Annotated in this window: 53 protein-coding genes and 1 pseudogene (2 of these 54 only partly in view); 20 read left to right on the top strand and 34 right to left on the bottom strand. The window is 73.4% G+C overall.

The features are described 5' to 3' along the window. The 17 genes from eboE to ACF09C_RS06595 all read right to left on the bottom strand — a co-directional run. Positions 1–529: the 5' end (the start) of a metabolite traffic protein EboE gene (eboE, locus tag ACF09C_RS06675; protein WP_392089476.1), read on the bottom strand. Its footprint begins 641 nt before the window's first position; only the first 529 of its 1,170 coding nucleotides appear in the window; the start codon lies at positions 527–529; its stop codon lies beyond the left edge, outside the window. 13 nt (positions 530–542) lie between these two features. Beyond that, positions 543–1,394: a TatD family hydrolase gene (locus ACF09C_RS06670; protein WP_392089473.1), complete on the bottom strand. Its 852-nt coding sequence runs from the start codon at positions 1,392–1,394 to the stop codon at positions 543–545. Beyond that, on the bottom strand, positions 1,394–1,957 hold the full coding sequence (locus ACF09C_RS06665; protein ID WP_392089471.1) for an EboA domain-containing protein: 564 nt from the start codon (positions 1,955–1,957) through the stop codon (positions 1,394–1,396). The genes ACF09C_RS06670 and ACF09C_RS06665 overlap by 1 nt, the downstream gene beginning before the upstream one ends. After that, positions 1,951–2,916 carry a sugar phosphate isomerase/epimerase family protein gene (locus ACF09C_RS06660; RefSeq protein ID WP_392089469.1) on the bottom strand — a complete coding sequence of 322 codons (966 nt, stop codon included), beginning with the start codon at positions 2,914–2,916 and terminating at the stop codon, positions 1,951–1,953. Before ACF09C_RS06660 ends, ACF09C_RS06665 begins: the two co-directional genes overlap by 7 nt. Continuing rightward, positions 2,913–3,887 carry an SCO3242 family prenyltransferase gene (locus ACF09C_RS06655; protein WP_392089467.1) on the bottom strand — a complete coding sequence of 325 codons (975 nt, stop codon included), beginning with the start codon at positions 3,885–3,887 and terminating at the stop codon, positions 2,913–2,915. Before ACF09C_RS06655 ends, ACF09C_RS06660 begins: the two co-directional genes overlap by 4 nt. Then, positions 3,884–4,999, bottom strand: a complete 1,116-nt coding sequence (locus ACF09C_RS06650) for an inositol-3-phosphate synthase (protein WP_392089464.1) — start codon at positions 4,997–4,999, stop codon at positions 3,884–3,886. The genes ACF09C_RS06655 and ACF09C_RS06650 overlap by 4 nt, the downstream gene beginning before the upstream one ends. 83 nt (positions 5,000–5,082) lie before the next feature. Then, positions 5,083–8,772 carry a ThuA domain-containing protein gene (locus tag ACF09C_RS06645; RefSeq protein WP_392089462.1) on the bottom strand — a complete coding sequence of 1,230 codons (3,690 nt, stop codon included), beginning with the start codon at positions 8,770–8,772 and terminating at the stop codon, positions 5,083–5,085. A gap of 280 nt (positions 8,773–9,052) precedes the next feature. Further along, the gene (locus ACF09C_RS06640; protein ID WP_392089459.1) at positions 9,053–10,057 is read right to left on the bottom strand and encodes a sugar phosphate isomerase/epimerase family protein; all 1,005 of its coding nucleotides are present in this window, start codon (positions 10,055–10,057) and stop codon (positions 9,053–9,055) included. A gap of 13 nt (positions 10,058–10,070) precedes the next feature. Further along, positions 10,071–11,222: a Gfo/Idh/MocA family protein gene (locus ACF09C_RS06635; protein ID WP_392090253.1), complete on the bottom strand. Its 1,152-nt coding sequence runs from the start codon at positions 11,220–11,222 to the stop codon at positions 10,071–10,073. A gap of 208 nt (positions 11,223–11,430) precedes the next feature. Continuing rightward, the gene (locus ACF09C_RS06630) at positions 11,431–12,468 is read right to left on the bottom strand and encodes a substrate-binding domain-containing protein (protein ID WP_392089457.1); all 1,038 of its coding nucleotides are present in this window, start codon (positions 12,466–12,468) and stop codon (positions 11,431–11,433) included. A gap of 58 nt (positions 12,469–12,526) precedes the next feature. Further along, positions 12,527–13,537 (bottom strand): ABC transporter permease, encoded by a 1,011-nt coding sequence (locus tag ACF09C_RS06625; RefSeq protein ID WP_392089454.1) that lies wholly within the window; start codon positions 13,535–13,537, stop codon positions 12,527–12,529. Then, entirely contained in the window at positions 13,534–15,024 is a 1,491-nt protein-coding gene (locus tag ACF09C_RS06620; RefSeq protein ID WP_392089452.1) for a sugar ABC transporter ATP-binding protein, read from the bottom strand. The genes ACF09C_RS06625 and ACF09C_RS06620 overlap by 4 nt, the downstream gene beginning before the upstream one ends. Before the next feature lie 230 nt (positions 15,025–15,254). After that, complete coding sequence (locus tag ACF09C_RS06615) at positions 15,255–16,436, bottom strand: ROK family protein (RefSeq protein WP_392089449.1); 1,182 nt, start codon at positions 16,434–16,436, stop codon at positions 15,255–15,257. Between the two features lie 189 nt (positions 16,437–16,625). Beyond that, positions 16,626–17,270: a class F sortase gene (locus tag ACF09C_RS06610; protein WP_392090250.1), complete on the bottom strand. Its 645-nt coding sequence runs from the start codon at positions 17,268–17,270 to the stop codon at positions 16,626–16,628. A 77-nt stretch (positions 17,271–17,347) separates the two neighbouring features. Next, positions 17,348–18,103 (bottom strand): hypothetical protein, encoded by a 756-nt coding sequence (locus ACF09C_RS06605; RefSeq protein WP_392089447.1) that lies wholly within the window; start codon positions 18,101–18,103, stop codon positions 17,348–17,350. 247 nt (positions 18,104–18,350) lie between these two features. After that, complete coding sequence (locus ACF09C_RS06600) at positions 18,351–19,028, bottom strand: GntR family transcriptional regulator (RefSeq protein WP_392089444.1); 678 nt, start codon at positions 19,026–19,028, stop codon at positions 18,351–18,353. A 130-nt stretch (positions 19,029–19,158) separates the two neighbouring features. Beyond that, positions 19,159–20,121: a beta-ketoacyl-ACP synthase III gene (locus ACF09C_RS06595; RefSeq protein ID WP_392089442.1), complete on the bottom strand. Its 963-nt coding sequence runs from the start codon at positions 20,119–20,121 to the stop codon at positions 19,159–19,161. A gap of 141 nt (positions 20,122–20,262) precedes the next feature. Here ACF09C_RS06595 and ACF09C_RS06590 point away from each other — a divergent pair. After that, a pseudogene (locus ACF09C_RS06590) lies at positions 20,263–20,367 on the top strand (Fe-S-binding domain-containing protein); the annotation flags it as partial. A 4-nt stretch (positions 20,368–20,371) separates the two neighbouring features. Then, positions 20,372–21,220 carry a formate dehydrogenase accessory sulfurtransferase FdhD gene (fdhD, locus tag ACF09C_RS06585; RefSeq protein WP_392089440.1) on the top strand — a complete coding sequence of 283 codons (849 nt, stop codon included), beginning with the start codon at positions 20,372–20,374 and terminating at the stop codon, positions 21,218–21,220. A 96-nt stretch (positions 21,221–21,316) separates the two neighbouring features. On the opposite strand, the gene ACF09C_RS06580 is transcribed toward fdhD, so the two are convergent. Then, complete coding sequence (locus ACF09C_RS06580) at positions 21,317–22,297, bottom strand: zinc-binding alcohol dehydrogenase family protein (RefSeq protein WP_392089438.1); 981 nt, start codon at positions 22,295–22,297, stop codon at positions 21,317–21,319. 92 nt (positions 22,298–22,389) lie between these two features. On the opposite strand from ACF09C_RS06580, the gene ACF09C_RS06575 reads away from it, so the two are divergent. After that, positions 22,390–22,725 carry an ArsR/SmtB family transcription factor gene (locus tag ACF09C_RS06575; RefSeq protein WP_392089437.1) on the top strand — a complete coding sequence of 112 codons (336 nt, stop codon included), beginning with the start codon at positions 22,390–22,392 and terminating at the stop codon, positions 22,723–22,725. 9 nt (positions 22,726–22,734) lie between these two features. Here the strand turns inward: ACF09C_RS06575 and ACF09C_RS06570 are convergent, their stop codons facing one another. Beyond that, on the bottom strand, positions 22,735–23,145 hold the full coding sequence (locus tag ACF09C_RS06570) for a (2Fe-2S) ferredoxin domain-containing protein (RefSeq protein ID WP_392089436.1): 411 nt from the start codon (positions 23,143–23,145) through the stop codon (positions 22,735–22,737). 141 nt (positions 23,146–23,286) lie between these two features. Next, complete coding sequence (locus ACF09C_RS06565) at positions 23,287–24,312, bottom strand: bile acid:sodium symporter family protein (protein WP_392089434.1); 1,026 nt, start codon at positions 24,310–24,312, stop codon at positions 23,287–23,289. 122 nt (positions 24,313–24,434) lie between these two features. Here ACF09C_RS06565 and ACF09C_RS06560 point away from each other — a divergent pair, with 122 nt between their 5' ends. The 6 genes from ACF09C_RS06560 (at position 24,435) to ACF09C_RS06535 (ending at position 33,368) form a co-directional block, all read left to right on the top strand. After that, complete coding sequence (locus ACF09C_RS06560; protein ID WP_392089431.1) at positions 24,435–25,301, top strand: LysR substrate-binding domain-containing protein; 867 nt, start codon at positions 24,435–24,437, stop codon at positions 25,299–25,301. A 437-nt stretch (positions 25,302–25,738) separates the two neighbouring features. Next, positions 25,739–27,568 (top strand): AMP-dependent synthetase/ligase, encoded by a 1,830-nt coding sequence (locus ACF09C_RS06555; RefSeq protein ID WP_392089429.1) that lies wholly within the window; start codon positions 25,739–25,741, stop codon positions 27,566–27,568. 133 nt (positions 27,569–27,701) lie between these two features. Further along, positions 27,702–28,979 (top strand): ABC transporter substrate-binding protein, encoded by a 1,278-nt coding sequence (locus ACF09C_RS06550; RefSeq protein ID WP_392089427.1) that lies wholly within the window; start codon positions 27,702–27,704, stop codon positions 28,977–28,979. Positions 28,980–28,992: 13 nt separating this feature from the next. Beyond that, entirely contained in the window at positions 28,993–31,695 is a 2,703-nt protein-coding gene (locus ACF09C_RS06545) for an ATP-binding cassette domain-containing protein (RefSeq protein WP_392089424.1), read from the top strand. Further along, positions 31,692–32,459 (top strand): ABC transporter ATP-binding protein, encoded by a 768-nt coding sequence (locus ACF09C_RS06540; RefSeq protein WP_392089422.1) that lies wholly within the window; start codon positions 31,692–31,694, stop codon positions 32,457–32,459. Before ACF09C_RS06545 ends, ACF09C_RS06540 begins: the two co-directional genes overlap by 4 nt. Before the next feature lie 114 nt (positions 32,460–32,573). Next, positions 32,574–33,368: an aldo/keto reductase gene (locus ACF09C_RS06535; RefSeq protein WP_392090246.1), complete on the top strand. Its 795-nt coding sequence runs from the start codon at positions 32,574–32,576 to the stop codon at positions 33,366–33,368. 85 nt (positions 33,369–33,453) lie between these two features. Here the strand turns inward: ACF09C_RS06535 and ACF09C_RS06530 are convergent, their stop codons facing one another. Then, entirely contained in the window at positions 33,454–34,407 is a 954-nt protein-coding gene (locus ACF09C_RS06530) for an NADP-dependent oxidoreductase (protein WP_392089420.1), read from the bottom strand. A gap of 122 nt (positions 34,408–34,529) precedes the next feature. Between ACF09C_RS06530 and ACF09C_RS06525 the strand changes: the two genes are divergently transcribed. Continuing rightward, positions 34,530–35,567: a GlxA family transcriptional regulator gene (locus ACF09C_RS06525; RefSeq protein WP_392089417.1), complete on the top strand. Its 1,038-nt coding sequence runs from the start codon at positions 34,530–34,532 to the stop codon at positions 35,565–35,567. Beyond that, positions 35,564–36,037 (top strand): RICIN domain-containing protein, encoded by a 474-nt coding sequence (locus ACF09C_RS06520; RefSeq protein ID WP_392089416.1) that lies wholly within the window; start codon positions 35,564–35,566, stop codon positions 36,035–36,037. The genes ACF09C_RS06525 and ACF09C_RS06520 overlap by 4 nt, the downstream gene beginning before the upstream one ends. Positions 36,038–36,059: 22 nt before the next feature. Here ACF09C_RS06520 and ACF09C_RS06515 read toward each other — a convergent pair whose 3' ends face one another. Beyond that, a complete protein-coding gene (locus tag ACF09C_RS06515; protein ID WP_392089413.1) occupies positions 36,060–36,974 on the bottom strand; it encodes a class I SAM-dependent methyltransferase in 915 nt (304 codons plus the stop codon). A gap of 62 nt (positions 36,975–37,036) precedes the next feature. Beyond that, positions 37,037–37,969: a cupin domain-containing protein gene (locus tag ACF09C_RS06510; RefSeq protein WP_392089410.1), complete on the bottom strand. Its 933-nt coding sequence runs from the start codon at positions 37,967–37,969 to the stop codon at positions 37,037–37,039. A gap of 82 nt (positions 37,970–38,051) precedes the next feature. On the opposite strand from ACF09C_RS06510, the gene ACF09C_RS06505 reads away from it, so the two are divergent. Then, on the top strand, positions 38,052–38,927 hold the full coding sequence (locus ACF09C_RS06505; protein WP_392089408.1) for an NmrA family transcriptional regulator: 876 nt from the start codon (positions 38,052–38,054) through the stop codon (positions 38,925–38,927). Here ACF09C_RS06505 and ACF09C_RS06500 read toward each other — a convergent pair. After that, positions 38,881–39,879, bottom strand: a complete 999-nt coding sequence (locus tag ACF09C_RS06500; protein WP_392089406.1) for a helix-turn-helix transcriptional regulator — start codon at positions 39,877–39,879, stop codon at positions 38,881–38,883. The genes ACF09C_RS06505 and ACF09C_RS06500 overlap by 47 nt on opposite strands. A 39-nt stretch (positions 39,880–39,918) precedes the next feature. Between ACF09C_RS06500 and ACF09C_RS06495 the strand changes: the two genes are divergently transcribed. Both ACF09C_RS06495 and ACF09C_RS06490 read left to right on the top strand, forming a co-directional pair. Next, positions 39,919–40,398 carry a hypothetical protein gene (locus ACF09C_RS06495; protein ID WP_392089403.1) on the top strand — a complete coding sequence of 160 codons (480 nt, stop codon included), beginning with the start codon at positions 39,919–39,921 and terminating at the stop codon, positions 40,396–40,398. Then, complete coding sequence (locus ACF09C_RS06490; RefSeq protein ID WP_392089401.1) at positions 40,395–40,853, top strand: hypothetical protein; 459 nt, start codon at positions 40,395–40,397, stop codon at positions 40,851–40,853. The genes ACF09C_RS06495 and ACF09C_RS06490 overlap by 4 nt, the downstream gene beginning before the upstream one ends. On the opposite strand, the gene ACF09C_RS06485 is transcribed toward ACF09C_RS06490, so the two are convergent. Together ACF09C_RS06485 and ACF09C_RS06480 are read right to left on the bottom strand one after the other, a co-directional pair. Next, on the bottom strand, positions 40,840–41,586 hold the full coding sequence (locus ACF09C_RS06485; RefSeq protein WP_392090243.1) for a methyltransferase domain-containing protein: 747 nt from the start codon (positions 41,584–41,586) through the stop codon (positions 40,840–40,842). The genes ACF09C_RS06490 and ACF09C_RS06485 overlap by 14 nt on opposite strands. 33 nt (positions 41,587–41,619) lie before the next feature. Then, positions 41,620–41,925: a 4a-hydroxytetrahydrobiopterin dehydratase gene (locus tag ACF09C_RS06480; protein WP_392089399.1), complete on the bottom strand. Its 306-nt coding sequence runs from the start codon at positions 41,923–41,925 to the stop codon at positions 41,620–41,622. A gap of 90 nt (positions 41,926–42,015) precedes the next feature. On the opposite strand from ACF09C_RS06480, the gene ACF09C_RS06475 reads away from it, so the two are divergent. Beyond that, positions 42,016–42,828 carry a helix-turn-helix domain-containing protein gene (locus ACF09C_RS06475; protein ID WP_392089397.1) on the top strand — a complete coding sequence of 271 codons (813 nt, stop codon included), beginning with the start codon at positions 42,016–42,018 and terminating at the stop codon, positions 42,826–42,828. Here ACF09C_RS06475 and ACF09C_RS06470 read toward each other — a convergent pair. Continuing rightward, positions 42,818–43,237, bottom strand: a complete 420-nt coding sequence (locus ACF09C_RS06470) for a hypothetical protein (protein ID WP_392089394.1) — start codon at positions 43,235–43,237, stop codon at positions 42,818–42,820. The genes ACF09C_RS06475 and ACF09C_RS06470 overlap by 11 nt on opposite strands. A 245-nt stretch (positions 43,238–43,482) precedes the next feature. Between ACF09C_RS06470 and ACF09C_RS06465 the strand changes: the two genes are divergently transcribed. From ACF09C_RS06465 to ACF09C_RS06455, 3 genes are all read left to right on the top strand, one after another. Beyond that, positions 43,483–44,589, top strand: a complete 1,107-nt coding sequence (locus tag ACF09C_RS06465; protein ID WP_392089392.1) for a mechanosensitive ion channel family protein — start codon at positions 43,483–43,485, stop codon at positions 44,587–44,589. Positions 44,590–44,683: 94 nt separating this feature from the next. Continuing rightward, complete coding sequence (locus ACF09C_RS06460; RefSeq protein ID WP_392089390.1) at positions 44,684–45,385, top strand: beta-glucanase; 702 nt, start codon at positions 44,684–44,686, stop codon at positions 45,383–45,385. Positions 45,386–45,479: 94 nt separating this feature from the next. Beyond that, positions 45,480–46,685 (top strand): low temperature requirement protein A, encoded by a 1,206-nt coding sequence (locus ACF09C_RS06455; RefSeq protein WP_392089387.1) that lies wholly within the window; start codon positions 45,480–45,482, stop codon positions 46,683–46,685. Between the two features lie 80 nt (positions 46,686–46,765). Here the strand turns inward: ACF09C_RS06455 and ACF09C_RS06450 are convergent, their stop codons facing one another. The 6 genes from ACF09C_RS06450 to ACF09C_RS06425 all read right to left on the bottom strand — a co-directional run bounded on the left by ACF09C_RS06450 (position 46,766) and on the right by ACF09C_RS06425 (position 53,628). Next, positions 46,766–48,580: an alpha/beta hydrolase gene (locus ACF09C_RS06450; protein ID WP_392089385.1), complete on the bottom strand. Its 1,815-nt coding sequence runs from the start codon at positions 48,578–48,580 to the stop codon at positions 46,766–46,768. A gap of 71 nt (positions 48,581–48,651) precedes the next feature. Continuing rightward, complete coding sequence (locus ACF09C_RS06445; protein WP_392089382.1) at positions 48,652–48,843, bottom strand: hypothetical protein; 192 nt, start codon at positions 48,841–48,843, stop codon at positions 48,652–48,654. A gap of 50 nt (positions 48,844–48,893) precedes the next feature. Further along, positions 48,894–49,262 carry a hypothetical protein gene (locus tag ACF09C_RS06440; protein ID WP_392089381.1) on the bottom strand — a complete coding sequence of 123 codons (369 nt, stop codon included), beginning with the start codon at positions 49,260–49,262 and terminating at the stop codon, positions 48,894–48,896. 66 nt (positions 49,263–49,328) lie between these two features. Then, complete coding sequence (locus ACF09C_RS06435) at positions 49,329–50,837, bottom strand: amino acid permease (protein ID WP_392089378.1); 1,509 nt, start codon at positions 50,835–50,837, stop codon at positions 49,329–49,331. A 65-nt stretch (positions 50,838–50,902) separates the two neighbouring features. Beyond that, a complete protein-coding gene (locus tag ACF09C_RS06430; RefSeq protein WP_392089376.1) occupies positions 50,903–53,053 on the bottom strand; it encodes a phage holin family protein in 2,151 nt (716 codons plus the stop codon). A gap of 170 nt (positions 53,054–53,223) precedes the next feature. Beyond that, entirely contained in the window at positions 53,224–53,628 is a 405-nt protein-coding gene (locus ACF09C_RS06425) for a hypothetical protein (protein ID WP_392089373.1), read from the bottom strand. 354 nt (positions 53,629–53,982) lie between these two features. Between ACF09C_RS06425 and ACF09C_RS06420 the strand changes: the two genes are divergently transcribed. Continuing rightward, positions 53,983–54,756, top strand: a complete 774-nt coding sequence (locus tag ACF09C_RS06420; RefSeq protein WP_392089371.1) for an MBL fold metallo-hydrolase — start codon at positions 53,983–53,985, stop codon at positions 54,754–54,756. Next, positions 54,753–55,412 (top strand): DedA family protein, encoded by a 660-nt coding sequence (locus ACF09C_RS06415; RefSeq protein ID WP_392089369.1) that lies wholly within the window; start codon positions 54,753–54,755, stop codon positions 55,410–55,412. Before ACF09C_RS06420 ends, ACF09C_RS06415 begins: the two co-directional genes overlap by 4 nt. Here the strand turns inward: ACF09C_RS06415 and ACF09C_RS06410 are convergent. Beyond that, positions 55,392–55,756 carry the 3' end of an MBL fold metallo-hydrolase gene (locus ACF09C_RS06410; protein ID WP_392089367.1) on the bottom strand. The gene runs 733 nt beyond the window's last position, so only the last 365 of its 1,098 coding nucleotides appear in the window; the start codon falls outside the window, past its right edge; the stop codon is at positions 55,392–55,394. The genes ACF09C_RS06415 and ACF09C_RS06410 overlap by 21 nt on opposite strands.

The following is a 55,756-nucleotide window of genomic DNA, read 5'->3' as shown; positions in this document are numbered from 1 at the left end:
TCTTCCCGGTGAGTTCCTCCAGGGCGTCGAGGCGTTCGGCGAGGGTGGTCAGTGCGGCGAGGGCGGTCTCCTCGGCGCCGGAGTCGAAGGAGGTGCGCCAGGCGAGCGGCAGGGTGGAGACGGAGCCCTCGGTGACGTCGTCGGGGAGGAGGGCGGCGAGCAGCCGGGCCAGGTCGCCGGTGTGGGCGAGGCGTTCGGGGCGGGTCCAGTCCGGTTGGTAGACGCGGTACTTGACCTCCGCGGCGCCGAAGCCCTCGTAGGGGAAGCCGTTGAGGGTGACGACCTCCAGTCCTCTGCGGTCGATCTCGGCGCGGAGCGTGCGCAGCGAGCCGGGGTCGTTGATCAGGGCCTGGGCGGCGTCCCGGGCGAGCCAGAGGCCGATGCCGAGGCGGTCACGGCCGAGGCGGCGGCGGACGGGTTCGCAGTGGTCGCGCAGTTGGTCGAGGACGCCGTCGAGGGTCTCCGCGGGGTGGACGTTAGTGCAGTAGGCGAGGTGGACGGTGGAGCCGTCCGGGTGGCGGAAGCGCATCGGTCGGCCCGCCTCATTCCCCGCCGCGGAGGACGGAGTTGCCCAGATGGGTCGGGGCGTCGGAGGAAGGAGGGGCGAGATCGAGGCGGCCGCTGAGGCCGTAGAAGGCGACGGGGTTGCGCCACAGCACGCGGTCGACGTCGTCGTCGGAGAATCCGGCGGCGAGCATGGCGTCGCCGACCTTGCGGGTCTTCAGCGGGTCGCTGTTGCCCCAGTCGGCGGCCGAGTTGACCAGAATCCGGTCCAGGCCGTGGTCCTTGAGCACGGCGACCATGCGGTCCTCGTCCATCTTGGTGTCGGGGTAGACGGAGAATCCGAGCCAGGCGCCGCTGTCGGCGGCCTCCTTGACGGTCGTCTCGTTGAGGTGGTCGAGCAGCACCCGGTCGGGGGCGAGGTCGGACTCGCGGATCACGTCGAGGGTCCGGCGCAGCCCGGCGAGCTTGTCCCGGTGCGGGGTGTGGACGAGGGCCGGCAGGCCGTGGTCGGCGGCGAGCTGGAGCTGTGCGGCGAGGGCGGTGTCCTCCGCGGGGGTCATGGAGTCGTAGCCGATCTCGCCGACGGCGACGACGTTGTCCTTGACGAGGTACCGCGGCAGGAGGTCGAGAACGGGGGTGCAGCGGGGGTCGTTGGCCTCCTTGGGGTTGAGGGCGAGGGTGCAGTGGTGGGCGATGCCGTACTGGGCGGCCCGGAAGGGTTCCCAGCCGAGGAGGGAGTCGAAGTAGTCGACGAAGGAGGCGGGTGAGGTGCGGGGCTGACCGAGCCAGAAGGCGGGCTCGACCAGGGCGCGGACTCCGGCGTCGTACATCGCGCGGTAGTCGTCCGTGGTGCGCGAGGTCATGTGGATGTGGGGGTCGAAGATGCGCATCAGGACTCCTCGGGGCGGGCCGTGGGGGTGGTGAGGGCGAGGACGCGGTGGAGGTCGGTGGGGACGGGGCGGCCGGCGGCGGTGCGTTCGGTGGCGTAGGCGCTGAGCATCCGGGCGAGTTCGGAGTCACCGCGGGCGCGGTCGTGGAGTCCGGCGACGGTGTCGAGGGGGACGCCGGTGAAGAGGCACTTGAGGACGGCGTGGCGCCAGGCGTGGGGGGCGAGGTGGGCGGCGGCGTAGGGGCCGAGGGCGGCGGCGATCAGGTGGGTGTCGTGGGTGCGCAGGGCGTCCTCGACGAGAGGCAGTGCCTCGGGGCCCGTGACGAGGGAGGGGAGGGCGAGGAGGACGGCGCGGCGCTCGGGTGCCGATCCCTGCTGGTAGAGCCGGGTGAGGTCGGCCGGGTCGGCGCGGGCCGCGCGGAGCAGGGCGACGCGGACGGAGTCGGCGTGGTCCGGGCCGCAGTGCCGGCCGGCGGAGGCGAAGCGCAGCTCCCACAGGGCGGTGCGGTCGGTGGCGGCGGTGAGGGCCTCGTCGAACCAGGCCCGGGCGGTCGGGGTCAGCAAGTTGGCTCTCTCGGTGGGGTGGGGCGGGTGGAGGGGCCGGGGTGTCCGGAGTGGCCGCGCAGGAACGCGAGGGAGGAGCGGGCGAGTTCCGGGCCCGCGTGGGAGTGGCGGGGCAGTTCGACGACGGTCAGGCCCGGGTAGCCGGCGGCGGTGAGTTCGGCGAGGGCGGCGAGGACGGGTGGGAAGTCGATCTCGCCGTCGCCGAACGGGAGGTGTTCGTGGACGCCGCGGCGCATGTCCTCGATCTGGACGTGGTGCAGCCAGGGTGCGGCGGCCCGGACACAGTCGGCCGGCGACTCGGCTTCCAGGCACTGGCAGTGGCCGATGTCGAGGGTCAGGCCGAGATGGCGGGGGTCCGGGTCGCCGAGGAGGGAACGGAGGGTGTGGAAGTCGTCGAGGGTGGAGAGGAGGTGACCCGGTTCGGGTTCGACGGCGAGGGGGACGCGGGCGGCGGCCGCCGCTTCGAGGACGGGGTCGAGGGATTCCGCCAGGCGCTTCCAGGCGGTCTCGTCGGTGGTGCCGACCGGGGTGACGCCGCTGAAGCAGTGCACGGCGTGGGCGCCGAGGTCGGCGGCCACCCGGACCGCGCGGAGCAGGAGACCGACGCGGGTGGCACGGGCCTCGGGGTCCGGGTCGAGGAGTGACGGGCCGTGCTTGCGGCGGGGGTCGAGGACGTAGCGGGCGCCGGTCTCGACGGTCACCCCGAGACCGAGGGCGTCCAGACGCCGGGCCACCCGCGCGGTGCGGGCGGGGAGTTCGGGGGCGAGCGGGTCGAGGTGCATGTGGTCGAGGGTGAGGCCGACGCCGTCGTACCCGAGGTCGGCGAGGACGGCGAGCGCGTCGTCGAGCCGGAGGTCGGTGAGGCCGTTGGTGCCGTACCCGAGGCGCAGGCCCGGCGGGGTGGCGGTGGGGAGGGGGACGGGGGCGGGGGCGGGGGCGGGCGTGGGCCGTGCGCTCATGTCGGGCTCACCTTCCGGGCGAGGGCTCGGGCGAGGGGGGCGAGGCCGAGCACCAGGAGCGCGGTGCCGGGCGCGCCCGACCGGGCGGCGAGGGTGGCCTGGAGCGGGATCAGGGCACGGATGCCGGCGCCGACGGAGCGCTGGGTGAGGGGTGGTGAGGGGTTGAGGGCCGCGTGGAGGAGGGGGGTGGTGGGGGTGCGGGCGTAGGCGGCTCCGACGGCCGCCGTGACCAGCGGGCCCGCCGCGGCGGCGATCCGGGCGACGGAGGTGGTGGGCCGTGTCGCCGCGCCTGCGGGGCCTTGGCCGGTGGCAGCCCCTGGCGTGGGCCGCTCTCGGGGGCGGGCCGTGAGGGCCGTGAGGGTCAGGGTGGTCGCGAGGGCCAGCAGGGGGGTTCGGGTCGAGCCGCCCTGGGTCTCGTGGCGGGAGACCGCGGTGACCGCGTAGGTGTGGGCGCCGACCGCGCCGGCCGCGCCCAGGGCGGCCGTTCGGGGGGCGCGGAGAGCGGAGGAGTTCGACGTGGCGACCGCGCCGAGGAGGACGTCGAGGGCGCGGGCCGCGGCCATCGTGGCCGGGGCCGCCGGGGTGTGCTTGAGGTGGAGGTCGTACGCCCAGACCGTCGCCGTGAGCGCGGTGGCCGTCGCCAGGGCGGGGCGGCCCGCGCGGGCGGCGAGCGCGAGGCCGGCGGCCGTCAGGGCGGCGGAGGCGGCGAGGGCGGCGCGCGGGGTGACGCGGCCGGAGGGGAGGGGACGGTGGGGGCGGTCCACGGCGTCCTCGGCGCGGTCCGCCCAGTCGTTGAGCGCCATGCCCGCCTCGTAGAGGCACAGGGAGGAGGCGATGGCGAGGAGCGTGGAACGGTTGGGGCGGAGGCCGGCCGCCGCCGCGCCCGCGAGGGCGTCGCCGGGCACGGTGGCGAGCGCGGAGACCCGCAGCAGCTCCGCCCAGGCCGTGACGCGTCCGCGCACCCGGCTCACCGGGCCTCCCCCAGGCGGACAGCGAAGGAGACGAGGCGGGCGTACTGGTCCGCGAGGCCCGCGGGGGCCTCGCCCTCCGGGTCCTTGAAGTAGAAGGCGAGGTCGGAGAGCGGGCCGGAGAGGGCCTGCTCGTGGGCGCGGGCGGTCAGCCGGGCGAGGTCCAGGACGAGGGGCGCGGCGAGGGCCGAGTCGCAGCCCTGCCAGGTGGTCTGGAGGACCATCCGGGAGCCGAGGAAGCCCTCGAAGGCGATGTGGTCCCAGGCCGTCTTCCACTCGCCGAGCGCCGGGACGTCGTCGATGTGGACCTCGCCCTCGGGGGCGTGGCCGAACACGTCCGCGAGGACCCGTTCCTTGCCCGCGTTCTTGGCGGCCGCGGCGGCCGGGTCGGCGAGGGCCGCGCCGTCTCCCCCGCCAAGCAGGTTGGTGCCCGACCAGGCCCGTACGGTCAGGGCGCGCTGGAGGAACATCGGGGCGAGGACGGAACGCAGGAGGGTCTGGCCGGTCTTGCCGTCGCGGCCCGCGTGGGGAAGGCCGCTCGCCGCGACGGTGTCGGTGAGGGCGGGGTGGCGCAGCCCGGTCGAGGGGGTGAAGTTGACGTAGGGGCAGCCTGCGCGGAGCGCGGCGGCGGCGTAGAGGGAGCTGGGCGGGAGCCCGGCGCCCCCCGACGCCGGCTCCGTGGAGGCAACATTGATCACGACGACCCGGTCCAGTTCCAGCCGGATCCTGAAGTCCGTCAGGTCGGCGGCGAAGGAGGAGATCAGTTCCTCCTCCGTGCGGGTGTCGCCGGGCAGCGGGCCGCCGGGGCGGATCTCCGCGTCGGCGGCGCCCAGTTCGGCCGCGACGGCGGGGGCGAGGCCGTGCGGGAGGACGCCCGCGACGGTGAGGTGCTCGGCCCGCTTGGGCAGTGGACACGACGCCGTGTCGTGTCCGCCGAAGACGAGGGAGGCGAGGGGCGGGAGTCCGGCGGAGGCGAAGGGGGCGGTCTCCGTCACCATGCCGGTCGGTGGGTGCAGGCCCGCCGTGGCGGCGGCGCAGCCGGCCACCGCCGTGGTGGCAACGGAGCCTCTCGCTCCGACCAGCCAGATTCCCGTGCGTGTTCCTGTGGTGGTCACGACCCTGCCTCCCTGGACTGTGGTGGAGACGGCGGGCGGGGGGTACGGCGCCTCCCCGCCCGCCGCCGGCTGGGCAGGGGGCTCTACGAGGGGAGCTCCCTGAGCTTGATGGCGCGGAACGACACCTGGTCGTCGGCTCCGTGGTTCTGGATGCCGATGTGGCCGTCCTTGAGGCTCCGTGCCGGGTCGGTGTTGGTGAAGTCGTTGATCTTCACCCCGTTGAGGAACACCTGGAGGCGTTCGCCCTGGACGCGGATCTCGTAGCTGTTCCATTGGCCCGGCGGCCTGAGCACGGCGTCGCGGGCCGCGAGGTTGGCGGACTTGAAGCCGTAGACCGCTCCGGTGGTGCGGTCGGCGGCGTCGGTCGCGTCGATCTGGATCTCGTAGCCCTTGTTCACCGCCGACCAGGGGTCGTCGGAGGCGGGGAAGCCGACGAAGATGCCGGAGTTGTCGTCGCCGGCCGCCTTCCAGTCGAGCGTGAGGGAGTACGAGGAGAACTCCTTGGCCTGGTACCAGAGCATCCCCATGCCGCCGACCGAGCGCAGTTCACCGTCGACGACGTCGAAGCTGCCGGGTCCGGCCTGCTTCCAGCCCTCGCGGGTCTCTCCGTTGAAGAGCTCGCGGTAGCCGGTCTGCGGCCGGCAGTCGGCCGCGGTCTGCCCGGTGGCGTACCGCAGTCCGCCGAGGAGGTGCTGCCGGAAGGCCGGCTCGGCGTAGGACTCCTTGGTGTGGCCGCCGCCGGTGTAGAAGGACCGCCCGCCACCGTACGACTTGCACCAGGCGATCGGGTGGTCGCCCTTCATCGTGCCGCCCTGGTAGGTGGTCTCGTCGAGAGTGGCGAGGATCCTGGCCTGACCGCGCGGGTTGGTGCGGTAGTTGTACCACTCGTCGGTGCGCTGCCAGGTGGTGTCGAGGTGCTCGGTGGCCGGGTGGTCGTGGTCCTCGACGCGTACGGTGGCCGGCTGGATCTGCGGGTGGGAGTGGAAGTGGGCGCCGACGAGGCCGCCGTAGAACTCCCAGTCGTACTCGGTGTCGGCGGCCGCGTGGACGCCCATGTAGCCGCCGCCGGTGGAGACGTAGTGCTCGAAGGCGGTCTGCTGTTCGGCGTTGAGGACGTCTCCGGTGGTGGAGAGGAAGACGACGGCGTCGTAGCGGGCGAGGTTGTTGGTGGTGAACTGGCGGGGTTCCTCGGTCGCGTCGACGGTGATGCCGCTCTGGGCGCCGAGTTCCTTCAGCGCGGTGACGCCGGTGCCGATGGAGTCGTGCCGGAAGCCGGCGGTACGGGAGAAGACGAGGACGCGCTTGGCGTTCCGGTCGATCGGGGCGCTGGAGATCGTGAAGTCGTCCACGTCGTAGAGCGCGCCCGCTCCGCCCTTGAAGACGAGGAAGAGTTCGGTCGTCTTGCGGGGCACGTTCCGCAGGGGTACGTCGATGTCCTGGAAGGTCTCCCAGCCGCCGGTGACGGGGACGGGCGCGGAGCCGTGCAGGGTGCCGGTGGGCGAGCCGGTGCGGACTTCGAGGAAGCCGCCCGCGCCGCCGGAGGAGACCCGTGCGGTCAGCTTGGTGGCCCCGGTCAGGTTGTAGGGCTTGAGCGAGATCCAGTCGCCGTTGTCGATGTCGCCGACGGTCCGCCCGCCGTTCGCCTCGGCCTTGTCGTACGTACGGATGCCCTGCTGGCCGTCGAAGTGCTCGGCCTGGCGGTGGCGCGGCTGGAGCTTGGCCTGGTCGTGGGTGGTGAGTGCGGCCTGGCCGCCGCCTCCGCCGTCGGTGTACTCGGCGTCGAAGACGGCGAAGATGTTGGCGTCGTCGTCGTGGCCGCCGTCGGCGGAGGTCTTGATGGTGCCGGAGCAGCCGTTGGCCGAGGTGACCGGGTGCCCGTGGCTGTCGTGGCCGAGGACGTAGGTGACCTTGACCTTGGCGCAGTCGATCGCGCCGTCCTCCGGGTCGGTGACCGTGACCTTGAAGGGGATCTCGTCGCCGAAGGAGAACAGGGCGCCCTCCGCCGGGAGTTCGAGGGCGACCTTGGGCGCGGTGTTGCCGACGACGACGTGGACGGAGGCCGAACCGGTGCGTCCGCTCGGGTCCTTGGCCGTCACGGTCGCGGTGTAGGTGCCGTTCTTCCGGTACGTGTAGGTGGGGTTGGCGGCCGTGGACGTGCCGCCGTCGCCGAACTCCCAGCTGTAGGTAAGGGCGTCGCCGTCGTCGTCGGTGGTGCCGGCGGAAGAGAACGCGACCTTCAGGGGTGACGTGCCGGACGTCTTGTTCGCGCTCGCCTCGGCGACCGGGGAGCGTCCGCCGGTGGCGTTCTCGATGCGGTAGAGCCCGGAGTTGTGGTCGCCGCCGAACCAGGCGGTGCCGTAGTCGAGGACGTACAGCGCGCCGTCGGGGCCGAAGGCCATGTCCATCACCTGGGTGCCGGTCCACGGCACGGGGTTGATGGACTGGACGGTGCCGTCGGTGCCCTGCTCGACGCGCTTGATCCAGCGCCGGCCGAACTCCCCGGCGAAGAAGTCGCCGTCGTAGGCCTCGGGGAACTTGACGGGGGAGGTGGAGGCGGGGTCGTAGCGGTAGACGGGTCCGCCCATCGGGGACTCGGATCCGGTGCCGAACTCCGGTACGGAGCCGCCGTCGTACGGGAGCCAGGCGGGTTCGGCCGGCGGGAGGTCGACGAGTCCGGTGTTGTGCGGCGAGTCGTTCTTCGGGGCGGCGCAGTCGAAGGCGGCGCCGGAGACCTTGGTCGCGAAGTCGTAGTCGACGTAGGCGTCGTTCCTGCCGGTGCAGAACGGCCAGCCGAAGTTTCCGGGCTTGGTGATCCGGGCGAACTCGACCTGGCCGGCGGGTCCGCGCTTGGGGTCGGCGGCGCCCGCGTCGGGGCCGTAGTCGCCGACGTAGAGGATGCCGGTCGCCTTGTCGACGCTGAAGCGGAAGGGGTTGCGGAAGCCCATCGCGTAGATCTCGGGGCGGGTCTTGTCGGTGCCGGGGGCGAAGAGGTTGCCGTCGGGGACGGTGTACGAGCCGTCCTCGGCGACCTTGATCCGCAGGATCTTGCCGCGCAGGTCGTTGGTGTTGCCCGAGGTCCGCCGGGCGTCGAACGCGGGGTTGCGGTCCGGGCGTTCGTCGATGGGGGTGAAGCCGTCGGAGGCGAAGGGGTTGGAGTCGTCGCCGGTCGACAGGTAGAGGTTGCCCTGCGCGTCGAAGTCGATGTCGCCGCCGACGTGGCAGCAGATGCCCCGGGTGGCGGGGATGTCGATGACCTTCTTCTCGCTGGCGTTGTCGAGGGTGCCGTCGGCCTTCAGCGTGAAGCGGGAGAGGCGGTTGACGCCGTCGTACTTCGCGAAGTCGGCCGCCGTGCCGTTCTCGGGGGCGTCCCCGGCGGGAGTGTCGAGCGGCGGGGCGTAATAGAGGTAGAGGGCCTTGTTGGTGGCGAAGTCCGGGTCCAGGCCGATGCCCTGGAGGCCCTCCTCGTCGTGGGAGTAGACGGGGACGGTGCCGATGACCGTGGTGTTGCCGGCGGCGTCGGTGCGGCGCAGCTCGCCGTTGCGCGAGGTGTGCAGGACGCTCCGGTCGGGGAGCACGGCGAGCGACATCGGTTCGCCGACCTCCTCGCCGCCCTTGGCGAGGGTGACCTGCTGGAACTCCTCCGCGGCGGCCGCGGGGGCGGCGGTGCCGTTCTCGGTCTCCGCGGCGAGGGCCTGCTGGCCGCCGAGGGCGAGGAGTCCGGCGGCGAGGAGGGCGAGGGGCTTTCTGGCTCGGGGGCGTTTCTTGCTGTGCACGAATGTCCTCCGGAGTAGGGCCGGGTGGGTGCGGGTGTCCGGGGACCGGCGCGCGCCGTCACGCTGGTCGCAACCTTCAGGCGTTCACAGTTACGTCATGTACACATCAGGGACGGTAGCGGGGTTCGTCCGGGCCGGAAAGCCCTTGCGCACTGCTCCCGTCGAACTTTTCACCGCGACAGGACAAAGCCGGGTGAGGGCAGGGCGGGGCCACCCGGGTGACGTCGCCGCCACCCGGGCTCCCAGCTGCGTACGAAGGCGGTCCTCCGTCGGACAGGCCCTAGTCGCGGCCGCCGAAGGCCGCGTCGAAGGAGGCCGAGGGCGGGTCGAAGTCGAAGCGCTTGAGGTGGGCAAGCGCTTCCGGAGCGCCGGTGAGCCGGTCCATCCCGGCGTCCTCCCACTCCACCGAGACGGGCCCCGCGTAGCCGATCGAGCGGAGCATCCGGAAGACGTCCTCCCACGGCACGTCACCGTGCCCGGCCGAGACGAAGTCCCAGCCGCGCCGGGGATCGCCCCACGGCAGGTGCGAGCCGAGCCTCCCGTTGCGTCCGTCGAGCCGCTTGCGCGCCTCCTTGCAGTCCACGTGGTAGATCCGGTCGCGGAAGTCCCAGAGGAAGCCGACCGGGTCCAGGTCCTGCCAGACGAAGTGGCTCGGGTCGAAGTTCAGCCCGAAGGCCGGCCGCCGGTCCACCGCGTCGAGGGCCCGCTGGGTGGTCCAGTAGTCGTACGCGATCTCGCTCGGATGGACCTCGTGCGCGAAACGCACGCCCTCCGCGTCGAACACGTCCAGGATCGGGTTCCAGCGCTCCGCGAAGTCCTCGTAGCCGCGCTCGATCATGCGCTCGGGGACCGGCGGGAACATCGCCACCAGGTGCCAGATCGACGAGCCGGTGAAGCCGATGACGGTGTCGACGCCGAGCGCGGCGGCGGCCCGGGCGGTGTCGGCCAGTTCGCGCGCCGCCCGCCGCCGTACGCCCTCCGGCTCCCCGTCGCCCCAGATCCGGGCCGGCACGATCGCCTGGTGGCGCTCGTCGATGGGGTGGTCGCAGACCGCCTGGCCCACCAGATGGTTGGAGATCGCCCAGCACTTCAGGCCGTACTTCTCGAGCAGGGCGTGGCGGCCCTCGACGTACGACGGGTCGGCGAGGGCCTTGTCGACCTCGAAGTGGTCTCCCCAACAGGCGAGTTCGAGACCGTCGTAGCCGAAGTCGCGGGCGAGCCGGCAGACCTCCTCGAGCGGCAGGTCGGCCCACTGGCCGGTGAACAGGGTGAAGGGACGGGTCACGGTCGACGGCCTCCTAGACCTGGACGGGGGTGTAGACGGCGTTCTTCTCGGCGCTCTCCTCCACGGCGGCGAGCACCCGCTGCACCTGGAGCCCGTCGGCGAAGGACGGGGCCGGGCCGGCCCCGTTCGCGACGGCGAGGACCAGGTCGCGGGCCTGGTGGACGAAGGTGTGCTCGTAGCCGAGGGCATGACCGGGGGGCCACCAGCCCTCCAGGTAGGGGTGGTCGGGCTCGGTCACCAGGATCCGGCGGAAGCCCGCGGCGACGGCCGGCTCGGTGTGGTCGTGGAACGAGAGCTCGTTGAGCCGCTCCAGGTCGAAGGCGAGCGAGCCCTTCTCGCCGTTGAGCTCGATCCGCAGCGCGTTCTTCCGCCCCGCGGCCATCCGGGTCGCCTCGAAGGAGGCGAGCGCACCGGACGCGAGCCGCCCGGTGAACAGCGCCGCGTCGTCCACCGTCACCGCCCCGTACCCCGCTCCCCCGGCGGCGCCGGAGAGCCCGGCCGACACGCCCGCGAGCAGCGGCCGTTCCCGTACGAAGGTCTCGGTGAGCGCCGAGACCCCGACCAGGAGCTCCCCCGCGAGGTACTGGGCGAGGTCGACAGCGTGCGCACCGAGGTCGCCGAGCGCCCCGGACCCGGCGTGCGCCCGCTCCAGGCGCCAGGTCAGCGGGAAGGCGGGGTCGACGAGCCAGTCCTGCAGATACGTGACCCGCACGTGCCGCAGCGCGCCGAGCCGGCCCTCGGCGACGAGCCGACGGGCGTACGCGAGGGCCGGTACCCGCCGGTAGTTGAAGCCGACCATGGCGACCTGGCCGCGGGCGGCCGCCGCCTCGGCGGCGGCGACCATGGCCGCGGCCTCGGCGACGGAGTTGGCGAGCGGCTTCTCGCACAGGACGTGCTTGCCCGCCTCCAGGGCGGCGACGGCGATCTCGGCGTGGCTGTCGCCCGGGGTGCAGACGTCCACGAGCTGGACGTCGTCCCGGGCGACCAGGGCGCGCCAGTCGGTCTCGGCGGCGGCCCAGCCGTGCTTGTCCGCCGCCGCCCGCACGGCGGCCCGGTCCCGGCCGGCGACAGCGGCGAGGACGGGCCGCAGCGGCAGGTCGAAGACGCGCCCCGCGGTGCGCCACGCCTGGGAGTGGGCGGCGCCCATGAAGGCGTAGCCGACCATGCCGATGCCGAGCGTCGGCGTGAGCGCCGAGGCCGACGTCGACTCCGGCGCCGAAGCCGAAGCCGTCGCCGTCGCCGATGCCGATGCCGATGCCGACGACAATGACGCGACGGCCTCGTCGCCTTCGCTCTCCCGCTGTTCCATAGGGTTCCTCCTCGTCGGTTGCACGGTGGGGGGTGCCGGGCTCGGGCCGACGGCCCGGGCCCGCTCAGCTGAAGCCGGTGGGCAGGTACTCGTCGACGTTCTCCTTGGTCACGACGGCCGAGTAGAGGGTGAGGGAGGCCGGGATCTCCAGCTCGGACAGGCCGCCGACACCCTTCTTCTGGCCCAGCGCACGCGCCAGGTCGATCGCGGAGGCGGCCATCGTCGGCGGGTAGAGGACGGTGGCCTTGAGCACCCCGTCGTCGGCCTTGATGGCGTCCATCGCGGACTTGGCGCCCGCGCCGCCCACCATCAGGAAGTCCTTGCGGCCGGCCTGCGCGATGGCCCGTAGCGCGCCCACGCCCTGGTCGTCGTCGTGGTTCCAGAGGGCATCGAACCTGGGCTGCGCCTGCAGGAGTTGGGCCATCTTGGCCTGGCCGGACTCGACGGTGAAGTCGGCCGCCTGGCGGGCCACCTTGCGGATGTTGGGGTAGTTCTTGAGGGCGTCGTCGAAGCCCTGGGTGCGCTGCTTGGTCAGCTCGAGGCTGTCCATGCCCGCGAGTTCGATCACCGTGGCGTTCGGCTTGTCCTTGAGCTGCTCGCCGATGTAGCGGCCGGCGTTGAGCCCCATGCCGTAGTTGTCTCCGCCGATCCAGCAGCGGTAGGCCTGCGGCGAGGCGAAGATCCGGTCCAGGTTGATGACGGGGATGCCGGCCTTCATGGCCTGGAGGCCGACCTGCGTGAGCGCCTTGCCGTCGGCGGGCAGGATGACGAGGACGTCGACCTTCTTGTTGATCAGGGTCTGGATCTGGCCGATCTGCACGGCCGTGTCGTTGGAGCCCTCGGTGATCTCCAGGGTCACCTCGGAGTACTTCTTCGCCCGGTCCTTGGCGTTCTGGTTGATGGCGTTGAGCCAGCCGTGGTCGGCCTGGGGGCCGGCGAAGCCGATCGTGACGGGGGTGCCGGGCTTGTCGTCGGCGGCGGGCGCGTTGCTCGCGGCCGGGGCCTGGGCCTTGGGCTCGTTGCTGGTGCAGGCGGTGAGGAGGGCTCCGGCGGAGACGGCTGCGGTGCCGAACAGCAGTCCTCTGCGGCTGGTTTCTGGCATGGCGATGGTTCCCTTCGGGGGGTGAGGGAGAGATGTGCCGGGTAGCGGGGGGCGGGGGTCAGGTGGCTTCGCCGTGGCGGGCGGTGCGGTGCTGGACCAGGACGGCGGCGACGATGATCGCGCCCTTGGCGATCTGCTGGACGTCGCTCTGCAGGTTGTTGAGCGCGAAGATGTTGGTGATCGTGGTGAAGACGAGCACGCCGAGGACGGAGCCGACGATGGTGCCCCGGCCGCCGCTGAGGAGGGTGCCGCCGATGATCGCGGCGGCGATGGCGTCGAGTTCGTACAGGTTGCCGTTGGTGTTCTGTCCTGAGCCGGAGAGGATGATCAGCAGGAAGGCCGCGATGCCGCAGCACAGGCCGGAGAGCAGATAGAGGTAGAGGCGCTGGCGGCGGACGTCGATGCCGGCGAGGCGGGCGGCCTCCGCGTTGCCGCCGACGGCGACGGTGCGGCGGCCGAAGGTGGTCCGGTTGAGGACCAGCCACCCGAGCACGGTGACGGCGGCGAAGACCAGGACGAGCGGCGGGATCCCCAGGATGTAGGCGTCCGGGATGCCGAGGTCCAGGACCGAGTCGACGGTGACGATCTGGGTGCGGCCGTCGGTGATCTGCAGGGCGAGGCCTCGGGCCGAGGCGAGCATGGCGAGGGTCGCGATGAACGGGACCATCCCGCCGTACGCGACGAGCAGACCGTTCACCAACCCGCACCCGACCCCCACCACGACGGCCGTGAAGAGGATGCCGGCGAATCCGTACTCCTGGGTCGCCAGCGTCGTCGCCCACACGGAGGCGAGGGCGACGATCGCACCGACCGAGAGGTCGATGCCGCCGCTGGTGATGACGAAGGTCATGCCGACGGTGACGACCCCGATCACGGAGGCCTGGGTGAGCACGAGTTGGAGGTTGGAGACGGCCAGGAACTCGTCGGGGCGGGTGAGTCCGCCGACCGCGACCAGTACGGCGAGGACGCCGAGCAGGGAGAGGTTGCGGACATCGGCCCGCAGACCGAGCGGGCGCCGGGCGCCGTCCTGCGCGGACGCCTCGGCGGTCTTGGCGGTGGACAGCGTCATGAGCGGGGGCTCCCTTCCATCACGAGGTCGAGTACGCGGTGTTCGTCGAGTTCCCGGGCGGGTGCCGTGTGGACGACCCGGCCCTCCCTGAGCACCAGGACGCGATCGGCGAGGCCGAGGACCTCGGGCACCTCGCTCGACACCAGGAGGACGGCGAGGCCGTCGTCGGCGAGGCGGCGGATGACGGCGTACAGCTCGGCGCGGGCGCCGACGTCGACGCCGCGGGTCGGCTCGTCCAGGAGCAGGACGCGGCAGCCGCGCAGCAGCCAGCGGGCGAGGACGGCCTTCTGCTGGTTGCCGCCGGAGAGAGTACGGACCGGGACGTCGGGGTTCTCCGGGCGGAGCGACAGCTCCCGGGTGGCGGCCCGGGCGGCCTCGCGTTCGCCGGTGCGGTCGATCCAGCCGGCGCGCGCGAAGCGGGCGAGCGTGGAGACCGAGACGTTGCGGGTGACGGACTCCAGCATCAGCAGGCCCTGGGCCTTGCGTTCCTCGGGGGCCAGGCCGAGTCCGGCGCGCACGGCGGCGCGGACGCTGCCGGGGCGCAGAGCCCTGCCGTCGACGAGGACCCGGCCTGCGCCGGCCTTCCGGGCGCCGTAGATCGTCTCCAGGATCTCGGAGCGTCCTGATCCGACGAGCCCGGCGAGTCCGACGATCTCCCCGGGCCGCAGTTCGAGGTCGACGGGTTCGAACTCGCCTTCCCTGGCGAGCCCTTGGACCTGGAGCACCGGCGCGGCGAGCGGCGGTTCGGCGGGACGCGGCGGGAAGACGTACTCGACGTTCCGGCCGGTCATCAGGGAAACGATGTCACGCGTCGGAGTCGAGGCGGCGGGCAGCCCGCCGGCGACGGCGCGGCCGTCCTTGAGCACGGTGACCCGGTCGCCGATGCGGCGGATCTCCTCCAGGCGGTGGGAGATGTAGACGACGGCGACCCCGGCGGCCGTGAGGTCGGCGACGATACGGAAGAGATTGTCGACCTCGTCGGGGTCGAGGGCTGCGGACGGCTCGTCCATGACGATCAGCCGGACGTCGTGGGAGAGGGCCCGGGCCATCGACACGATCTGCTGCTGGGCTGCGGAGAGTTCGCCGACCCGGCGGGCCGGGTCGATCTCGGGGTGTCCGAGCCTCTTCAGGAGGGCGGCCGTGGCGGTGCGGGCGGCGCGGCCCCGGACGATGAATCCCGCGCTGGTGGGTTCGTGGCCGAGGTGGACGTTCTCGGCGACGGAGAGCCCTTCGACCAGGTCGAGTTCCTGGTAGATGGTGGCGATACCGAGCCGCATGGCGGCGATCGGGGAGCGGAGCTGGACGGGTTCGCCGCGCCAGGTGATCCGGCCGCCGTCCGGCTGGTGGGCGCCTGCGAGGACCTTGATGAGGGTGGACTTCCCGGCGCCGTTCTGCCCGAGGAGGCAGTGCACCTCGCCGGGGGCGACCTCCAGGTCGACGCCGTCGAGGGCGCGGACACCGGGGAAGGACTTGGTGATGGCGGACATGGTGAGCAGGGGTGGGGGCGCCTGGGGCGCTTGGGGCTCTTGAGGCATGGGTGGGGTCCCCTCGGCGGATGCGGGTGTGCGCCTGAGCGGGTGCTGACTGCGGTGGTACGGGCGGGGTGGGCGGGTGCGGGTGCGGTCCAGGTGCGGGTGAGCACTGGCGGGTACGGGCGAGTGCGGGCGGGGGCCGGTTGGGGGAAGAGGCCGCCGGTTGCGCAGGGCCGCCGGGGCGGCTACGCCGGGGAGAAGAGGTGGTCGCTGATGAGGCGGGCCGCGCCGATGACGCCGGCGGTCTGGCCCAACTCGCCGAGGACGATGGGAAGGTTGCCGGTGGCCAGCGGGAGGGACTGGCGGTAGACCTGGGTGCGGACACTGGCGAGGAGGTTGTGACCGAGGCCGGTGACCCCGCCGCCGATCACCACCAGACCGGGATTGAAGAAGCTGACGAGTCCGGCGATGACCTGCCCGACCCGGTTGCCGCCCTCACGGATGAGGGCGAGCGAGGTGGCGTCCCCCGCGGCGGCCGCCGCGGCGACGTCGACGGCGGTGAGGGCGCCGGCCGCCGCGAGGCGTACGGCGAGCTCCTCGGAGCGGCCCGCGCGCGCCGCGTCCTCGGCGTCCCGGGCCAGGGCGGCGCCGCTGAAGTGGGCTTCCAGGCAGCCCTTGTTGCCGCACGCGCAGGCGCGGCCGTCCGGTTCCACCTGGATGTGCCCGATGTCGCCCGCGCTGCCCGTCGTACCGCGGTACACGTCTCCGCCGACGACGATGCCGCAGCCGATGCCGGTACCGATCTTGACGCAGAGGAAGTCGCCGACCGAGCGGGCGACGCCCGCGTGCTGCTCGCCCATGGCCATGAGGTTCACGTCGTTGTCGACCATGACCGGGCAGCCGAGTTCCTGGCTGAGGGCCTCCCGTACGGGGAAGCCGTCCCAGCCGGGCATGATCGGCGGCGCGACCGGGATGCCCTCGGGGAAGCGGACCGGGCCGGGGACGCCGACACCGGCGCCGTCGAACCCTTCGGCGAGCCCGGAGGCGCGCAGCTTGGCCGCCATGGCGAGGGCCTGCTCGAAGACGGCGACGGGGCCCTCGCGGACGTCCATCGGGTGGTTGAGATGTCCGAGCACCTCCAACTCGGCGTTGGTGACGGCCACGTCGACGGACGTGGCGCCGATGTCGACGCCGAGGAAGCGGAGTTCGGGGGCGAGCCGGATGTTGTGCGAACGGCGGCCGCCGCGCGAGGCGGCGAGGCCGTCCGCGACGACGAGGCCGGTGTCGAGGAGCCGGTCCACCTCGACGGCGAGCCTGGAGCGGGACAGGTCGATCTGATCGCCCAGCTGCGCGCGGGAGTTGGGGCCTCCGTCGCGCAACAGGCGCAGCAGTCGCGCCTGGTGCGCGTTGGCGGGTCGTGCGGTCATGCGTCTCACGCGCCCCTCCCCTAGCCGGTCGGCGAAGCCCTTCGGTCGGCTCTCCGCCGGGCTTTCGAGGGGAACGTAGCAGTGGTGTCCGGGGCTGGGAAGAAGTCGCGCACGGATCCGTGCAGACTTTTTCCCGATGGAGGACAAAGAGCGCGCAGCGGCCGTGGACCGGTCGGGCGCGGTGAACGGTCAGCGCACCTCGACCAGGCGGGCGGAGACGACGACGTTGCCGTCGTACCCGCGCTGCCGCGAAAAGCCGCCGCCGCAGGTGATGACCCGCAGCTCGGGGTACGGGCCCGCCCGGTAGATCCGCTCGGCCGGGAAGCCGTCCTTGGGGACGACCTCGGTGCCGTACACGGAGAAGACGGCGGTTCTGCCGTCCTGCCGGACGATCTCGACCCGGTGTCCCTTGGCCAATGCGCCGAGTTCGTAGAAGACGGCCCGTCCGTCCGGGCTGTCCACATGGCCGACGAGGACCGCCGTGCCCTTCTCCCCCGGGGTGACGGCCCCGGTGAACCAGCCGACCCGGTTCGTCTCGTGCGCGGGCGGGGTGTCGATCCAGCCCTCGGCGTCGAGGCCGACCGGGGTGACGGGCGCGTCGATACGGACGGCGGGCACACGGACCCGGGCGGGCCGGGAGGCGGGCATGGGATCGGGAGCACTCGGGGGCGCGAGCGCGGCGTGGACGGGCGCCGCCGCGGTCGGCGGCTGCGGAGGGCCTGCGGTCACCCACCCTTGCGTGCCGCCCCGCACGAGGTGGACGCCGACGAGCAGGACGACGATGACGACGCCCCACGCGCCGCGCCTGGACGGCCCGTTCGACCCGTGCACGATGTGCGCTCCCGGTTCCCGCTGTACGCGATGGCGCTCCTCCGCCCCGGACCTCGTCACCCCGGAGCGGAGAAGCTGATTCAGGCGCGGTCGCCGGCCCGGCGGTGGCGCCGTGCCAGCAGGACGCCGCCCGCGCCGAGCGCGCCTGCGATCAGTACGCCGCCCATGACGGCCTCGGGGGCGCCCATCGCGTCGGCGCCGCCGCCGAAGCCCGCCTTGACGCCCTTGTGGGCGCCGGTGTCCGTGGTGGTTCTGGTTCCGCCGTCCTGGCCGCCCGTCTCGTGACCGCCCGTCGCGTCGCCGACGATGGTGATGGGGGTGGTGCCCTTCTCGCCCTTGCAGTCGAAGGTGACCTGGTACTCGGCGCCGGCCTTGGCCTCGACGTCGACGGTCGCGGTGCCCGAGTGGCCTTCCTTGAGCGTGACGGTGTCGAAGATCCCGGAAGTGACGGTCACCGAGCCGACCTCGCAGCCGTCGGACGTGAGCGTGACCGTGCCGCCGGGGGCGACCGTCGCGGGCGAGACGGAGAAGCCGAAGGAGGTGATGTCGTGTCCGGTGCCCTCTCCGGTGGGGGCACCGCCGACGGCACCGCCGCCGACCGCACCGTCACCCGCAGCGCCGCCGACCGCCCCGCCGCCGACCGCACCGTCGCCCGCGCCACCGTCGGCCGTACCGCCGCCGCCGACCGCACCGCCGCCGTCTGCCGTACCGGCGCTGCCGTCGCTCGACGGGACGTCGATCCATGCCACGTCGTCCAGCGCCCCGGCCGTAGGCGCGGCCAGGCAGAGGGCGGTGATGGCGAGCAGGGCCGTTGCGGCACCGCGTATCGCGCGCATGGCTGAGCGCTCCTCCCGATCACGCGAGGGTGCGCGGCGGACGGTTCCGCGTGCGGTACGAGACGACCCTCGACCCGTCCGAAGCTAGGACGGGCCCGGGGCCCTCGCCACCGGGCTCCGCCGAACGGGGGAAGGACACAACGCCCACGGCCCGAACGGCCCTTGACCGTTGGCCCCAGCCCCAGCCGTACCCATAGCCATATCCATAGCCATAGCCATAGCGGCAGCCATGCCCGCGGCCGCCCGCTCAGCCCTGGCTGTACTCCCGGTAAGTCGCCCGGGTGTGCTCGGTGTGGGCACACATGACGGTCGTCGCGCGGGTCTCGTCGCGGGCCGCGATCGCCGCGATCAGCTGCCGGTGCTCCTGCCAGGACTGCTCGCCGCGCTGCCGGGCGACCGGCGTGTAGTACCAGCGGACGCGGCGGTCGACCTGGCCGGCCAGCTCGGAGAGCACGACGTTCCCCGCCATCTCCATGACCTTGGCGTGGAAGGCCGCGTTCGTCGCCACCGCCAGGTCGACGTCGTCGTCCGCCACAGCCTGCTCGCCCCGGGCGCAGAGCTCCTCCAGGGCGGCGATCCCGGCCGAGCCGGAGTTCGCGGCGACGAGCCGCGCGGCCTCCGCCTCGAGGAGCGTACGGACGGAGAGCAGCTGGTCGCCCTCCTCGTCGGTCGGCTCGTGGACGAAGGCGCCCTGCGCGGGCCGCAGGTCGACCCAGCCCTCGGTGTTCAGCCGCTGGAGCGCCTCGCGCACGGGCTGGCGGAAGACACCGAGGTGGCCGGCGAGTTCGCTCTCGACCAGGTGTTGACCGGGGCGCAGGGCGCGGGTCGTGATCAGTTCCAGCAGCGCTTCGTAGACCCGGTCGCGCAGCGGCCCCGGCCGCTCCAGCCGGGGCACGGCCCCTTGCGGCAGTCCTGCGGACACCATCGCGGCCCCCGCGTGCGCCGTGGGCGATCACCAGGGATTGGCCATCGTCCATGGTCTACCGACGCACATGTCCGGGCATGCGGCCGCTCCGTGATCTCGGCCGAAACAACCCCACGGCAGCCAGGGTGAGTTACGGGACCCGGACGACCTGTCCCGCGTACGAGAGGTTGCCGCCGAAGCCGAAGAGCAGGGTCGGCGCCCCGGACGGGAGCTCCCCGCGCTCGACGAGCTTGGCGAGGGCCAGCGGGATGGAGGCGGCCGAGGTGTTGCCGGACTCGATCACGTCCCGGGCCACCACCGCGTTGACCGCGCCGATCTTGGCGGCGAGCGGCTCGATGATCCGCAGGTTGGCCTGGTGCAGCACGACCCCGGCCAGGTCCTCAGGCGCGAGCCCGGAACGCTCGCAGGCCTGGCGGGCGAGGGCGGGCAGCTGCTGGGTGGCCCAGCGGTAGACGGACTGGCCCTCCTGCGCGAAGCGCGGCGGGGTGCCCTCGATCCGCACGGCGTGCCCCATCTCGGGGACGGAGCCCCACAGCACCGGGCCGATACCGGGCGCGGCGCCTCGCGCGGCCTCGTCCTCCCCCGTCGCCTCGACGATCGCCGCGCCCGCACCGTCACCGACGAGGACGCAGGTCGTACGGTCCGTCCAGTCGGTGACCTCGGTCATCTTGTCGGCGCCGATGACCAGGGCGCGGCGGGCGCCGCCCGCCCGGATCGCGTGGTCGGCGGTGGCGAGGGCGTGCGTGAAGCCCGCGCAGACCACGTTGAGGTCCATGGTGGCGGGCGAGCCCATGCCGAGCCTGGCGGCGACACGGGCGGCGGTGTTGGGCGAGCGGTCGATCGCCGTGGAGGTGGCGACAAGGACCAGGTCGATGTCGGAGGCGCCGAGGCCGGCGGTGGCGAGCGCCTTGCCGGCGGCGTGCGCGGCCAGCTCGTCGACCGGCTCGTCGGGTCCGGCCATGTGGCGGGTCCTGATGCCTACCCGGCTGCTGATCCACTCGTCGCTGGTGTCGACGAGCTCGGCCAGGTCGCCGTTGGTGAGCACCTTGGCGGGCTGGTAATGCCCGAGCGCGGCGATACGAGTGCCCGTCATGCCCGGGACCCCCTTGGGTTCAAGTGGAAGCAGGACCTCCCATCCTGACCAGCGACTGGTGGGTAACCAGGCACGTAAACCACCAAGATTCGCCCGTAGGTGTTGGGAGACCGTGACAACGGACGTTCCGCGCCCCTCGTGGACGACCTCGTCGAGGTCACCTCAGCGCACGACAACCCGGTGACCCATGGCAACCTCTGTATCAAGGGCCGTTTCGGCTTCCAGCACGTACAGAATCGGGTGTAACCACATGGGACGGGTCACCGAACGACGGCGCGTCATCCGGATCCGGGGCGCGGCCGTCAACGAGCGCCCGGACACGCTGGTGGCCGAGGAGCCGCTGGAGATCCGGCTGAACGGCCGGCCGCTGGCGATCACGATGCGCACACCCGGCGACGACTTCGCGCTCGCGGCCGGGTTCCTGGTCAGCGAGGGTGTGCTCGGCGCCGCCTCGGACGTGCGGAACATCGTGTACTGCGCGGGGGCCAAGGACGACGGGACGAACACGTACAACGTGGTGGACGTCCAGCTGGCGCCCGACGTGCCCGTCCCGGACATCACGCTTGAGCGGAACGTGTACACGACGTCGTCCTGCGGGCTGTGCGGCAAGGCCAGCCTGGACGCGGTGCGCACCACGGCCCGTTTCCCGATCGCCGACGCGCCCCCGGTCCGGCTGACGCCCGAGTTCCTGGCCGGGCTCCCCGACCGGCTGAGGGCTGCCCAGCGGGTCTTCGACAGGACCGGGGGGCTGCACGCGGCGGCGCTGTTCTCGGAGGACGGCGAGCTGCTGGACGTGCGGGAGGACGTGGGCCGGCACAACGCGGTGGACAAGCTGGTCGGCCGGGCCCTGAGCGACGGACGCCTTCCGCTGTCCCGGGCGGTCCTGCTGGTCTCCGGGCGGGCCTCGTTCGAGTTGGCGCAGAAGGCCGTGATGGCGGGCATCCCGGTGCTCGCGGCGGTGTCGGCGCCGTCCTCGCTGGCCGTGGACCTGGCGGCGGAGACAGGCCTCACGCTGGTGGGCTTCCTGCGCGGGCAGGACATGAACGTGTACGCGGGCGAGCACCGGATCGCCCTCGGGGCCGCGGCCGCGCACGGCTGACCGGGCGCCGCCCGCCGCACGGGTCGGGCCATCGGCCGGCGGGGAGCGCCCCCTGCGCCGGCCGGTCCCGCACACTCCCGCCGCGGTCGGCTTCCGTCAGTTTCCCCCGGCGACCGTGAGCAGCAGCTTCCCGGTGCTCGCCCGGGCGCCCATCAGCCGGTGCGCCTCGGCGGCTTCCGCGAGCGGGAACTCGGCGGTGACCGGCAGGGTGACCGTGCCGTCGGCGACGGTCGCGAACGCCCGCTCGGCCAGGGCGCGCAGTTCGGCCGGGGCGGTCTGCGCGAGCGAGAGGATCGAGAAGCCGCCGACGGTCAGACCGGTCGGGTACAGCTCGGGCTGCCCGACCCGCCACGGCTCCGCCGAACCGGCGTTGCCGAAGGAGACCAGGCGGCCGAAGACCGCGAGCGAGGCGAGGGCGGCACGGAAGGTGTCGCCGCCGACCGGGTCGAGGGCCAGGTCGACGCCGCGTCCACCGGTCGCGTCCCGGACGGCCTTCTCGAACGCGCCGACGAAGACCTCGTCGTAGCCGTGGGCGAGCGCGTGGTCGGCCTTGGCCTCGGAGGAGACCACGCCGTAGACCGCGCCCGCGCCGGCCGCCTTCGCGAGCTGGCCGACCACGGTGCCGATGCCGCCGGCCGCGCCCTGGACGAGGATGCTCTCGCCGGGCCGGATCCGGCCCACGGTGTGGACGAGGGCGTACGCCGTGGGCAGCACCGTGGGCAGGGTGGCGGCGGTCCGCAGGTCGATGCCGGCGGGGAGCGGGAACACGGTGGTGGCGTCGGCGAGGACCACCTCCGCGTACGCCCCGCCCTCCGTCAGAGCGGTCACCTGCTCGCCCACGCTCAGACCTGTGACGCCCGCGCCGAGCGCCCGGATCCGCCCCGAGGCCTCCAGGCCGGGGCGGTACGGCAGGGCGGGGACCCGGTAGCCCTCGGCGCGCGCCTTGAGGTCGGCGAAGTTCACGCCGGCGTGGGCGACGTCGATGCTCACCTGCCCGGGGCCCGGCTCGGGCAGGGCGGCCTCCACGGTACGCAGGACCTCGGGACCGCCGGTCTGCTCGAACTCGATCGCGCGCATGCCACACCCCTGGCTCGACTGTTCAACGAAAAGCGAACAGTCGCGAGTGTATGGTTTTCATCGAACAGTCGGCAAGTGAAAGGGAGCCGAGCATGCCTCAGCGCGCCACCGGTCACCGGGCGGCCCCCGAGCACACCCACCCCGACGAGGTCCCGGTCGAGACCGCCCTCGCCGCACTCGCCGATCCCGTACGCCTCACTCTCGTACGGGAGTTGGCGACCTCGGCCGAATGGTCACGGAGCTGCGGCAGCTTCGACGTACCGGTCGGAAAGGCGGCCCTCAGCCACCACTTCTCCGTCCTGCGCGGGGCAGGCCTCGTCGAACAACGCGACGAGGGCCCCCGCCGCGTCAACCGCCTCCGCCACCCGGAGTTCGAGGCCCGCTTCCCGGGGCTGCTCGCGCTGGTACTGCGCGGTGACCCGAGCTAGTGCCGCACGTCAGCGGCGGCGGCCGGTCGGGGTGGGTGCCGGGGTGGGTGGGTCGATCATCTGGAGGGTGAGGGTGGGTGGGGGGTCGGCGAGGCCGGGGCCGCCCGCTGCTGTCCAGGCCAGGATGTCGTCCAGGCAGTCCTCGTCGGTGACGAACGCGATCCAGGCGGCGCGCCCGCCTCTGCGGCGCCCCTCGGTGGAGGGCTGGACGACGACGATGTTGGCCTGGGCACAGGGGCCGAGGCAGTCGCTGGTGCGGACGGACAGCCGGCCCCCGGACTCGGCGGCCGCGTGGCGCAGCCGGGCCAGCTGGCCTGCGTGGTCGACGCCCGGGTTCTTGCCCGCGTCGCCGCAGCAGCAGCCGCGGCAGACCACCAGGGAGCAGGGACGGGCTCCGTACCGTATCGGGACCGGGGTCACGCGGGACCGTCCAGGGGGTGGGAGGCGAGGCCTGAGGTGGGGCCGGGGGCTGGTGCGGGCATGGAGGCAACGGTAGCGGGGCCGTTGATCTTGACCAGGGGGCGGGGCTTGAATCCGCCCCTCCCGATGCCTGGCGGGCGCTCAGGCCCGGTTCGCGGCGGCCATCGGCCGTGCCTCCGCCTCCGCGCCCCCCTCCGGGTCCCGGGCGCGGCGCTCGGCGATCACCACGCAGACCATCAGCTGCATCTGGTGGAAGAGCATCAGTGGCAGGACCGCCATCGCTGCCTGCGGCCCGAACAGCACGCTCGCCATCGGCAGCCCCGCCGCCAGGCTCTTCTTCGAGCCGGCGAACTGGATCGCGATCCGGTCCCCCCGGTCGAAGCCGAGCCGCCGCGCGCCGAACCAGGTCAGCGAGAGCATCGCGGCGAGCAGCACCGCCTCGACCACGAGCAGCAGCCCGAGCCGCGCCGGCGTGACCTGGTGCCAGATCCCGGCGGTCATGCCATGGCTGAAGGCCGTGTAGACGACGAGCAGGATCGACCCCCGGTCGACGTAGCCCAGCACCTTCTTGTTCCGCAGCACGAATCCGCCGACCCAGCGCCGCAGCAGCTGGCCCGCCAGGAAGGGAACGAGCAGCTGGAGCACGATCTGCGTCACCGAGTCGGCGTTGAAGCCGCCCGCCGTGGAGCCGAGGAGCAGCGCCGCGAGCAGCGGGGTGAGCACGACCCCGGCGAGCGAGGAGAAGGAGCCCGCACAGATCGCGGCCGGGACGTTGCCCCGGGCGATCGAGGTGAAGGCGATCGAGGACTGGACAGTGGACGGCACCAGGCAGAGGAAGAGCAGGCCGCTGTAGAGCGGGGGCGTGAGAACGGCCGGTACCAGACCCTTGGCCGCGAGCCCGAGCAGCGGGAAGACGACGAACGTGGCCGCGAGGACCGTGACGTGGAGCCGCCAGTGCCGGACGCCGTCCAGCGCCTCGCGGGTGGAGAGGCGGGCCCCGTAGAGGAAGAAGAGGAGCGCGATGGCGGCCGTCGAGGCGCCGTCGGCGACCGTCGCGGCGCCACCGGACGCGGGCAGCAGGGCCGCCAGGCCCACGGTGCCGAGGATCGCCAGGATGTACGGGTCGATCGGCAGCCAGGACGGCAGGAGGGTCGTACGGCGGCTCATGTGCTCCGGCTCCACAGCTTCGGACAGAAGATCGTGCCTCCCCATCCTGCTCCCCGCGGCGGCGATCGGGAATCCCGTACAGCGCTCTGACTGTCATCACGGAACGCGATAACCTGGCTCCTGTGTACGATCCGGCCCAGCTCCGCACCTTCCTCGCGGTCGCCGAGACCCTGAGTTTCACGCGGGCCGCCCGTCGGCTCGGCGTCCGCCAGTCGACCGTGAGCCAGCACGTGCGCCGGCTTGAGGACGCCACCGGGCGTCCGCTCTTCACCCGTGACACCCACAGCGTGGAGTTGACGCAGGACGGCGAGGCGATGCTCGGCTTCGCCCGGACGATCCTCGGCGCCCACGAGCGGGCCGCCGCGTTCTTCACCGGGACCCGGCTGCGCGGGCGGCTGCGCTTCGGCGCCTCGGAGGACTTCGTGGTCACCCGGCTGCCGGAGATCCTTGAGTCCTTCCGGCGCGAGCACCCCGAGGTGGACCTGGAGCTGACGGTCGAGCTGTCCGGGACGCTGAACACCCGCCTGGAGGCGGGGCGGCTCGATCTGATCCTGGCGAAGCGGCGCGCCGAGGAGAGCGGGGGCGAGCTGGTCTGGCGGGACGCGCTGATCTGGATCGGTGCGCCGCGGCTGCGGCTCGACCCGGATCGGCCGGTGCCGCTCATCGTCTTCCCGCCGCCGGGCATCACCCGGGCCCGGGCGCTGGAAGCCCTGGAGGCGCAGGGCCGCGCGTGGCGGATCGCCTGCACGAGCTCCAGCCTGAGCGCCAACATCGCGGCGGCCCGCGCCGGCCTCGGGGTGATGGCGCACACCCGCGGCCTTGTGCCGCCCGGCCTGACGCGGGTGCCCGCGCGGGCGGGGCTGCCGGACCTGGGCGACGTCGACTTCGTACTGCGGACGGGCCGGCGGCCCGGCTCGGCCCAGGAGGCGGCCGACGCGCTGGCCGCCGCGATCCTGGCGGGCGGCGTCCGCCTGCACCGCCCGGACTGACAGCCCGGGCCGACCGCCCGGACTAACCAGCCGGACACCGACCGGACTAACCGACCGGGCCGACCGACCAGGCGGCCGACCGACCAGGCCGGTCCGGCGTGCGATCGCCGCCACGGCGCGCCGGGCAGGTCCGCCGCGCACTCGCCGCTTCGGGCCGCCCGCCGCGGCACGCCGGACCGGTGCGCCCTTACACCCGCCCCGGGGTCGCGTGAACGGTGAGCGGCCGGTACAGATTCCGTGGAGATTGCCGCCCGCCCTGCTTACTCCAGGGTCAGTAACCACCGCGGTTACCCCGCCACTTACTCCCTTACCCTCCCCTGACCTGTGACAACACCCAATGTCCCGGCTTGGTGAAGGCTCTCCCGCCCGTCCGCCCGGTGGGGTACCGTCACCCGCGCCGTACGGAGCGCGACAACGAGCGTGCGAGGAGCAGGTCATTGCGCGAGTTCACCGTGCCGCCCATCGAGGCGGCGCCTCAGGTCGGCGGTCTGGCGGACGCCGTGTTCGACCGTGCCGAGCAGACTCCCGACCATGTCGCGCTCGGCCGCAAGGACGCCGGCGGGCAGTGGCGTGACGTGACGTCCGCGCAGTTCAGGGACGAGGTCCTGGCGCTCGCGAAGGGCCTGATCGCGCACGGCGTTCGGTTCGGGGACCGGGTCGCCGTCATGGCCAGGACCCGCTACGAGTGGACGTTGTTCGACTTCGCGCTGTGGACGCTGGGCGCCCAGTCCGTGCCGATCTACCCGACCTCCTCGGCCGAGCAGGTCTACTGGATGCTGCACGACGCCGAGGTGACGGCCTGCGTGGTGGAGTCCGAGGACCACGCGATGACGATCGGTTCGGTCATCGACCGGCTGCCCCGGCTCCAGCGGCTGTGGCAGCTGGACGCGGGCGCCGGCGCGGTCGCCGAACTCACCGCGGCGGGCGCGGAGATCGACGAGGACGTGGTGCAGCGGCACCGCCGCGCGGTGACGCCCGAGTCGGTGGCGACGATCATCTACACCTCGGGCACCACGGGCCGCCCCAAGGGCTGCGTCCTCACCCACTCCAACTTCATGTTCGAGACGGACATGCTGACCGGCCGCTGGGAGCCGGTCTTCCACACCAAGCCCGGCGACGAGGCCTCCACGCTGCTCTTCCTGCCGCTCGCCCATGTCTTCGGACGGATGGTGGAGGTGGCGGCGATCCAGAGCGGGGTGAAGCTCGGCCACCAGCCGGTCCTGCAGGCGTCCGCACTCCTGCCGGACCTGGCCGCCTTCCGGCCGACCTTCATCCTGGCCGTGCCGTACGTCTTCGAGAAGGTCTTCCACGCCGCCCGGCGCAGGGCGGAGAGCGAGGGGAAGGCGGGGCCCTTCGACAAGGCCGTCGAGGTGGCGGTCAAGTACGCGGAGGCGGCGGAGCACAAGGCCTTCGGGCTCGGTCCCGGCCCGTCGGCCGCGCTGCGGATGCAGCACCAGTTCTTCGAGAAGGTGGTGTACGGCAAGGTCCGCGAGGCCATGGGCGGGCGGGTCAGGCACGCCATGTCGGGCGGCTCCGGCATGGACCGGCGACTCGGGCTCTTCTTCGAGGGCGCCGGGGTGACCGTCTTCGAGGGGTACGGCCTGACGGAGTCATCGGCGGCGGCCACGGCCAATCCGCCCGAGCGGGTGAGGTACGGGACGGTCGGGCAGCCGGTGCCGGGGACGACGGTGCACATCGCCGAGGACGGGGAAGTCTGGCTGCACGGCGGCCAGGTCTTCTCGGGGTACCTGAACAACCCGCAGGCCACCGCCGCCGTGCTCAACGACGGCTGGCTGGCCACCGGTGACCTGGGGTCGCTCGACGAGGACGGCTATCTGACGATCACCGGGCGGAAGAAGGAGATCCTGGTGACCTCCAACGGCAAGAGCGTGGCGCCGTCCGGCCTGGAGGAGCGCGTGCGCGCGCATCCGCTGATCGCCCAGTGCATCGTCGTCGGCAACGACCGGCCGTACATCGCGGCTCTGGTGACGATGGACCACGAGGCGGTCGAACACTGGCTGGCGATGCAGGGACGGGCGCCCCTGCCGCCGGCCGAGCTGGTGCGCGATCCGAGCCTGGAGACGGAGATCCGGCGGGCCGTGGTGGCGGCCAACACCCTGGTCTCGAAGGCCGAGTCGATCCGCACCTTCCGGATCCTGGCCCATCCGTTCAGCGAGGAGCACGGCCTGCTCACCCCCTCCCTGAAGCTGAAGCGGAAGGCGATCGAGAACGCCTACGCGGCGGAGGTCGAGGCGCTGTACGGCTGATCGGGGCGTCGGTCAAGGGCTTTCGACGCCCCGGGACGCCTTCTGACGCATCATCAATTGACGGTGTATCAGTTATTGACGCTTCATCAGCTCGGTCACAGAATGCGGTCACCCGACGGAGGGACGACCGACCGTGCTGCGACCGATCCACACCCTCGCCGCCGCCGCGGCGGCCCTGCTCCTCGCCACCGCCTGCAACTCCGCCTCCACCGGCGGCTCTTCGGAGAAGCCGGGCACCTCCGGTTCCTCCGGCGCCTCCGTACGCGGAGTCACCGCCGACACCATCAAGGTCGGCGGGATCGTCTCCATGACGACCGCGAGCGGCTACTCCAAGAAGGACACCGACCTCGGCGCCAAGGCCCGCTACGACCGGGCCAACGCCGAGGGCGGGATCAACGGCCGGAAGATCGACTACCTGGGCGCGGAGGACGACGGCCAGGACCCCGCGAAGAACCTCGCGGCCGCCCGCAAACTCGTCCAGCAGGACAAGGTCTTCGCGGTCTCCCCGATGAGCTCGGTCACCTTCGCGGGCGCCGACTTCCTCAACGGCCAGAAGGTCCCGACCGTGGGCTGGGGCACGCTCCCCTCGTTCTGCGGCCCTGAGTACATCTACGGCTTCAACGGCTGCCTCGTCCCCACCCCCGGCGGCACCCTCAACCAGACCTGGCCCGAGGGCCTCGCCGCCGTCCTCGGCGGCGCGCGCGGCAAGTCGGTCGCGCTGATCGCGGGCGACAACGACGCCGGCAAGTTCGGCATCCGCACCTTCACCCAGGGCTTCAAGTCGGCCGGATTCCAGGTCCCGTACGCCAAGGCCGTGGTGCCCGCGACCTCGATGCCCAGCGACTGGTCGGCCTACACGAAGGAGATCCTGCGTTCGGGGCCCGGCGGCGGCGCGCCCGACGCCGTCGTCTCGGTGATGCAGACGCCGTACAACATCGGACTGTTCACGGCGCTCAAGCGGTCCGGCTACAAGGGAATCCTCACCGACCCGACCGACTACGACCCGGGGCTCCTTGCGAAGGACGCGACGAAGCAGGCGCTCGACGGTGTGCACGTGCTGCTGCAGTTCCAGCCCTTCGAGGCCGACAGCCCGGCGATGCGCCGGTTCAAGGAGGACATCAGGAAGGCGGCCGGAGGCAAGGACGTGCCGCTCAACATGCACATGATGACCGGCTACATGAGCGCCGATCTCTTCCTCGCCGTCGCCGCCAAGGCGGGCAAGGACCTCACCGTCGAGTCCTTCCAGCAGGCCGCCGCAGGGTTCTCCGACACCGGCACGCTCGTCGGCGACCGCGCCCTGCCCAAGGGACAGAAGGAGAGCTTCGGCTGCGGCTCGCTGGTCCGGCTGAAGAACGGGCGGTACGAGGTGGCCGTGCCGTTCAAGTGCTACCCGCCGATCCCGTTCGGCTGAGGGGCGCGTTCGCGTGGGTGACCTGCTGGGCTTCGTCCTGAGCGGTCTCGTCTCGGGCGCGCTGTACGCGCTGCTCGCGACCGGCCTCGTCCTGTCGTACTCCGCCTCGGGGCTCTTCAACTTCGCGCACGGCGCCACCGCGTACCTCTGCGCGCTGGCGTTCTACGAGCTCCACTCCGGCTTCGGCTGGCCCGCCGTGCCCACCGCGCTGCTCCTGGTGTGCGTGGTCGCGCCCGGCCTCGGCTGGGGGCTCGACCGGCTGATGTTCCGGAAACTGGCGGGTGTCGGCGAGACGGCGCAGATCGTGGCGACCATCGGTCTGCTGGTCGCCCTGCCGGCCGCGGGGCTGTGGGCGGTCGAGCTCCTGGAACGGGCCGGGGCGCCGGTCCTGCCCGCCGAGAACCAGTTCGGCCTGCCGGGCGTCGGGCCGAGCCCTGCGGTGTCCTGGCAGCTCCTCGACGGCGTCGGCATCGACTCCGACCAGCTCATCACCTGGGTCGCGACGGCGCTCGCGGCAGCCGGGCTCTGGGTGCTGATGCGGCACACCCGGCTCGGGCTGCTGCTGCGCGCCGCCGTCGACAACCGCTCGCTGACCGAGCTGCGCGGCATCAGCGCGGACCGGCTGTCCTCGATCGCGTGGATGCTGTCGTCCGGCCTCGCGGGCCTGGCAGGGGTCCTCGCGACCCCGCTGCTCGGTCTCTCGGCCCACGACTACACCCTGTTCCTCTTCGTCTCGGCGACCGCGGCGGTACTCGGGCGCTTCGCCTCCGTGCCCCTCGCGTTCGCGGGCGGCCTGGGACTCGGGGTGCTGCAGAACCTGGTGGCCGGCTACTCGTCGTTCGCCGAGGACATCACCGGTTTCCGTACCGCCGTCCCCTTCCTCATCCTGTTCGCCGGTCTCGTCGTGCTCGCGCAGCGGCGGCGCGCGGCGGGCACGGCGGCGGCGGACCCGCCGCCGGTCGACTACCTGGCCGGGAAGGGCTTGGGCAGGCGCTGGGGCGCCTGGGTGGTGGGCGGTGTGCTGCTCGGTACGGCGTTCTACACCGTCACCACGCCCTTCTGGAGCGGGATCCTGGCCCAGGGGCTCGCCATCGGGCTCGTGTTCATGTCCTTCACCGTGGTCACCGGGCTCGGGGCGATGGTGTCGCTGGCCCAGGCCACGTTCGTGACCGGCGCCGCCCTGGTGGCCGGTCTGCTGATGAGCCACGGCTGGCCGTTCGTCGCGGCGGCGGCCGTCGGCACGGCCGCCGCCGCGGTGCTCGGCGCGGTGGTGGCGCTGCCCGCGCTGCGGCTCGGCGGGCGGTCCCTCGCGCTCGCCACGCTGGCCCTCGCCTTCCTCGCCGACCAGGTGCTCTTCCAGCTGGGGTGGCTGCGCAACGGCGACACCGGCTGGGAGATCCCCCGGCCGGTCGTCGGCCCGGTGGACCTGGCCGACGACCGGGCGCTCGGGCTCGCGCTGGTGCTGCTCTGCGGTGCGGTGGTGGCGCTGCTGACCTGGCTGCGCGGCTCGCGGTGGGGCCGGGCGATCCTGGCGGTACGGTCGGCGCCGGAGGCTGCCGCCGCGTCGGGCGTGTCGGTGGTGCGGACGAAACTCCTGCTCTTCACCGTGTCGGCGGGGCTCGCGGGGTTCGGGGGCGTGCTGCTCGCCTCGTACAGCACCCGGATCACCGCGACGGACTTCACGGCGATGACGGGTCTGGTCTGGCTGGCGGTCGTCGTCGCGGCAGGGGTGCGGCGCCCGCAGTTCGCTGTGGTGGCGGGGCTCGTCTTCGCGGTGGTCCCGCACCTGATGGCGACGTACGTGACGGAGTCAGCGCATCTGCCGGTGATCCTCTTCGGTCTGGCCGGCCTCGCGCTGGCCAACGACCCGGACGGCTACTGCGCGGCCTGGCCGTCCCGCCGGGCGGCGCGGGCGGCTGCCGCCCCCGTCCCCGCGGCGGTCCCGGCCCAGCGGGTGGCACCCGTGCGGGAGGAGACTCGGGCCAGGCCCCCGGAGTCCCGTTCCGCGCCCGACGTCCCGCCCGCGCTGGAACTGCGCGGGGTACAGGCCGGCTATGGCGGCGCGGCCGTGCTGCACGGGGTGGACCTCGCGGTGCGCGGGGGCGAGGTGCTGGTGCTGCTCGGCCCGAACGGGGCCGGGAAGTCCACCCTGTGCCGGGTCGCGGCGGGGCTGCTGCGGCCCACCGAGGGTCTGGTACGGGTACGGGGCGAGGACGCGACCCGGGACGGCGCGGTCGGGCGGGCGCGGCGCGGAGTGCGGCTCGCGCCCGAGGGGCGGGGGATCTTCGCGGGGCTCTCGATCGAGGAGAACCTCGCCCTGCACCTGCCCGTGGCCGAGGACCGGGACGCCGTGTACGCCCGCTTCCCGGTGCTCGCCGCCCGCCGCGGGGTCCACGCCGGGTCGCTGTCGGGCGGTGAGCAGCAGCTGCTGGCGCTCGCCCCGCTCCTCCAGCACCTGCCGGAGGTCCTGGTCGCCGACGAGCCGTCCCTCGGGCTCGCGCCCCGTGTCGTGGACGAGGTCTTCGGTCTGCTCACCGAGCTCCGCGCGCACGGGACCGCGCTGGTCCTGGTCGAGGAGAAGGCGGCCGAGGTGCTCGCGCTCGCCGACACCGTGGCGTATCTCGCCCAGGGCGAGACCGCCTGGTCCGGGCCGAGGTCCGAGGTGGACCCGGACCGGCTCGCCGAGGCCTATCTGGGAACGGGGGTACGCCGATGACCGCCGCCGTGCTCCGCGCGAGCGGGGTCTCCGTCCGCTTCGGCGGCGTCCACGCCCTGCGTGACGTGAGCGTCGACGTCAGGCCGGGTGAGGTCTGCGGGCTCATCGGGCCCAACGGGGCGGGCAAGACCACGCTCTTCGACGTGCTGTCCGGGATCCGCCGCCCGGACGCGGGCGGGATCTCGTACGCGGGGGCGGACATCACCCGCCGCTCCCCCGTCTGGCGGGCCCGCCACGGCATCCGCAGGACCTTCCAACGCCAGCAGCTCTTCGGGCAGTTGACAGTGGCGGACAACCTCGTCGTGGCCCAGGACTGGCGGGGCGGGGCCCGCCGGGGCGCGCGCCGGCGGGAGCGCGCCGCGGCCGTGCTCCACGAGTGCGGGCTCGACGCGCTGGCGGCCTCGTACGCGGGCGCGCTGCCCGTCGGGCAGGCCCGCATGGTCGAACTCGCCCGGGCCCTCGCCGACCCGCCCCGGGTCCTGCTGCTCGACGAGCCCGCGTCCGGCACGACCGCCGAGGAGCGGCGCCAACTGGCCGCCGTCATCCGGCACATGGCGGACGAGGAGGGCTGCGCGGTGCTGCTCGTCGAGCACAACGTGGCCTTCGTGATGGAGCTGTGCTCGCGGGTCGTCGTGCTCGACCTCGGCCGGGTGCTCGCGGAGGGGACGGCGGCCGAGGTCAGGGCCGACCCGGCGGTCCGGGAGGCGTACCTCGGCTCGACCGCCCCGCCGGGGACCGCTCAGGGGCGGGGGGCCGGGGAATGAGACCGCCGGTGCGTGTGTTGTCGTGGGGAGTACCACTCCCCACGACGTAAGGATCGACCGCACGTGACCACGGACAACAAGGTCCCCTCCCTCACCCTGAACAACGGCGTGGAGATGCCCCAGCTCGGCTTCGGCGTCTGGCAGGTGCCGGACGACGAGGCGGCGGGCGCGGTGGCGACGGCCCTCGAAGCCGGTTACCGCTCGATCGACACGGCCGCGATCTACGCGAACGAGAAGGGCACCGGTCAGGCCATCGCCGCGTCCGGCCTCCCCCGCGAGGAGCTGTTCGTCACCACCAAGCTGTGGAACAGCGAGCAGGGCCACGACTCGACCCTGCGGGCCTTCGACACCTCGCTCGACAAGCTGGGCCTGGACTACGTGGACCTGTACCTCATCCACTGGCCGGTGCCGGCGAAGGACGCGTACGTCGACACCTACCGGGCGTTCGAGAAGATCCTCGCCGACGGCCGGGCGAAGGCGATCGGTGTCTCCAACTTCCTTCCGGAGCACCTGGAGCGGCTGATCGGCGAGACCTCGGTCGTCCCCGCCGTCAACCAGATCGAGCTGCACCCGCAGCTGCAGCAGCACGGGTCGCGCGAGGCGCACGCCCGGTACGGCATCGCGACCGAGGCCTGGTCGCCGCTGGGCCAGGGCAAGGGCCTGCTCGATGTCCCGGCGATCGTCGCCGTCGCCCAGAAGCACGGCAGGACCCCGGCCCAGGTGGTGCTGCGCTGGCACCTGCAGACGGGGAACGTGGTCATCCCGAAGTCGGTGACCCCGTCCCGGATCCGCGAGAACATCGACGTCTTCGGCTTCGCCCTTGACGACGAGGACATGGCCGCGATCGCGGCCCTCGACGAGAACCGGCGTCTTGGTCCGAACCCGGCCGAGTTCAGCGTCGGCGCCTGAGCGCGCGACGCGACGCGTGACGCCCGAGGTGGGCGCCGGTCACTCCCGGCGCCCACCTCACGCGTACCTACGGCCGGTCAGACGGTCAGACGGTCAGGACGAGCTTGCCGCGCGTCCGGCCGGACTCGCCGAGTGCGTGCGCCTTGGCCGCCTCCGCCAGCGGCAGGACGGTGTCGACCTCCGGGCGCAGCCGTCCCGTCTCGACCAGCTCGGCGAGGGCGAGCAGTCCGGCGTAGTCCGGCTCGACCAGGGTGAAGCCGGTGCGGATGCCGCGCTCGGGGGCGGGTGCGTCGACGGGCGAGGGCAGCGTCACCAGCGACCCGCCGTCGCGCAGCACGGGCAGCGAGCGCGTGCCGTAGTCGCCGCCATAGCAGTCGAGGACGATGTCCACGTCGCGTACGGCGGTGGCGAAGTCGGTGGTCGTGTAGTCGATCGGCTCGTCCACGCCGAGGGAGCGCAGGAAGTCGTGCTTGGCGGCGCTCGCGGTGCCGATGACATGGGCGCCGCGCGCCTTGGCGATCTGGACGGCGAGGTGGCCGACGCCGCCGGCCGCCGCGTGGACCAGGACCCGCTGCCCGGCGCGCAGTCCGGCCGTCTCGACGAGCGCCTGCCAGGCGGTGAGCCCGGCCAGCGGCAGCGCGGCCGCCTCCACGTGGCTGAGCCCGGCGGGCTTGCGGGCGAAGTGGCGGGCGGGGGCGGCGACGTACTCGGCGTAGCCGCCGGCCTGCTGCGGGAACTGCGGCATTCCGAAGACCTCGTCGCCGGGCGCGTACAGCGTGACGCCGAGTCCGACGGCCTCGACGACGCCGGAGACGTCGAAGCCCAGGATCGGGGGCTCGCCCCAGGGTCCGAAGCCGCCGGTGGCGCGGATCTTCCAGTCGGCGGGGTTGATACCGGCCGCGTGGACCCGGACGAGGATCTCGGTCGGACCGGGTTCCGGGCGGGCGACCCGGGTCTCGGCGAGGACCTCGGGGCCGCCCCACGCGGTGGCGGCGATCGCGCGCATGGTGGCGGGGGTCTCGGGGGCGGTGTCGTTCATGGGAGGGGCTCCTGGTGCCGGGGGGGGGGGTGGGGGTGCTGATGACCTGATGTCCTCCAGCCTCGGGCCGTCCCTCCCACACCGGTACTGGCCGGATAGCCATGATGTGACAGAATCTGGCCATGACCTCCTGTGTGCCCCTCCCGCCCGGAGAGCGACCGGCCGACGCGCCCCCGCCCCATCGGGTGGCGGTCCTCGCCCTTGACGGGGTCATCCCGTTCGAGCTGGGCATCCCCGCCCGGATCCTCGGCGGGGCGCTCACGGCCGACGGCTGGCCCCTGTACGACGTGCGCGTCTGCTCCCTCGACGGCTCCCCCGTGCGCACCTCCGACGGCTTCTCCGTCGTCCCCGAGCACGGCCCCGAGGAACTGTCGACGGCCGACACCGTCGTCGTCCCGCCCACGGCGACCATGCGCGCCCTCGCCGACGACGGCAGCCTTGCCGCCCTGGCCGGCGGAGCCCTAGCGCGGATCAGGCCGGGCGCGCGGGTGGTGTCGATCTGCAACGGCTCGTACGCGCTCGCGGCGGCCGGACTGCTCGACGGCCGCCCTGCCACCACCCACTGGTGGGAGGCGGCCCACTTCCGGGCCCTCCACCCGCGGGTCCTGCTCCAGGAGGACGTGCTCTTCGTCGACGACGGGGACGTCCTGACCTCGGCGGGGGCGGCGGCCGGGGTCGACCTCTGCCTGCATCTGGTACGCCGCGACCACGGCAGCGCCACCGCCAACGCGGTCGCACGGCGCTGCGTGGTCCCGCCGTGGCGGGACGGCGGGCAGGCGCAGTACATCGAGCGCCCGGTCCCCGAGCCGACCGCGACGACCACGGCCCCGACCCGCGCGTGGGCGCTGGAACGCCTCGACCGTCCGCTGACCCTGACCGAACTGGCCGGGCACGCGCGGATGAGCGTACGCACCTTCACGCGCCGCTTCCGGGACGAGGCCGGGACGACCCCCGGCCAGTGGCTGACCGCCCAACGGGTCGAGCTGGCGAAGCAGTTGCTGGAGACCAGCGACCTGACCGTGGATCACATCGCGTCCCGGACCGGATTCGGCAGCGGGAACTCGCTGCGGCAGCACATGCGCGCCCTGGTCGGGGTCTCCCCGGCCGCCTACCGGCGCACCTTCCATCTCACCTCCAAGGAAAAGGAGTTCGCGCAGTGAGCAGTGCGAGCGGTTCGACCGCCCCGGTCGTCGAGGGGCTCTACCGGGTGCGGAACGTGGCCAGCGGGCTGCTCCTGGAGGTGTACGAGGGATCGAGCCGCAGCGGCGCCAACGTGCAGCAGGGCAAGGAGAGCGGCGCGCCCGGCCAGCACTGGCACATCACCGCCGTGCCCAACGGCAGCGGCCTGTACCACCTGGTGAACGCGGCCAGCGGCAAGCGTCTCGACGTGGCGAACGCCTCGACGGAGAACGGCGCCAACATCCAGCAGTGGAAGGCGAACAACTTCGGCGCGCAGGAGTGGATCATCGAGCAGGACCTCCAGTCGCCCGGCACGGTCGCGCTGGTGAGCTTCATCAGCGGGCTGCTGCTCGAGGTCGAGGAGGGCTCGATGGACGACGGCGGAAACGTACGGCAGTGGGAGGACACCGACTCCCCTTCCCAGTGGTGGCAGTTGGAGCCGGTGTCCTGACGCCCGCCGTCGGGAGGTGCGCTCAGCCCTTGCGGGCGGTGTGCACGGTGGAGGCGGAGAGCATGAAGAGGTCCGTGCGCCGGTGCAGGGACAGCGGGTCCGCCGGGTCGAGCAGCCGGTCGAGGCTCGCCACGTCCTCGGCGTCGAGCCGCTCGCCGATCGGCTCCCGCAGCCGCGTGAAGTGGGCGACGATCTGTTCGCGGTGGATGGCGGGCACGGGCGCCGGGACGTCGGTGAGGAACGTCCGGGTGCCGCTCGGGGTGAGACCGGCCGCCGCGAGCAGCCCCCGCCAGTCGTCCGGCTCCTCCTTGCTGTCCGGGAGTTCGGCCCGCATCAGGGCGAACCACTCGGCGTGCGCGGCCTCGATCCTGGTCTCCAGGCCGGGCCGGCCGAAGCCGATGTTCGCGGGCAGGTGGCGGGCGTAGAGCCCGCCCTCCACGAGGGCGATGAGGCCGCCGGGCCGCAGTAGGCCGGCGAAGGAGGCGAGGGCGGCCCGCTGGTCGCCGATGTGGTGGGTGGAGTTGCCGGCCCAGATCAGGTCGGCCTCGCCCAAGGTGGCGAAGTCCGCGGGGAGTTCGGCGCGCAGGGTGGTGACGCGGCCGGCCAGGCCCCGCGCCTCGGCGCGCGCGAGCGCCCGCTCCAGGAGTTCCGGGCTCGCGTCCACGGCGACCACCTCGGCCTGCGGGAAGGCCTCGGCGAGCAGGGTCGAGATCACCCCTGGGCCGCTGCCGACGTCGAGGGCCCGGCGGACGCCGACGGCCGGGACGAGCTCGCCGAGCCAGTCGGCGGCCCGGGTGTAGAGGGGGCTGTGGAGTTCGGCCTGGCGCTCGAGGAGCGGCGCCATCGCGGCCCAGTCGAGGTGGGTGGCGTGGTGGTGGCCGTGCTTGTGGCCGTGGTCGTGGCCGTGCCGGTGCGCGCTGTCGTGGTCGTGAGTCATGCGGCCAGCCTGCGGGCGTCGCGCGGAAAACGCGAGATTTCTTGCCGTTCCGGCAACACGCTTCACTCCCTGCGCCGGAACTCCTGCGGGCTGACTCCCCGGACCCGCTTGAACGCGGCGCTGAGCGCGAAGGCGCTGCTGTAGCCGACCTGCCGGGCCACCGACTCGACGGTCGCGTCCGTCTGCCGCAGCAGGTCGGCGGCGCGGGCGAGCCGCCAGCCGGTGAGATACGCCATCGGCGGCTCGCCGACCAGTTCGGCGAACCGGCGGGCGAGCCCCGCGCGCGAGACGCCCGCCGCGGCGGCCAGCGAGGAGACCGTCCAGGGGTGGGCCGGGTCGTTCTGCAGCAGGCGCAGGGCGCGGCCGACGACGGGGTCGGCCATGGCCCGGTACCAGGCGGGGGCCTGCGCGCCAGGCCGGGAGAACCAGGCCCGGACGGCGGCGATGAGCAGCAGGTCGAGGACCCGGTCGAGGACCACGCTCTGCCCGGGTTCGTCGCGGGAGATCTCCTCGTCCAGGAACGGCATCAGCGGGCAGTTCCACACCTCGGTCGGCAGGTGCAGCAGGGGCGGCAGCGCGTCGAGGAGGCGGCGGCTGACCTCGCCGCCCATCTGGTAGGTGCCGACGAGCACGGTGGTCGCGCCGTCGAGGGCGTTGCCCCAGGTCCGTACGCCCAGCTGCATGGACTCGGCGAGCGGCTCCCCGCTCAGGGTGGTGCAGACGCCGCCGGGGCCGATCCTGGCGCGCGGCGGGGCGTCGGGCGCGTCCGCGACGGTGTACGGCTCCGGGCCGCGCGCGATCGCGACGTCGCCGGGGCGGAGCAGGACGGGTTCTCCCCGGTCGGGGACGATCCACGCCTCGCCGGCGGTGACGCACATCAGGCAGAGCGGCGCGCGGTCCTCGATCCGGACGGACCACGGCGGCTCCATGATCATCCGGAGCAGGAAGGCCCCTTTGGCCCGTGGTCCGTCGAGGAGTCCGGCGAGAGCGTCCATGGGGCGCAAGGGTAGACGCACGCGTATGGGAGTGAGTCCGTGGAGCATGGGATGCCGGGGCGGATCCCGCGAGTCTTGAGCCATGACGACGAACACGAACCAGACGACGTACACGGACACCGGCCTCGCGACGCGGACGGTCCTCGTGACAGGAGCGACCGGCAAGACGGGCCGCCGGGTGGCCGAGCGGCTCGAAGCCCTCGGCGCGACCGTCAGGGCGGGCTCCCGGTCCGGCGCGACCCCCTTCGACTGGGAGTCGTCGGCCACCTGGGCCCCGGCCCTGCGGGGCGCGGACTCCGCGTACGTGAACTACTACCCGGACCTCGCCGCGCCGGGCGCGGTCGAGGCGATGCGGACCTTCGGCGAGCTCGCCGCGGCGAACGGTGTCCGGCGGCTGACGCTGTTGTCGGGGCGCGGCGAGCCGGACGCGGTCCGCGCGGAGGAGGCACTGCGTGCGGGGCTCGGCACCTCGGGCGCCGAACTGACCGTCGTACGGGCCTCGTTCTTCGCGCAGAACTTCACCGAGGGGGCCCTGGCGGAGGGAGTCGCGGCGGGCACGCTCGCCTTCCCCGCGGGCGGGACGGCCGAGCCGTTCATCCACGCCGACGACCTGGCGGACGTGATCGTGGCGACGCTGACCGAGGACGGCCACGCGGGCGTGGTGCACGAGGTGACGGGCCCGCGGCTGCTCACCTTCGAAGAGGTGGCGGCGGAGCTGTCGGCAGCGTCGGGCGTCAAGGTGTCGTACGTCCCGCTGTCCGAGGGCGAGTACGCCTCCCTGCTCCAGGCGTTCGGGCTCCCGGAGGCGGAGGCCCAGTGGCTCTCGGCGCTCTTCTCGATGCTGCTCGACGGCCACAACGCCGCGGTGACGGACGGGGTGAAGCGGGTCCTCGGCCGTGAGCCGCGCGACTTCACGGAGTTCGCGGCGGAGGCGTGCGCTCCGGAAGCGGGGGCGTGACTCCGTAGCGGGCCGCAAGCCGGGACACGGTCTCGGCCAGGCGGTCACGGAGCTCCGCCGGCTCCAGGACCTCGATGTCCGCGCCCAGGGCGAGGAAGGCGTGTTGGGCGTGGGCGACCGACTCGATCGGAAGGGTGGCGCGGATCCTGCCGTCCGGCTCGGGGACGCCGGTGTCGGCGAGGGCCCGCGCCGCCTCGCCGGTGAGGCGCTTCGCCCCGTCCGGGGAGACCAGGACGAGGGCGTCGCCGCCGTGCAGCCGGGCGCGGAAGGCGATCTGGTGGGCGGCCCACCAGTCGGGCAGCGAGAAGTCCTCGGGGATGTCGAACTCCTCGTCGGTGACGTCGAGTCCGAGGATCTGGTCAACCCGGTAGGTACGCGGCCCGGGGCCCGCGACCAGGTACCAGCGGCCTGCCTTGAGGACCAGGCCGTACGGTTCGAGGCGCCGGTCGACGTCCGTGGGTTCCTTCCAGCGGCGGTACCGGACGGCGAGGACGCGGCTCGTACGCACCGCCTCGGCGACCCCGGGCAGGAAGGGCGCCTCGGTGTTCTCCGCGTACCACCCGGGCGCGTCGATGTGGAACCGGGACCGCAGCCGGTCGACGTGGTCGCGCAGCGGTGCCGGCAGCGAGGCGCGCAGCTTCAGCTGGGCGTCGACGAAGTGCGCGCCGAGCCCGAGTTCGGCGGCGGCGCCGGGGATCCCGGCGAGGAAGAGGGCCTCGGCCTCCCCGGCGTAGAGGTCGGTCAGCCGGGAGAAGCGGTGGCCGGCGAGCAGCTGGTACCCGCCGGAGTGGCCGGCGTCGCCGTAGAGCGGCACACCGGCCGCGTGCAGGGACTCGACATCGCGGTAGACCGTCCGAACCGACACCTCCAGCTCGTCGGCGAGCTGGGCGGCGGTCATCCGCCCCCGGGTCTGGAGCAGGAGAAGGATCGAGATGAGACGGCTGGACTTCACTGACACAAGGTGTCAGTGAAGTGCGCCTACGGTCCAGCCATGGCTTTCGCAGAGAAGTTGCTCTTCGTGCCGCCGCCGATCGAGGTCGGCGGCCGGCGCGTCAAGCGGTACCACGTCACCCACGACCCGGCGGGCATCGCGCCGGAGGTGGAGAAGGCGGCGTACGCGCTCCTGCCGGAGATCCTCCCCGAGCCCGACTCGACGCCGGCGGCGTCCTTCGTCGTGCTGCACCGGGGCGGCGACACCGGCGCGTATCTGAACGTGTACAGCTGGGTGTGGGACAACGTGATCCACTTCTCCGGCGCGGCGGCCGGTCAGCCGGTCCTGGGATGTCCGGACACGGACCCCACCCACTTCGTACGGACCGACCTCCGCTGGATCGGCTGTGTCTGGGAGCTGCCGCCGATCCAGCACGAACGGAACGCCTGGGTACGGCACATGCTGGCGCCGGACTCCCCCGACCTGGACGGTTACGTCCTCGACTCCCTTCCCGCGGGCACCACAGGAGACGGCGCATGACCACCGACCAGGGCTTCGCCTTCCTCGACGGACGGTGGACCGTCCACAACCGCCGGCTCGCCGACTTCCTCGACCCCGGGAGCGGCTGGGAGGAGTTCGAGGGACACACCACGGGCCGGCTCTTCTGGGGCGACCGGGCCCATGTCGACGAGATCGTCTTCCCGTCGAAGGGCTTCAGCGGGCTGACCCTGCGCCTGTACGAGCCGGAGACCGGCGAGTGGACCCTGAACTGGTCCAACAGCCGCACCGGCCGGCTCGATCCGCCGGTCAGGGGCCGGTGGGCCGAGGACGGCACGGGAGAGTTCCACGGCGAGGACGGCTACGCGGGCAAGCACGTACGGGTGCGGTTCCGCTGGTCGGGGATCTCGGCGGACACCGCCCGCTGGGAGCAGGCGTTCGCGCTCGACGGCGGGGAGTGGGTGACGAACTGGGTGATGGAGTTCAGCCGTCCCTGACCTGCCGCTTCTCGAAGGCGACGAGCCGGTACGCGGGGTCGGCGCGGGGCCGGTCCTGGTCGGGCAGTCCGGCGAGCGCGGCGACGAGCGCGGCCTCGGTTCCCGGCGCCCCGTCGAACCAGGAGGCGTAGTAGCCGCGCCGCAGGTTCTCCGCCGTGCGGCGCGGTGTGGCGCCCTGGCCGTGGCCGGTGAAGCGGGTGGCGCCCGCCGGGACGAGGCCGTGGGCGGCGGCGGTCGCGGTGATCGGGGCGGCCCGGTCGAAGGCCCGTGCGGGGGAACGGTACGGAGCGAGGACGCGGTCGATGTCGCTGCCGACGTCGTGGGCCGCGTCCTTGTCGACCGTGGCGACGAACACCCCGCCGGGGCGCAGCACCCGCGCCGCCTCGGCGACGATCGCGGCCGAGAACGGCACCAGGTGCAGCAGCCAGACGGCGCTGACCGCGTCGAGGGAACGATCCGCGAGGGGCAGCGCGCGGGCGTCCGCGAGCACGACCCCGCCCGCGACCCGCCGCGCGGCCCTGCGCGCCATGCCGGCCGCCGCGTCCGCGCCGTACACCCGTAGTCCCGGGCGGACCAGACGCTCCGTCACGAGCCCGGTTCCACACGCCAGATCGAGCAGGGTCCGCGCCTCGGGCGGGACGAGGCGGAGTACGGCCCCGGCCGCCGCCTCGGCCCGCGGCACCCCGCCCCGCGTCTCGTCGTAGCGGTCCGCCTCGGCGTCGTAGTCCAGCACGGTCTCCCCCATGGGGAGACCGTAGCCCCCGGGTCAGCTCGCGCCGTGTCCGGGGGCGATGTGGTCGACGCGGGCGGCCAGTTCGAAGTCCTTCTCGGTGACCGCGGGACCGGCGGAGTGGGTGTTCACGGAGACCGCGACGGTGTTGTAACCGAGCGTCAGGTCCGCGTGGTGGTCCAGCTCCTGCTGGATCTGCGCCACATGGACGACCATGGCGGTGGCCGCGAAGTGGTCGCCCAGGCGGTACGTGCGGGTGATCCGGTCGTCCGCGAGGGCCCAGCCGGGGAGCTCGCGCAGCCGGTCCTCGATCTCCTTCTGCGACAGCGGCTCTGTGGCCATGTCCGTACTCCCTCCGGTCGGGTTGCTCACGGTGACGATACGGGCCCCTTGACTCGATACCCGGACCGACACCTGGGATAGCGTCGGAGCATGACATCGGTGGACACGAGTACCGGAGTGGGGCCGCTGCTGCGCGGCTGGCGCGAGGAGCGGCGGCTGAGCCAGCTGGAGCTGGCGCTGCGGGCCGACTCGTCGGCCCGGCACATCTCCTTCATCGAGACCGGCCGCTCGCGGCCGAGCGAGCAGATGCTCCTGCGCCTCGCCGAGCACCTGGAGGTGCCCGTGCGCGAGCGCAACGCGCTGCTGCTCGCCGCCGGTTACGCCCCCCGGTACCGGGAGTCGACGCTCGACGACCCGCGCCTGGAGACCTTCCGCGAGGGCATCGAGCAGCTGCTGCGCGGCTACGACCCGTATCCCGCGCTCGTCGTGGACGGCGCGTACGCGGTGGTGGCCGCCAACGACAGCATCGGCCTGCTGCTCGCCGGGCTGCCGGAGCACCTGCTCACCCCGCCCCTGAACGCGATGCGCATCACGCTCCACCCGGAGGGGCTCGCGCCCCGGATCCGGAACCTGCGGGAGTGGCGGGGCCATCTGCTGGCCCGGATGGAGCGGCAGATCGCGCTGTCCCGCTCGCAGCCGCTGCGCGAGCTGTACGAGGAGGTGGCGGCGTACCCGCTGCCGCAGGACGGTGTCGCGGACCCGGACGACCGGGAGGACCCGGAGCCGTACCCGTACTTCGCGCTGCCGCTGCGGATCGAGCACGACGGCCGGGTGCTGTCGTTCGTGTCGTCGATCTCGACGTTCAACACCCCGATGGACGTGACCGTCGCCGAGCTGGCCATCGAGACGCTGCTCCCGGCCGACCCGGAGACGGTCGCGTATCTGCGGTCGCTCACGGCGTAGCGGTCGCCCGCAGGGCCGACCACTGGAGCCCGGCGAAGCCGGCGACGGTGGCGGCCTGCAGGAGGGTCCAGACCGTGCCCGCCGTGGTGGGCTCCAGCCAGGCGACGAGGGCGACGACGCTGAGCACGGTCCACAGGACGTTGATGTCGACGACCAGCTTGACGCCGAGGGCCGGGGGCTCGGCGCGGCTCGCGACCCAGGCGACGCCGGCGGCGTACACGGCGAGGACGAGGCCGAGTTCGACGAGCAGCGCGGAGTCGACGCCGAACAGCTCACCGAGCGGCCCGGAGGCGGCGAGATAGGCGACGGCGTTGCCCCCGGTGACCACGGCGTCGAGCGCGAGGAACCGGCGCAGCATGGCCGTCGGGCGGGTGGTGCGGGAGAGTCCGGCGAGCAGGGCCTGGGACATGGCGGATCAGCCTCCATCGAGGACGTTTCTGCTGGTCGTGGTCCCGGGTCTCGGCCGGAGTGCGCCGGCCGAGCCCCGATGACCACCACGATGCCGCCGCGCGGGGCGCGGGTCGATTACGTGGGAGGTAATCGGGGTCGGCAGGGGCGTGGGGCGGGCTGCCGGGGTTTCGGTGGGGGGTTCAGCGGTGAGGCGAGCAGGACCATCCCGTCCACCCGACCCATCGACTCGTCCACTGGGGAGCCATGGAGAGCCTTCTTCGTCTCGCGCTCGTGCTCGGCGGTTCGGCGCTGGTGACGTTCGCCGTCGCCCGCGTCGCCGACCTGTTCCTGCGGCACGCGGACGCCCGCCATCCCGAGACCCCGCTGTGGGGGCTGCTGCGCCGGTGCCGCACACCGCTCTACGTCGTCCTGCTGACCGCACTGCTGGGGTGGACCCAGCGGGCCTCGGACTGGGGGCCGTTGCGCGAGCACCGGGCGGGGGTCGCGCACGTCCTGCTGCTGTGCCTGATCGGCGGCGGCGCCTGGCTGGCCGTGCGGGTCGCGGCGGCCGTCGTGGAGTCCTCGTACGCGCGCTACGCCGGGCGCTCCAGCGACCTGGCCCGGGTACGCCGGGTCCGTACGCAGGTCACGCTCATCATGCGGGTGGTGGCGGTCGTCGTCGGTGTGGTCGCGACAGCGGTGGCCCTGGTGACGTTCCCGTCCTTCCGCACGCTCGGCACCTCGCTGCTCGCCTCGGCCGGGATCATCGGCATCGTGGCCGGTGTCGCGGCGCAGTCGACGCTGGGGAACCTCTTCGCGGGGTTCCAGATCGCGTTCGGCGACATGGTGCGCATAGGCGACACGGTCGTGGTCGACGGCGAATGGGGCGTGGTGGAGGAGGTCACGCTGACCTTTCTCACGGTACGGACCTGGGACGAACGACGGGTGACGCTGCCCGTCTCGTACTTCACCTCCCGGCCCTTCGAGAACTGGTCGCGGGGCGGCGCGGAGATGACCGGCACGGTCTTCGTCCACTGCGACCACGCCACGCCCGTCGAGGAGATGCGCGCGCACCTCAGGGAGTTCCTGGAGACCTGCCCCACCTGGGACCGGCGGGGCTGGGACCTGGCCGTCACGGACACCTCCCCGACCGGGATGACGGTTCGGGCGCTGGTGACCGCGAAGGACGCCGACGACATATGGACCACGCGCTGCGCGGTGCGGGAGGAACTCGTCGGCTGGCTGGTGCGGGAACACCCCGCCGCCCTCCCGCGCATCGTCACGGCGCCGGCGCCGATGCCGGTGCCGCTCGCCTCGCCGGAGGATCCGGGTGACGACCGCAGGAACAGCAGTTCCACACATCGTGACTAGTTCTCGACAGGGAGTGAGCACTTCCGCATGGCGGCCGCCCTCGCGGGCAGGAATCGGGTGGTACGTCCGCCACCGGCCGCAAGAGGAGCCGCCCATGTCCACCCGACCGCCCCTGCCGCCACCCCTGCCTCCGCCTCGAGCCTCCGAGCCGGTCTTCACCGCCGACTTCGCCTCACCGGAGCAGTGGATCGCCGGGCGCTCATGGGCCTATCCGAACGGCGGGCCGATCAACCCGGGCGACAACAAGCTGGACCATCTGACGGCGGACCCCGCCTACAGCCGTTCCGGGGTCTTCCGCGCGACCCGCCGCGGCGACGGGCGGTGGGACTCCGGCCTTCTGACCACGGAGGGCAGCCCGCAGGGTTTCGAGTTGCGCGCCGGGGACGTGCTGGAGGCGCGGGTGCGGCTCCCCGTGGAGACCGGGGCGTGGCCGGCGATCTGGACCTGGCGGGACGGCGGTCAGGAGATCGACGTCTTCGAGTATCACCCCGACAACCCCGACCTGCTCGAACTGTCGAACCGCGTGCGGGGCACCTACCGCTACCACCGCTCCCCCACGGTGCGGCCGGGCGGCTGGATCCGGCTGCGGACCGAGTTCGGCGCCCGTTCGGTGGTGTGGTGGCTCGACGACGAGAAGGTGTTCGCCGACGGGCGCGGGGTCGGCGCGTCCTGGCACGCCTTTCTGATCGTCAACCTCTCGGTCTGCGCGGGCCGTTACCACCCGGCGCCGGATCCGGAGACGCGCGAGATGTCCTTCGAGGTGCGTGACCTGCGGGTGTTCCGGCCGGGCCGGTAGGGCGGCACGCCTCGGGCCGGACACGTACCGCACGCGTGGGTATTGTTCGCGCCGTGGCGGCGGGGGTTCGCCCACCGGACGGCGGGAGACGCGCATGGCGTGGCGCAGGGACCGGGCGCGGATGGTCGCGACCGGGGACGAGCACCGGGTGACTCCCGCGGAACTCTTCTTCGACCTGGTGTTCGTATACGCGATCACGCAGGTGACGGCCCTCATGGCCGCCGATCCCTCGCCGACGCGGGTGGCCGGCGCGATGATCGTGCTCGCGCTGCTGTGGTGGTGCTGGTGCTGCTTCGCGTGGCTGGGCAATGTCGTCAGGGCCGACTCCGGCGCGCTGTTCGCCGTGCTCGTCACCGTGATGGCGGTCGTCTTCATCGTGTCGCTCGTGGTGCCCGAGGTGTTCGCGGACGAGCCGGGCGGGCTCTCGGCGCCCCTGCTCTTCGTGCTCTGCTACGGAGCCGTGCGCGTGCTCCACCTGGTCTCGTACTGGCTCTCCAGCCCCGGGGACGCCGCCCTGCGGGCGACGCTGCGGCGCACGGCGCTGCTGTCCGTGCTGCCGCCGATGGTGCTGCTGCTGATCGGCTCCGCGTACACGGGCGGCGTGCAACTCCTGCTGTGGCTGGGCGCAGTGGTCATCGACTACGGCGGCATCTATGTGACCGGCGCCTCGGGCTGGCGGGTCAACTCCCCCGCGCACTTCTCCGAGCGGCACGGTCTCATCGTCATCATCGCGCTCGGCGAGTCGATCGTGGCCATGGGCGTGGGCGTCGGGGGCTTCCCCGTCACGGTCGCCGTCCTGGGCACGGCGGCGGCCGGGCTGCTGCTGTCGGCCGCGCTGTGGGCGCTGTACTTCTGGCGGCTCGCGGAGGGGGCCGAGCACCGGCTCGCCGCTCTGGAGGGCGACGAACGGACCCGGTTCGCCCGGGACGTCTACACCTTCCTGCATCTGCCGCTGGTCGCCGGTGTCGTGCTGTGCGCGCTCGGCATGAAGAAGGTCCTGCAGCAGGTCGCCGACACCGGCCACTACGACCTCGCCGAGCCCCTGCACGGGGTCGTGGCCTGGTCGCTGACCGGCGGGGTCGGGGTCTTCCTGCTCGGCGGCGCCGCGATCGTGCTGCGCAGTTCGGGCCGCCGTCCGACGGTCCTCGCCGTGGGCGGGGTGTGCGCCCTCGCGTCCGGCGCGCTCGTCGGTCTCGTCCCCGCCCTCGTGGCCCTGGTCGTCCTCGCCGCCGCGCTGACCGCGCTGGTCGCCCTGCACGGCCGGGGTGCCGAGGCGCGGCCCACCCATGGAACGGGCTGAAAGCCCCTGCCTCCTACCCCGTGTACCACGGGCCCGGTACGCGCCGGCGGGGCGGCCTCGGTGTGTGGCGGCGGGGCGGCTCAGTACGCGGCGGCGCGGTGCTGGATGTAGGCGCGCAGCCTGGTCGTGTCGGCGGCCGTCCAGCCCTCCGGCGGGGCCACCGCCGCCCAGCCGTCCACGGCCCCGGCTCCGTAGCGGTGCCCGTGCGGAGCCTGCACTCCGTAACTGACGGCCATGTCGATCGAGGTCTGCCAGAAGGCGACGAACGGGAACCAGTCGATCTCGGGGGTGATGTCCGGGCCGAGCGGGTCCGCGAGCCACGCGGGGCGCTCCAGGAGGAGGTCCGGCGACCACCAGACCACCGGGTCGGAGGCGTTCTGCAGATAGACCGCGCGCGGGAACCCCCAGCGGGCCGGGGGCCGGGCGAGGTCGGCCGCCGGGAACTGGGCGAAGCGCACCCGCGCCCCGCCCTCGTACTGCGGGCGCCACACGGGGCTGCCGGGGTCCCGGTCGCGCCGGATCTCCTGGGAGATCGGGGAGAAGTTCGGGGTGCCGAGCAGCAGGGCCCCGTCCGTGCGGGCGAGCAGGTCGTCGGGGCCGTCGAAAGAGGCCTCCACGGCGTAGGCGCCGAGGCTCTCGCCGGTGACGAGGAACGTGGGGCGGCGCTCGGCGGGCAGCGTGTCGAGCCGGGCGCGCACGGCCCGCACGAGCGCCCGGGTGGCCTGGCCGGCCTTCTCCTTGTCGACGAGGAAGGAGACCCAGCTGGGCAGGTACGAGTACTGGACGGCGACGATCGCGGTGTCGCCGCCGTACATGAACTCCAGCGGCTCGGCCACGTTCGGGTTGACCCAGCCCGTGCCGGTGGTGCCCGCGACGACGAGGACCCGGCGGTCGAAGGCGCCGGTACGCTCCAGCTCCCGTACGGCGAGCCGGGCCTGGGCGGCGAACGGGCGCTCGTCCGTGAAGGCGGCCGGCAGCGCGGAGGGTATGTAGACGCGGACGGGGTCCTTGGCGGGGCCGCCGGAGACGGCGGTGACGCGGGCGCGGGTGGGGACGGACCCGGTGAAGTTGCGGCCCTGGTAGCCGAGGTCCTGCCAGGCGATGAGGGAGCCGGGGCCGCCGGAGACGTACCGCGAGACGGGCCGTCGGATGCCGTCCTTCGTACCGCCGTTGGTCGCCTCGGCGATCCGGTCGGCGACGTCGACGATCCCCCGGTCGAAGACCACGTCCCGGACGCCGACGAGGACGGCGAGGGCGGAGAGCAGCGCCCCGGCGGCGAAGGCGACCGGTTTCGGCAGGAGCCTGCCGAGCAGCCGGATCAGCTTGGCGGAGGCGAGCCGCACGGCCCGGGCGACGAGGAGGAGGGCGAGCAGCAGCGCGATCGCCATCAGCGCGATCATCGGGGTGTGCCAGGTCAGGCCGGGCGGCAGGCCCTGCAGGACCCGGAGCTGACGCTGCATCCGCGCGCTCTCGGAGATGAGCAGGCCCGACAGGACGGGCGCGACCACCCAGTACGTCTGCCAGCACCGGGCCCGTACGCGCTCGCCGGGCAGCCGGGGCGCGAGCGCCCGGACCAGCCAGGCGGCCGAGGAGCCGAGCGCGTACCCGATGGCGGCGGTGATGCCGCCGACGACGCCCTGGAGGTACCAGGGGCGCGGGACGAGCGAGGGGGTGAGGGAGGCCCAGAAGAAGAGCGTGGCGGCGCAGAGCGCGGTCAGGTCGGGCCAACGGCGGATCAGGTACGAGGGATCGGGGCGGTCCCAGTAGGGCCGGCGGAGGAGGGCCAGGAGCCGCACGCGAAGCGCCCCGACGCGGCCGGCGGGGCCGGTGCGGGTGGTGGGGTCGGTGGAGCCGGCGGACCGATCGGTGGTGGGGTGCCGGTCGGTCGAGGTCATCGGCTCAGCCTCGTTCACCGTGCACCGTTGCGCAACCGGCCCGCCGGCCGGGCCTGCCTTCCGGACAGGCCCTAGTACGAGGGCCGTTCCTCCCGGGCCTCCCGGACCTGCCCGGCCTGCCTGGCCTGTCGGACCGGGCCGCCGGGGGCGGGCTCGGCGGTCCGGGCGGGTGTCCGTTCCGGCTCGGCGGGGGCGCCTCGTTCGGCGCGTGCGGCCTCGGCACGCAGCAGGGCGCGCAGGACGGCGAAGGGGTCGGTGGGCATGGCGAAGCTCCTTGCGGTGGGGGGTGAGGTGCGTGAGAGGTACGGGCCTCTCAGCAGCGCATCACCACACACCGCAGGCCGGCGCCGTGCGGGCGCGGTGCGGGGACGGGTACGGACGCCCGGGCGGCGGACAGCTCCCCGCCGGGGGCCCGGCGCCCGTCCCGGGGACGGACGCCGCGGCGCCGGGACCGGAGCCGTCCGGGTGCCGCGGCCGCCGCCTCGGCGAGCTCGTGCGTCTCGGTGCCGGGGTCGGCGGGCTGACTCGTGGACAGGTGCCTGGCTTCCGCGCAGGCCGGTCCACCGGCGCCGGCGCCCACCCCGAACAGGGCGGCGAGCACGAGCGCGAGGACGAGCACGGCACGCCGGGCCGCGCCCGCCGGAGCGGCGGGCGCGGGGTGGGCGGTCGTGCCGGGGCTCATGGAGATGCGTACTGCCCCAGGGTGGGCCCGACGTGCCGGAACGGGCGGCGGATCCGCCCGGGCGGCCTACGCGGGCACGCCCGAATTCACGCGCTCGGCCGCGCCGTCCACGGCGTGCGGGGCGTCCGGCCCACCGTCCGAACCCGCGTCCGCATCCGCCTCGGCGTCCGTGTCCGCCCCGGGGCCAGCGCCCATGCGCGCGCCCATGCCCGCGCCCGCGTTCGCCCTGCGCACCTTGCGGGCCGACATCCACGCGTACACGAGCACGCCCGCGAAGAGGAACAGGACGCCCTGGTAGACGGCCGCGTAGCCGGAGCCCGCGACCAGCCACATGGAGAAGCCGAACGCGGCGGCGGCCAGGACGCCGTCGCGGGCGAGCCGGGCGCGGTCGACGCGCTCGGAGCGGCCGGAGAGCAGGAAGTAGATCTGCGCGGCGGTGGAGAGCAGGTACGGGACGGTGGCGGTGAAGGTGGTGACGAGGACCAGGATCTCGAAGACGCCCTCGGTGCCGACCGTGTAGTTGTAGCCCGTCAGGAGCGAGGCCAGGACGACGGTCACGAGGACGCCGACCGTCGGGACCCCGCGCCGCTTGCGGGTGAAGACCTGCGGGAAGAGCCCGTCGCGGGCGGCGGCGTACGGGGTCTGGGCGCTGAGCAGCGTCCAGCCGTTGAGCGCGCCGAGCATGGAGACCAGGGCCATGCAGGCGATGGCGGTGCCGCCCCAGGAGCCGCCGAACATGACGTTCACGGCGTCCGAGAAGGGGGCGGTGGAGTCGACGAGCCGGTCGTGGGCGACCGTGCCGAAGACGGCGACCGTGCCGAGGAGGTAGACCGTGGCGGCGCCCAGGGTGCCGAGGACGGTCGCGCGGCCGACGTTGCGGCGGGGGTCGCGGACCTCGCCGGCGCTGACGGCGGCCGACTCCACGCCCAGGTAGCTGAAGAGCAGGATCGCGGCGGAGGCGGAGACCGCGCCGAGCGCGCCGTCGCCGCCCGCCTGGAAGGGGCCGAGGTTGGCGCTGTCGAAGAAGAAGAGCCCGCCTACGGCGACCAGGAGCAGCGGGACGAACTTGAGGACGGTCGCGACGAGCTGGACCGCGCCGACGTAGCGGGTGCCCGCGAGGTTGGCGAGCGCCGGCAGCCACTGGAGCGTCAGGGCGGCCGCGAGGGTGGCGGCCTTCGACTCGTGGACCGGGATCAGGACGTCGAGGTAGCCGACGGCGGCCACGGCGAGGGCCGCGTTGGAGACCCAGGCGGTGATCCAGTACGACCAGGCGGCCAGGAAGCCCGCGAAGTCGCCGAAGGCGGCGCGGGCGTAGACGTACGGGCCACCGGTCTGCGGGTGGCGGTGGGCGAGCCGGCCGAAGACGAGGGCGAGGGCGATCGCGCCGAGGGTGAGGATGCCGAAGGCGACGAGGCTGATCGTGCCGAAGGGCGCGACGGAGGCGGGGAGGAGGAAGATGCCGCCGCCGATGATGTTGCCCATGACCAGGGCGGTGGCGATCGGGAGTCCGAACCGCCGGGCGTGCCTGGTCTCTTCGGCGGCATCGGACGGTGGTGCGGGGGTGGCCGTGCTCATGGGGGTGGTGCGCCTCTCGTCGTACAAACCCGAACATGGTCCGGGAGGTGAGACGCCCCGCCAAATCAGTTGTTTTTCTCCGGTGCGACCGCCCCGTCAACCGGAAGAAACGCTTCCGCATCGCTCGTGGGCGGGGAAATCTCCAGCGGCACCTGCGGGCCCGCGCACTCCCACAGCCAGCGGCGCAGCACCTGGTGCAGCTGCTCGGCGCCGACCAGTTCGGCCCCGTCCGCGACCGGCTCCGAGAGGTCCACGGGCGACAGCAGGAAGGGGTGTCCCTGCTCGCCGCCGAGGCCGCCGTGCGAGCCGATCTGCTCCTCGAAGGCGTGCACGGTCCCGGTCGCCGGGTCGTACATCGAGTTGACCATGATGTCGGCGACGTGCGGGAAGCCGTCCGTGCGCCGGACCGCGTCCGCCGCGCCGCGCCCGAACACCGCCAGCGGACCGTCGTCGTCGAGCGCCGCGACCGGCACCTCGGCCCCGTCCCGCCCGAGCACGACCGAACCGTGCTCGGCGCTCGCCACCAGCAGGAAACCGATGCCGGGGTGGTTGGCGAGGGTGCGCAGCAGCCCGGGATGGCGGCGCTCGATCTCCTCGCGGGTCATCCGGTGCGGGACCTCGGGGAAGGAGATGAGCCCCAGGTTCCCGGAGGCCAGCACGACGGGCTCGGCCCTGCCCCCGGTCTCCTCGCCGCCGACCCGCTCCCCGTCCCCCTCCTCGTCCACCGGCCGGTGCAGCGCGCTGCGCAGCGCGTCGCGGGCCGCGTCACGGGCCTCGGAACCACTACGGGTCCGCCGGACCCTGCGCGGTACGGGCAGCCCGCAGCCCGCCCGTACGAGATCGCGCAGGGTCAGCCCGTAGGCGCCCTCGAAGGTCGGTCCCGCGCTCTGCCCGTGGTCGGAGAGGAGCACGATCCGGTACGGGCGGGGCGCGTGCTCGGCGACCTTGGCGATCAGCGCGATCGACCGGTCGAGCCGGGCCAGCACCCGGTCGGTGTCGTGGCCGTGCGGCCCCGAGTGGTGCGCCACCTCGTCGTACGCGACGAGGTCGGCGTAGACGACGGTCCGCCCGGCCAGCAGATCACCGATCACCGCGGCCACGACCACGTCCCGCTCGACGACGGTCGCGAAGGCGCGGACGAACGGGTAGAGGCCGCCCCGCGAGACCCTGGGGCTCTCCTTGCGCAGCCGGGACCTGGTCGACTGGACGATCTCGCGGACCACCTCGGTGACGAAGGAGCCCGCCGTGCGGACGGCGTTGGCCGGGTCGGAGAAATACGTGAAGTACCCGGCGCGGGAACGGTTGCGGCGGCCCCTGCGGGCCGCCATCGACAGGACCAGGGCGAGCTGGTCGGCCCCGCCGCTGAACAGGTTGCCGCGCGAGGCCCCGTCGACGGTGAGGAGTCCGCCGTCCCCGGTGCGGGCGATGGCGCGCCGCTGGAGCTCGACGGCGCTCGCGGGCCGGTTGGAGACCATCAGCCGGCCGGTGTCCTTCTCGTACCAGCGGAAGGCGGGCACGTCCTCGTTGGAGCCGTGCAGGATGCCGAGCTGGCTGGCGCCGGTCTGGCTGGACCAGTCGGTGCGCCACGGGGTGAGCCGGTGGCTGGTGTCGAGCCAGTCGGCGACGGTCGGCATCAGCCCGTCGGCGACCGCGTCGCGAAGCACCCGGTGACCGACGCCGTCGAGCTGCAGGAAGAGCGTCCCGGGCGGGGCCTGCGGGCCACCGGTCACCGCCCGGGGCCGCTTGCGGTCCGCGAGCCGGTACAGGCGCCGGCGGTAGGCGTCGTCGTCCCTGACCGCGAGGGCCGTGGAGGTCGCCGAGGCGACGGCCGACATCACGGCGGCGACCACGACGGCCGTCTCCGGATTGGCGGCGCCGCGCCCGTCGGGGACCAGCCAGAGCGCGATGAGCAGCAGCGAACCGTTGAGGAAGAACACCAACAGGCCGAGGACCAGGGCCGGTACGAGCAGCAGCGCGCGGACGACGACGGGCCAGACGAGGGCGGTGAGCAGACCGAACGCGCCCGCGCCCCACACGGCGGTCAGCGCGGTGCGGGTGATGCTGTCGCCGTCGGCGGACTGGAGTTGGAAGTCGGGGAGCAGCCCGGCCAGGGCGAGCATGGTCAGCGTGGACACCGCCCAGACCACGATCACCCGCACCACGGCGCTGCCCGCGGTCCGCCAGCGGCCGTCGGTACGCCATCGCCCGTCACCCACGCCTGGTTCGCCTTTCACCCGTTACCTGCCTCAAGCGTGGCACATCACCCACATGACGCGGCGCGGGCGCGGGACCGGGCGAGAACCTGGGGGCCTGGGGACCTGAGCGTCTGGGGACCTGAGCGTCTGGGGGCCCGAGGGGTCGGCCCGCGGGGGCGGGGGCGGGGGCTTCAGCAGCCGTCGTAGCCGGCGGTGGGCATGGAGAGCCTGCGGTGGACGTCGGCCTTGCGCGCCGAGTCGTAGGACGGCTCGTCGATCCCCGCGGTCTCCAGCCGTACGCCGCGCCGCTCGCACTCGCTGTGGAAACCGGCCACATCGGTCAACGCCCGGGCCAGGACCCGTTCGTTGGGGGCGACGAAGAGGTCGACCTGGCCGGCGTCCACGTCCGCCCAGAGCGCGGCGTGGTCGGGCCTGATGCCGTAGAAGAGGAGCTGTCTGGTCACCACATAGCCCTTGTCCAGGGCCCAGCGGGCGCACATGGCGTGCTGGCTGCGCGTGTCGACCAGGAAGGGGTCGCTGTCGAGTTCCTCGAGCGGGGTGAGGCTGGCGATCGCCGCCACCCGAACGTCGTCCATGGACCGACCCTACTCCGAACCGGGGCACCCGAGCAGACCACGCCCGCGCGGCGCGCGCGGACCTCACGGCGGGGAGGAGTAGCCACAGGTGTGGCAGATCTTCCAGCCGTCCTGGGTGACGGCGAGGACGCCCCCGCAGCGCGGGCACTGCGCCGAATTGCAGGTCGTCCCCATCGTGCTCACCGCGACTCCCATCCCCTTGCTGACGGATGGCTACCCCCGCATCCCACCGTAGACGCCCCGCGTCGCCGGCCGCGGACAATTACTCTCGAGACAAGGCGAGGACGGACGACGGCGTGGACGTACCGCGGCGGCGCGCGTGTACCGCGGTACGGAACGGAAGGAGCCGGGCCGGTGGAGGTCACCTGGTGGGGTCATGCCAGCTGCACGGTCGAGGACTCCGGCGTCAGGTTCCTGACCGATCCGCTCTTCGCCCGCAGGCTGGCGCATCTGCGGCGGCGCAGAGGCGCGGCGCCGCCGGCCGAGGCGGCGCGCGCCGAGGCGGTGCTCGTCTCCCATCTGCACGCCGACCATCTGCATGTTCCCTCGCTGGCCCGGCTCGCGCCCGGCACCGTCGTCGTGGTGCCGCACGGCGCGCCCCGGGCCGTGCCGGGACTGCGCAGACTCGGCGAGCGGGGGCTGCGGCTGACCGAGGTGGGGCCGGGCGACACGGTGACGGTCGAGGGCGTGACGGTACGGGCCGTCCCGGCGCTGCACGACGGGCGGCGGCTGCCGGTGGGGCCGCACCGCTCCCCCGCGCTCGGGTACGTCGTCGAGGGCGAGGCGCGGACGTACTTCGCCGGTGACACCGGGCTCTTCGCGTCCATGGCGGAGGCGGTCGGCCCGGTGGACGTGGCGCTGCTCCCGGTGGGCGGCTGGGGGCCGTACCTGGGACACAACCATCTCGACGCGGGCCGGGCGGCGCAGGCGCTCGCGGCGCTCTCCCCGGCGGCGGCGGTACCGGTGCACTACGGCACGTACTGGCCGATCGGGATGGACGCGGTGCGTCCGCACGAGTTCCACGCGCCGGGCGAGGAGTTCGTCCGGCAGGCGGCGCGGCTCGCGCCGAAGGTGGTGGTGCACCTGCTCGGTCACGGCGCGCGGGTGCGGCCCGAGGTCGCCCGGTGATCCATGGCCTGTTGAGGGCGGCGGGCGACGTGCCCCCGGAGTCGACGCAGCAGGCGGTCGGCTACCCCTCGCTGTTCCTGCTCGTGGCCCTGGGCTCGCTGGTGCCCGTGGTGCCGACGGGGGCGATCGTCAGCTCGGCGGCCGTGGTCGCCTTCCACCAGACGGCTCCGCTCGCGCTGTTCTATGTCTTCCTGGTGGCCGCCTTCGCGGCGCTGCTCGGGGATGTGACCCTGTACTGGCTGGGGCAGCGCGGGGTCCGTTCGCGCAACGGCTCGCGGTGGTTGGCCGCGCTGCGGGGCCGGGTCACGCCCGAGCGGCTCGCGCAGGCCCAGGAGAAGCTCGCCACCCGCCAGGTCTCGGTGCTGGTCCTGTCGCGGCTGGTGCCGGCCGGGCGGATCCCGGTGATGCTGGCGTGCCTCCTCGCGAAGGTGCCGCTGCGGAGGTTCGTGCGCGGGGACCTGCCGGCGTGCCTGGCCTGGGCGGCGACGTACCAGCTGATCGGCGTCCTGGGCGGTTCGCTCTTCCCTGAGCCGTGGCAGGGCGTGGTGGCGGCGGTGGGCCTGGCGTTGCTGATCAGCGGGGCACCGGCGCTGTGGCGGCGGGTACGGGGAGCGGGGCGTGGGCGTGGGGGCGGATCAGGGACCGAGCACGCGTGAGGCGCCGACCGGGAGGTCCCAGAGGTCCTCGCGGGGCAGGCCTGCCCGCTGCCAGGCGGCCCTGACCCGGGTGAGCGGTTCGAGGACGGGCTCGGAGGAGAGCACGAACGTCGCCCAGTGCATGGGGGCCATGCGGCGCGCGCCGAGGTCCTGGAAGGCGCGGACCGCCTCCTCGGGGTCGGTGTGGACGTCGCTGAGCCACCAGCGCGGCTCGTAGGCGCCGATCGGGAGCAGGGCGAGGTCGATGCCGGGGTGACGGGCGCCGATCTCGGCGAACCAGTGGCCGTAGCCGGTGTCGCCGGCGAAGTACACCTGCCGTCCGGGGTGGTCGGGGTGTTCGGACC

The sequence above is a fragment of the Streptomyces sp. NPDC014870 genome (assembly GCF_043081505.1).
Taxonomy (GTDB): Bacteria; Actinomycetota; Actinomycetes; order Streptomycetales; family Streptomycetaceae; genus Streptomyces.
Note: the sequence above shows the minus strand (reverse complement) of the source record. Positions and strands in the feature narration are given on the sequence as shown.

Excerpts from the sequence above, each read along its gene's own strand:
- ACF09C_RS06670 (WP_392089473.1), bottom strand. The coding sequence starts at position 1,394 with ATGCGCATCTTCGACCCCCACATCCACATGACCTCGCGCACCACGGAC.
- ACF09C_RS06660 (WP_392089469.1), bottom strand. The coding sequence starts at position 2,916 with ATGAGCGCACGGCCCACGCCCGCCCCCGCCCCCGCCCCCGTCCCCCTC.
- ACF09C_RS06635 (WP_392090253.1), bottom strand. The coding sequence starts at position 11,222 with ATGGTCGGCTACGCCTTCATGGGCGCCGCCCACTCCCAGGCGTGGCGC.
- ACF09C_RS06630 (WP_392089457.1), bottom strand. The coding sequence starts at position 12,468 with ATGCCAGAAACCAGCCGCAGAGGACTGCTGTTCGGCACCGCAGCCGTC.
- ACF09C_RS06625 (WP_392089454.1), bottom strand. The coding sequence starts at position 13,537 with ATGACGCTGTCCACCGCCAAGACCGCCGAGGCGTCCGCGCAGGACGGC.
- ACF09C_RS06620 (WP_392089452.1), bottom strand. The coding sequence starts at position 15,024 with ATGTCCGCCATCACCAAGTCCTTCCCCGGTGTCCGCGCCCTCGACGGC.
- ACF09C_RS06615 (WP_392089449.1), bottom strand. The coding sequence starts at position 16,436 with ATGACCGCACGACCCGCCAACGCGCACCAGGCGCGACTGCTGCGCCTG.
- ACF09C_RS06605 (WP_392089447.1), bottom strand. The coding sequence starts at position 18,103 with ATGCGCGCGATACGCGGTGCCGCAACGGCCCTGCTCGCCATCACCGCC.
- ACF09C_RS06600 (WP_392089444.1), bottom strand. The coding sequence starts at position 19,028 with ATGGTGTCCGCAGGACTGCCGCAAGGGGCCGTGCCCCGGCTGGAGCGG.
- ACF09C_RS06595 (WP_392089442.1), bottom strand. The coding sequence starts at position 20,121 with ATGACGGGCACTCGTATCGCCGCGCTCGGGCATTACCAGCCCGCCAAG.
- fdhD (WP_392089440.1), top strand. The coding sequence starts at position 20,372 with ATGGGACGGGTCACCGAACGACGGCGCGTCATCCGGATCCGGGGCGCG.
- ACF09C_RS06580 (WP_392089438.1), bottom strand. The coding sequence starts at position 22,297 with ATGCGCGCGATCGAGTTCGAGCAGACCGGCGGTCCCGAGGTCCTGCGT.
- ACF09C_RS06575 (WP_392089437.1), top strand. The coding sequence starts at position 22,390 with ATGCCTCAGCGCGCCACCGGTCACCGGGCGGCCCCCGAGCACACCCAC.
- ACF09C_RS06565 (WP_392089434.1), bottom strand. The coding sequence starts at position 24,312 with ATGAGCCGCCGTACGACCCTCCTGCCGTCCTGGCTGCCGATCGACCCG.
- ACF09C_RS06540 (WP_392089422.1), top strand. The coding sequence starts at position 31,692 with ATGACCGCCGCCGTGCTCCGCGCGAGCGGGGTCTCCGTCCGCTTCGGC.
- ACF09C_RS06535 (WP_392090246.1), top strand. The coding sequence starts at position 32,574 with ATGCCCCAGCTCGGCTTCGGCGTCTGGCAGGTGCCGGACGACGAGGCG.
- ACF09C_RS06530 (WP_392089420.1), bottom strand. The coding sequence starts at position 34,407 with ATGAACGACACCGCCCCCGAGACCCCCGCCACCATGCGCGCGATCGCC.
- ACF09C_RS06525 (WP_392089417.1), top strand. The coding sequence starts at position 34,530 with ATGACCTCCTGTGTGCCCCTCCCGCCCGGAGAGCGACCGGCCGACGCG.
- ACF09C_RS06515 (WP_392089413.1), bottom strand. The coding sequence starts at position 36,974 with ATGACTCACGACCACGACAGCGCGCACCGGCACGGCCACGACCACGGC.
- ACF09C_RS06510 (WP_392089410.1), bottom strand. The coding sequence starts at position 37,969 with ATGGACGCTCTCGCCGGACTCCTCGACGGACCACGGGCCAAAGGGGCC.
- ACF09C_RS06505 (WP_392089408.1), top strand. The coding sequence starts at position 38,052 with ATGACGACGAACACGAACCAGACGACGTACACGGACACCGGCCTCGCG.
- ACF09C_RS06495 (WP_392089403.1), top strand. The coding sequence starts at position 39,919 with ATGGCTTTCGCAGAGAAGTTGCTCTTCGTGCCGCCGCCGATCGAGGTC.
- ACF09C_RS06490 (WP_392089401.1), top strand. The coding sequence starts at position 40,395 with ATGACCACCGACCAGGGCTTCGCCTTCCTCGACGGACGGTGGACCGTC.
- ACF09C_RS06480 (WP_392089399.1), bottom strand. The coding sequence starts at position 41,925 with ATGGCCACAGAGCCGCTGTCGCAGAAGGAGATCGAGGACCGGCTGCGC.
- ACF09C_RS06475 (WP_392089397.1), top strand. The coding sequence starts at position 42,016 with ATGACATCGGTGGACACGAGTACCGGAGTGGGGCCGCTGCTGCGCGGC.
- ACF09C_RS06470 (WP_392089394.1), bottom strand. The coding sequence starts at position 43,237 with ATGTCCCAGGCCCTGCTCGCCGGACTCTCCCGCACCACCCGCCCGACG.
- ACF09C_RS06465 (WP_392089392.1), top strand. The coding sequence starts at position 43,483 with ATGGAGAGCCTTCTTCGTCTCGCGCTCGTGCTCGGCGGTTCGGCGCTG.
- ACF09C_RS06460 (WP_392089390.1), top strand. The coding sequence starts at position 44,684 with ATGTCCACCCGACCGCCCCTGCCGCCACCCCTGCCTCCGCCTCGAGCC.
- ACF09C_RS06455 (WP_392089387.1), top strand. The coding sequence starts at position 45,480 with ATGGCGTGGCGCAGGGACCGGGCGCGGATGGTCGCGACCGGGGACGAG.
- ACF09C_RS06450 (WP_392089385.1), bottom strand. The coding sequence starts at position 48,580 with ATGACCTCGACCGACCGGCACCCCACCACCGATCGGTCCGCCGGCTCC.
- ACF09C_RS06445 (WP_392089382.1), bottom strand. The coding sequence starts at position 48,843 with ATGCCCACCGACCCCTTCGCCGTCCTGCGCGCCCTGCTGCGTGCCGAG.
- ACF09C_RS06440 (WP_392089381.1), bottom strand. The coding sequence starts at position 49,262 with ATGAGCCCCGGCACGACCGCCCACCCCGCGCCCGCCGCTCCGGCGGGC.
- ACF09C_RS06435 (WP_392089378.1), bottom strand. The coding sequence starts at position 50,837 with ATGAGCACGGCCACCCCCGCACCACCGTCCGATGCCGCCGAAGAGACC.
- ACF09C_RS06425 (WP_392089373.1), bottom strand. The coding sequence starts at position 53,628 with ATGGACGACGTTCGGGTGGCGGCGATCGCCAGCCTCACCCCGCTCGAG.